At 37.5% G+C, this 56003-nt stretch carries 72 protein-coding genes, 2 tRNA genes and 1 other annotated feature (1 of these 75 running past the window's edge); of the genes, 60 read left to right on the top strand and 14 right to left on the bottom strand.

Going from position 1 to position 56003, the window contains the following annotated elements:
* From mnmE to rpmH, 6 genes are all read right to left on the bottom strand, one after another.
* Positions 1-305, bottom strand: the beginning of a protein-coding gene (gene mnmE, locus BMY13_RS00355) for a tRNA uridine-5-carboxymethylaminomethyl(34) synthesis GTPase MnmE (RefSeq protein WP_092501625.1). 1072 nt of this gene lie to the left of the window's left edge; only the first 305 of its 1377 coding nucleotides appear in the window; it begins with the start codon at positions 303-305; its stop codon lies beyond the left edge, outside the window.
* Between the two features lie 194 nt (positions 306-499).
* The gene (locus BMY13_RS00350; RefSeq protein WP_092501623.1) at positions 500-1486 is read right to left on the bottom strand and encodes a M20/M25/M40 family metallo-hydrolase; all 987 of its coding nucleotides are present in this window, start codon (positions 1484-1486) and stop codon (positions 500-502) included.
* A 962-nt stretch (positions 1487-2448) separates the two neighbouring features.
* Positions 2449-3063, bottom strand: a complete 615-nt coding sequence (gene jag, locus BMY13_RS00345) for an RNA-binding cell elongation regulator Jag/EloR (protein ID WP_092501621.1) — start codon at positions 3061-3063, stop codon at positions 2449-2451.
* A complete protein-coding gene (spoIIIJ, locus tag BMY13_RS00340; RefSeq protein ID WP_092491008.1) occupies positions 3060-3830 on the bottom strand; it encodes a YidC family membrane integrase SpoIIIJ in 771 nt (256 codons plus the stop codon). Before spoIIIJ ends, jag begins: the two co-directional genes overlap by 4 nt.
* Before the next feature lie 202 nt (positions 3831-4032).
* A complete protein-coding gene (gene rnpA / locus BMY13_RS00335; RefSeq protein ID WP_092491007.1) occupies positions 4033-4386 on the bottom strand; it encodes a ribonuclease P protein component in 354 nt (117 codons plus the stop codon).
* Between the two features lie 208 nt (positions 4387-4594).
* On the bottom strand, positions 4595-4729 hold the full coding sequence (gene rpmH / locus BMY13_RS00330) for a 50S ribosomal protein L34 (RefSeq protein ID WP_092491006.1): 135 nt from the start codon (positions 4727-4729) through the stop codon (positions 4595-4597).
* Between the two features lie 589 nt (positions 4730-5318).
* Between rpmH and dnaA the strand changes: the two genes are divergently transcribed.
* The 8 genes from dnaA (at position 5319) to BMY13_RS00290 (ending at position 16059) form a co-directional block, all read left to right on the top strand.
* A complete protein-coding gene (gene dnaA, locus BMY13_RS00325) occupies positions 5319-6671 on the top strand; it encodes a chromosomal replication initiator protein DnaA (protein WP_092491005.1) in 1353 nt (450 codons plus the stop codon).
* 185 nt (positions 6672-6856) lie between these two features.
* Positions 6857-7993 carry a DNA polymerase III subunit beta gene (gene dnaN, locus BMY13_RS00320; RefSeq protein WP_092491004.1) on the top strand — a complete coding sequence of 379 codons (1137 nt, stop codon included), beginning with the start codon at positions 6857-6859 and terminating at the stop codon, positions 7991-7993.
* A gap of 162 nt (positions 7994-8155) precedes the next feature.
* Positions 8156-8374 carry a S4 domain-containing protein YaaA gene (yaaA, locus tag BMY13_RS00315; RefSeq protein WP_092491003.1) on the top strand — a complete coding sequence of 73 codons (219 nt, stop codon included), beginning with the start codon at positions 8156-8158 and terminating at the stop codon, positions 8372-8374.
* A gap of 15 nt (positions 8375-8389) precedes the next feature.
* Positions 8390-9502, top strand: coding sequence for a DNA replication/repair protein RecF (gene recF, locus BMY13_RS00310; protein ID WP_092501619.1), 1113 nt, complete (start codon positions 8390-8392; stop codon positions 9500-9502).
* Positions 9503-9517: 15 nt separating this feature from the next.
* Positions 9518-9796, top strand: coding sequence for an extracellular matrix regulator RemB (gene remB, locus BMY13_RS00305; protein WP_092491001.1), 279 nt, complete (start codon positions 9518-9520; stop codon positions 9794-9796).
* 63 nt (positions 9797-9859) lie between these two features.
* Positions 9860-11767 (top strand): DNA topoisomerase (ATP-hydrolyzing) subunit B, encoded by a 1908-nt coding sequence (gyrB, locus tag BMY13_RS00300; RefSeq protein WP_425445139.1) that lies wholly within the window; start codon positions 9860-9862, stop codon positions 11765-11767.
* A gap of 588 nt (positions 11768-12355) precedes the next feature.
* Positions 12356-14863 (top strand): DNA gyrase subunit A, encoded by a 2508-nt coding sequence (gyrA, locus tag BMY13_RS00295; protein WP_092501615.1) that lies wholly within the window; start codon positions 12356-12358, stop codon positions 14861-14863.
* 98 nt (positions 14864-14961) lie between these two features.
* Positions 14962-16059 (top strand): HD-GYP domain-containing protein, encoded by a 1098-nt coding sequence (locus tag BMY13_RS00290; RefSeq protein WP_092501613.1) that lies wholly within the window; start codon positions 14962-14964, stop codon positions 16057-16059.
* Here the strand turns inward: BMY13_RS00290 and BMY13_RS00285 are convergent.
* Positions 16056-17018 (bottom strand): YaaC family protein, encoded by a 963-nt coding sequence (locus BMY13_RS00285; RefSeq protein ID WP_092501611.1) that lies wholly within the window; start codon positions 17016-17018, stop codon positions 16056-16058. The genes BMY13_RS00290 and BMY13_RS00285 overlap by 4 nt on opposite strands.
* 193 nt (positions 17019-17211) lie before the next feature.
* Between BMY13_RS00285 and guaB the strand changes: the two genes are divergently transcribed.
* The 9 genes from guaB to proC all read left to right on the top strand — a co-directional run bounded on the left by guaB (position 17212) and on the right by proC (position 27206).
* Entirely contained in the window at positions 17212-18684 is a 1473-nt protein-coding gene (gene guaB / locus BMY13_RS00280) for an IMP dehydrogenase (protein WP_092501609.1), read from the top strand.
* Positions 18685-18920: 236 nt separating this feature from the next.
* On the top strand, positions 18921-20258 hold the full coding sequence (locus BMY13_RS00275) for a D-alanyl-D-alanine carboxypeptidase family protein (RefSeq protein ID WP_092501607.1): 1338 nt from the start codon (positions 18921-18923) through the stop codon (positions 20256-20258).
* A gap of 58 nt (positions 20259-20316) precedes the next feature.
* Positions 20317-21201 (top strand): pyridoxal 5'-phosphate synthase lyase subunit PdxS, encoded by an 885-nt coding sequence (gene pdxS / locus BMY13_RS00270; protein WP_092490994.1) that lies wholly within the window; start codon positions 20317-20319, stop codon positions 21199-21201.
* Between the two features lie 15 nt (positions 21202-21216).
* Complete coding sequence (gene pdxT, locus BMY13_RS00265) at positions 21217-21807, top strand: pyridoxal 5'-phosphate synthase glutaminase subunit PdxT (protein WP_092490993.1); 591 nt, start codon at positions 21217-21219, stop codon at positions 21805-21807.
* Positions 21808-21838: 31 nt separating this feature from the next.
* Positions 21839-22058 (top strand) — a binding site (T-box leader).
* Positions 22059-22585: 527 nt separating this feature from the next.
* Positions 22586-23860, top strand: a complete 1275-nt coding sequence (serS, locus tag BMY13_RS00260) for a serine--tRNA ligase (protein ID WP_092501604.1) — start codon at positions 22586-22588, stop codon at positions 23858-23860.
* Positions 23861-24051: 191 nt separating this feature from the next.
* Positions 24052-24393 (top strand): P-II family nitrogen regulator, encoded by a 342-nt coding sequence (locus BMY13_RS00255; RefSeq protein ID WP_092501602.1) that lies wholly within the window; start codon positions 24052-24054, stop codon positions 24391-24393.
* 18 nt (positions 24394-24411) lie between these two features.
* The gene (locus tag BMY13_RS00250; protein ID WP_092501600.1) at positions 24412-25779 is read left to right on the top strand and encodes an ammonium transporter; all 1368 of its coding nucleotides are present in this window, start codon (positions 24412-24414) and stop codon (positions 25777-25779) included.
* Between the two features lie 332 nt (positions 25780-26111).
* Positions 26112-26204: transfer RNA gene (locus BMY13_RS00245), tRNA-Ser, on the top strand.
* A 186-nt stretch (positions 26205-26390) separates the two neighbouring features.
* A complete protein-coding gene (gene proC / locus BMY13_RS00240) occupies positions 26391-27206 on the top strand; it encodes a pyrroline-5-carboxylate reductase (protein WP_092490988.1) in 816 nt (271 codons plus the stop codon).
* 16 nt (positions 27207-27222) lie between these two features.
* On the opposite strand, the gene BMY13_RS00235 is transcribed toward proC, so the two are convergent.
* From BMY13_RS00235 to BMY13_RS00225, 3 genes are all read right to left on the bottom strand, one after another.
* Positions 27223-27561, bottom strand: a complete 339-nt coding sequence (locus BMY13_RS00235) for a hypothetical protein (protein ID WP_092501598.1) — start codon at positions 27559-27561, stop codon at positions 27223-27225.
* A 161-nt stretch (positions 27562-27722) separates the two neighbouring features.
* Complete coding sequence (locus BMY13_RS00230) at positions 27723-28406, bottom strand: deoxynucleoside kinase (RefSeq protein ID WP_092490986.1); 684 nt, start codon at positions 28404-28406, stop codon at positions 27723-27725.
* Positions 28407-28420: 14 nt separating this feature from the next.
* Positions 28421-29068 (bottom strand): deoxynucleoside kinase, encoded by a 648-nt coding sequence (locus BMY13_RS00225; protein ID WP_092490985.1) that lies wholly within the window; start codon positions 29066-29068, stop codon positions 28421-28423.
* A gap of 429 nt (positions 29069-29497) precedes the next feature.
* Between BMY13_RS00225 and BMY13_RS00220 the strand changes: the two genes are divergently transcribed.
* A tRNA-Arg gene (locus tag BMY13_RS00220) sits at positions 29498-29570 on the top strand.
* A 55-nt stretch (positions 29571-29625) separates the two neighbouring features.
* On the opposite strand, the gene BMY13_RS00215 is transcribed toward BMY13_RS00220, so the two are convergent.
* The 4 genes from BMY13_RS00215 to BMY13_RS00200 are packed head-to-tail and all read right to left on the bottom strand — an operon-like array spanning position 29626 to position 32078.
* Positions 29626-30774, bottom strand: a complete 1149-nt coding sequence (locus BMY13_RS00215) for a site-specific integrase (protein ID WP_092501595.1) — start codon at positions 30772-30774, stop codon at positions 29626-29628.
* Positions 30746-31261, bottom strand: a complete 516-nt coding sequence (locus BMY13_RS00210; RefSeq protein WP_092501593.1) for an ImmA/IrrE family metallo-endopeptidase — start codon at positions 31259-31261, stop codon at positions 30746-30748. The genes BMY13_RS00215 and BMY13_RS00210 overlap by 29 nt, the downstream gene beginning before the upstream one ends.
* 22 nt (positions 31262-31283) lie before the next feature.
* A complete protein-coding gene (locus tag BMY13_RS00205) occupies positions 31284-31706 on the bottom strand; it encodes a hypothetical protein (protein ID WP_092501591.1) in 423 nt (140 codons plus the stop codon).
* Positions 31707-32078 (bottom strand): helix-turn-helix domain-containing protein, encoded by a 372-nt coding sequence (locus BMY13_RS00200; protein WP_139184776.1) that lies wholly within the window; start codon positions 32076-32078, stop codon positions 31707-31709.
* Between the two features lie 153 nt (positions 32079-32231).
* On the opposite strand from BMY13_RS00200, the gene BMY13_RS00195 reads away from it, so the two are divergent.
* The 42 genes from BMY13_RS00195 to BMY13_RS00005 all read left to right on the top strand — a co-directional run.
* Positions 32232-32480 (top strand): helix-turn-helix transcriptional regulator, encoded by a 249-nt coding sequence (locus tag BMY13_RS00195; protein ID WP_092501587.1) that lies wholly within the window; start codon positions 32232-32234, stop codon positions 32478-32480.
* A complete protein-coding gene (locus tag BMY13_RS00190; RefSeq protein WP_092501585.1) occupies positions 32477-33238 on the top strand; it encodes a BRO family protein in 762 nt (253 codons plus the stop codon). Before BMY13_RS00195 ends, BMY13_RS00190 begins: the two co-directional genes overlap by 4 nt.
* Positions 33238-33522 carry a helix-turn-helix domain-containing protein gene (locus BMY13_RS00185; protein ID WP_092501583.1) on the top strand — a complete coding sequence of 95 codons (285 nt, stop codon included), beginning with the start codon at positions 33238-33240 and terminating at the stop codon, positions 33520-33522. Before BMY13_RS00190 ends, BMY13_RS00185 begins: the two co-directional genes overlap by 1 nt.
* A 25-nt stretch (positions 33523-33547) precedes the next feature.
* Entirely contained in the window at positions 33548-33835 is a 288-nt protein-coding gene (locus BMY13_RS00180; RefSeq protein ID WP_092501581.1) for a hypothetical protein, read from the top strand.
* A gap of 107 nt (positions 33836-33942) precedes the next feature.
* Entirely contained in the window at positions 33943-34224 is a 282-nt protein-coding gene (locus tag BMY13_RS00175; protein ID WP_092501579.1) for a helix-turn-helix domain-containing protein, read from the top strand.
* Positions 34221-34487, top strand: a complete 267-nt coding sequence (locus BMY13_RS00170; RefSeq protein WP_092501577.1) for a hypothetical protein — start codon at positions 34221-34223, stop codon at positions 34485-34487. The genes BMY13_RS00175 and BMY13_RS00170 overlap by 4 nt, the downstream gene beginning before the upstream one ends.
* A 113-nt stretch (positions 34488-34600) precedes the next feature.
* Positions 34601-34738, top strand: coding sequence for a hypothetical protein (locus BMY13_RS19340; RefSeq protein WP_175476670.1), 138 nt, complete (start codon positions 34601-34603; stop codon positions 34736-34738).
* 274 nt (positions 34739-35012) lie between these two features.
* A complete protein-coding gene (locus BMY13_RS00165; protein ID WP_092501575.1) occupies positions 35013-35303 on the top strand; it encodes a hypothetical protein in 291 nt (96 codons plus the stop codon).
* A gap of 59 nt (positions 35304-35362) precedes the next feature.
* Positions 35363-37324, top strand: coding sequence for an AAA family ATPase (locus tag BMY13_RS00160; RefSeq protein ID WP_092501573.1), 1962 nt, complete (start codon positions 35363-35365; stop codon positions 37322-37324).
* A 287-nt stretch (positions 37325-37611) separates the two neighbouring features.
* A complete protein-coding gene (locus BMY13_RS00150) occupies positions 37612-38553 on the top strand; it encodes a recombinase RecT (protein ID WP_092501569.1) in 942 nt (313 codons plus the stop codon).
* Positions 38553-39254 carry an MBL fold metallo-hydrolase gene (locus BMY13_RS00145; RefSeq protein WP_092501567.1) on the top strand — a complete coding sequence of 234 codons (702 nt, stop codon included), beginning with the start codon at positions 38553-38555 and terminating at the stop codon, positions 39252-39254. Before BMY13_RS00150 ends, BMY13_RS00145 begins: the two co-directional genes overlap by 1 nt.
* Positions 39255-39272: 18 nt before the next feature.
* Positions 39273-40286, top strand: coding sequence for a DnaD domain-containing protein (locus tag BMY13_RS00140; RefSeq protein ID WP_092501565.1), 1014 nt, complete (start codon positions 39273-39275; stop codon positions 40284-40286).
* Complete coding sequence (locus BMY13_RS00135; protein WP_092501563.1) at positions 40283-40570, top strand: hypothetical protein; 288 nt, start codon at positions 40283-40285, stop codon at positions 40568-40570. The genes BMY13_RS00140 and BMY13_RS00135 overlap by 4 nt, the downstream gene beginning before the upstream one ends.
* Complete coding sequence (locus BMY13_RS00130; protein WP_092501561.1) at positions 40563-40856, top strand: hypothetical protein; 294 nt, start codon at positions 40563-40565, stop codon at positions 40854-40856. Before BMY13_RS00135 ends, BMY13_RS00130 begins: the two co-directional genes overlap by 8 nt.
* 210 nt (positions 40857-41066) lie before the next feature.
* On the top strand, positions 41067-41843 hold the full coding sequence (locus tag BMY13_RS00125; RefSeq protein ID WP_092501559.1) for an adenine nucleotide alpha hydrolase family protein: 777 nt from the start codon (positions 41067-41069) through the stop codon (positions 41841-41843).
* Positions 41844-41853: 10 nt separating this feature from the next.
* Positions 41854-42462: a dUTP diphosphatase gene (locus tag BMY13_RS00120; protein WP_092501557.1), complete on the top strand. Its 609-nt coding sequence runs from the start codon at positions 41854-41856 to the stop codon at positions 42460-42462.
* A complete protein-coding gene (locus BMY13_RS00115; RefSeq protein ID WP_092501555.1) occupies positions 42462-42662 on the top strand; it encodes a hypothetical protein in 201 nt (66 codons plus the stop codon). Before BMY13_RS00120 ends, BMY13_RS00115 begins: the two co-directional genes overlap by 1 nt.
* A complete protein-coding gene (locus BMY13_RS00110; RefSeq protein ID WP_092501553.1) occupies positions 42655-43032 on the top strand; it encodes a RusA family crossover junction endodeoxyribonuclease in 378 nt (125 codons plus the stop codon). The genes BMY13_RS00115 and BMY13_RS00110 overlap by 8 nt, the downstream gene beginning before the upstream one ends.
* A 104-nt stretch (positions 43033-43136) precedes the next feature.
* Entirely contained in the window at positions 43137-43436 is a 300-nt protein-coding gene (locus BMY13_RS00105; protein WP_092501551.1) for a hypothetical protein, read from the top strand.
* 206 nt (positions 43437-43642) lie between these two features.
* Positions 43643-43807 (top strand): DUF3954 domain-containing protein, encoded by a 165-nt coding sequence (locus BMY13_RS00100; RefSeq protein ID WP_092501549.1) that lies wholly within the window; start codon positions 43643-43645, stop codon positions 43805-43807.
* A gap of 363 nt (positions 43808-44170) precedes the next feature.
* Positions 44171-44485 carry a hypothetical protein gene (locus BMY13_RS00095; protein ID WP_092501547.1) on the top strand — a complete coding sequence of 105 codons (315 nt, stop codon included), beginning with the start codon at positions 44171-44173 and terminating at the stop codon, positions 44483-44485.
* Positions 44486-44632: 147 nt separating this feature from the next.
* Positions 44633-44785, top strand: coding sequence for a hypothetical protein (locus BMY13_RS19335; RefSeq protein WP_175476669.1), 153 nt, complete (start codon positions 44633-44635; stop codon positions 44783-44785).
* A gap of 114 nt (positions 44786-44899) precedes the next feature.
* On the top strand, positions 44900-45340 hold the full coding sequence (locus BMY13_RS00090; RefSeq protein ID WP_092501545.1) for a helix-turn-helix transcriptional regulator: 441 nt from the start codon (positions 44900-44902) through the stop codon (positions 45338-45340).
* Between the two features lie 106 nt (positions 45341-45446).
* Complete coding sequence (locus tag BMY13_RS00085; protein ID WP_092501543.1) at positions 45447-46313, top strand: terminase small subunit; 867 nt, start codon at positions 45447-45449, stop codon at positions 46311-46313.
* A complete protein-coding gene (locus BMY13_RS00080; RefSeq protein ID WP_092501541.1) occupies positions 46294-47571 on the top strand; it encodes a PBSX family phage terminase large subunit in 1278 nt (425 codons plus the stop codon). The genes BMY13_RS00085 and BMY13_RS00080 overlap by 20 nt, the downstream gene beginning before the upstream one ends.
* A gap of 12 nt (positions 47572-47583) precedes the next feature.
* Positions 47584-47790, top strand: coding sequence for a hypothetical protein (locus BMY13_RS00075; protein WP_092501539.1), 207 nt, complete (start codon positions 47584-47586; stop codon positions 47788-47790).
* A gap of 14 nt (positions 47791-47804) precedes the next feature.
* The gene (locus BMY13_RS00070) at positions 47805-49295 is read left to right on the top strand and encodes a phage portal protein (RefSeq protein WP_092501537.1); all 1491 of its coding nucleotides are present in this window, start codon (positions 47805-47807) and stop codon (positions 49293-49295) included.
* Entirely contained in the window at positions 49295-50398 is a 1104-nt protein-coding gene (locus BMY13_RS00065) for a phage minor capsid protein (RefSeq protein ID WP_092501535.1), read from the top strand. Before BMY13_RS00070 ends, BMY13_RS00065 begins: the two co-directional genes overlap by 1 nt.
* Positions 50398-50535, top strand: a complete 138-nt coding sequence (locus tag BMY13_RS19330) for a hypothetical protein (protein ID WP_175476668.1) — start codon at positions 50398-50400, stop codon at positions 50533-50535. Before BMY13_RS00065 ends, BMY13_RS19330 begins: the two co-directional genes overlap by 1 nt.
* A 9-nt stretch (positions 50536-50544) precedes the next feature.
* Positions 50545-50835, top strand: a complete 291-nt coding sequence (locus tag BMY13_RS00060) for a hypothetical protein (RefSeq protein WP_092501533.1) — start codon at positions 50545-50547, stop codon at positions 50833-50835.
* 59 nt (positions 50836-50894) lie between these two features.
* Entirely contained in the window at positions 50895-51035 is a 141-nt protein-coding gene (locus BMY13_RS19325; protein WP_175476667.1) for a hypothetical protein, read from the top strand.
* Between the two features lie 122 nt (positions 51036-51157).
* A complete protein-coding gene (locus BMY13_RS00055; RefSeq protein ID WP_092501531.1) occupies positions 51158-51736 on the top strand; it encodes a phage scaffolding protein in 579 nt (192 codons plus the stop codon).
* A 23-nt stretch (positions 51737-51759) separates the two neighbouring features.
* Complete coding sequence (locus BMY13_RS00050; protein ID WP_092501529.1) at positions 51760-52743, top strand: major capsid protein; 984 nt, start codon at positions 51760-51762, stop codon at positions 52741-52743.
* A gap of 33 nt (positions 52744-52776) precedes the next feature.
* Entirely contained in the window at positions 52777-53088 is a 312-nt protein-coding gene (locus BMY13_RS00045) for a hypothetical protein (RefSeq protein ID WP_092501527.1), read from the top strand.
* Positions 53089-53102: 14 nt separating this feature from the next.
* Positions 53103-53495, top strand: a complete 393-nt coding sequence (locus BMY13_RS00040; protein ID WP_092501525.1) for a head-tail connector protein — start codon at positions 53103-53105, stop codon at positions 53493-53495.
* On the top strand, positions 53485-53820 hold the full coding sequence (locus BMY13_RS00035) for a putative minor capsid protein (protein ID WP_092501523.1): 336 nt from the start codon (positions 53485-53487) through the stop codon (positions 53818-53820). The genes BMY13_RS00040 and BMY13_RS00035 overlap by 11 nt, the downstream gene beginning before the upstream one ends.
* The gene (locus BMY13_RS00030; RefSeq protein WP_092501521.1) at positions 53821-54165 is read left to right on the top strand and encodes a minor capsid protein; all 345 of its coding nucleotides are present in this window, start codon (positions 53821-53823) and stop codon (positions 54163-54165) included.
* 10 nt (positions 54166-54175) lie between these two features.
* Positions 54176-54577: a phage tail terminator protein gene (locus BMY13_RS00025; protein WP_092501518.1), complete on the top strand. Its 402-nt coding sequence runs from the start codon at positions 54176-54178 to the stop codon at positions 54575-54577.
* On the top strand, positions 54577-55023 hold the full coding sequence (locus tag BMY13_RS00020; RefSeq protein ID WP_092501516.1) for a phage tail tube protein: 447 nt from the start codon (positions 54577-54579) through the stop codon (positions 55021-55023). Before BMY13_RS00025 ends, BMY13_RS00020 begins: the two co-directional genes overlap by 1 nt.
* A complete protein-coding gene (locus BMY13_RS19840; protein ID WP_281243662.1) occupies positions 54941-55273 on the top strand; it encodes a fibronectin type III domain-containing protein in 333 nt (110 codons plus the stop codon). The genes BMY13_RS00020 and BMY13_RS19840 overlap by 83 nt, the downstream gene beginning before the upstream one ends.
* A gap of 42 nt (positions 55274-55315) precedes the next feature.
* A complete protein-coding gene (locus tag BMY13_RS00010) occupies positions 55316-55702 on the top strand; it encodes a hypothetical protein (protein WP_092501511.1) in 387 nt (128 codons plus the stop codon).
* 3 nt (positions 55703-55705) lie between these two features.
* On the top strand, positions 55706-56003 hold a 298-nt coding region (locus BMY13_RS00005; protein ID WP_217649046.1), incomplete at its 3' end, for a Gp15 family bacteriophage protein.

The following is a 56003-nucleotide window of genomic DNA, read 5'->3' as shown; positions in this document are numbered from 1 at the left end:
AGTATTATCTCCAAAACTCGGTTTACAGCAACCATACCACCGTGACAATTGATCTCAACAATATCCTCACGCGTGAATGTTTTTGGAGCACGCATCACCGAAACCATCACTTCCTCAGCAACATCATTTGTCGCAGGATCGATAATTTTTCCATAATGAATGGTATGCGAATCGACGTCAAGCAAGTTTTTCCCTTGGAACAACCCAGCTGTAACAGGAATTGCTTTTGGGCCACTTAATCGCACAATTGCAATTGCCCCTTCACCTATTGGTGTCGATATCGCAGTAATTGTATCTGTTTCCATTTCTCTCACCTCCATCATTTTCAACTTTAATTTAATTTATATTTAATTGCTTATATTTTTATTGTCACTAACTTAATAGAATATCACATTTTTAATCAAAAATAAACTTATCCACAATTACAAAAAACAAACATTAAAAAACCTTTTATCCACATGTGAATAAAAGGTTTTTTAGAATTGAAACTTATTAACAATTAAAGATTTGGTTCTTCATAATAATAATCCACAGGAACTGGTGCTACATTTGATCTCTCTAGTGCAGGTGTATCCTTCCGAGCCGCCTGATAAATAGCTGAGCCAACTATATCTGCCACATTTTTTAACTTTTCTTTACTAATGTGTTCCATTACATCATCTTCCGTATGATACCACGGCTCCAGAGGTGTATGAATAAATAATGCTGCAGGGATTCCTAAATTATGAAAAGCAACATGATCACTTCTTCCAAGCTCACTATATGGAACAAGTTCACTTACTCTGGAACCTGCTGCAGAACCGAGATCGGTAACTGTATTTTTTTCTCCATTAGCAGTAAACATTACAAGGTCTCCTGCATCTTCACTGCCAACCATATCCATTTGGAACATCGCAACCGTATTTTCGGCATCCTCAGCTGACATTGCTTCTGCATATTTACGTGATCCCCATAGACCATATTCCTCAGCACCAAATGCAACAAATTTAATTGACGTATCTGTTGTTGTACTTGCATACACCCTAGCTAGTTCAAGAAGAGCCGCAGTACCTGATGCATCATCATTTGCACCTTGTCCCCATGGCACAGAGTCATGATGTGATCCTACTATAATTTCTTGGCCAGTATCATGCTTTTTCAATGGCTCTTTCGTAGCTTCTACATTGTAGGAAGTAACTTCATCTCCACCCGAAGGAAAGGTAAATTCTTGTACAGAAACATTCTCATAACCATAACTTTCAAATTGGTTAACAAGGTACTCAACCGTCTCTAATTCACCTTCAGTACCAGCACCTCGCGAGCCTATCTCTTCTGATAAATAAGCAACATGATTATATATATTATCAACGTTCACCCGCTTTACGACTTTATTGTCAAAAGCTTGACTAGATTGAGTGTTTGAAGCATCTTTTGGTGCTGCATATACTGGTGTACCTATCATAAGTAAGATCACCAATATAAGTAATGAAATCTTTTTGTGTTTCATAGAATCCACTCCTTTTTCGATTTAAGTAATCATTCGATAATAGTTAAGTGGATTCCTCTTTATTTCATATAAACAGTAAAATAGTTTGATTAGAAACATACTTTAATTGCTTTAACCATCCTTTAGTACTACTTAGTAAACTTAAGTTATCACAAGGATTTAATGGCGAAATTCTTAGCTGGTTTTATGAAGCTAGTACAAAAGTCAAAGTGAAATTCGAACTATGATTCAAAATTCTTGAAGTAGAATTCGTATTAGTTCGGGTTTATTTTGCAGTTAAGTATATATTACTACTTTCTTACTGCATAAGTGCAACTATGGCATTCACCAAAAGGCTTGGTGAATGTCTGGTTTTCTAATGTTGCTGATTAGATATAAACTGCGAAGAAACTGCTGGAATAATCTCTATAAACCCTCGTCCCGCCGTCCGGGGTCGCTACGGGCGGATGCTTTCCGCGGGCACGGCCTCAGCCTCCTTGCCCCGGCAAGGGGTATGCCGACGTTGTCCGCAAAGGACGGTTTTAGTCGGCCTTCATTTAGTTGCTCTGCGGGGTCTTCGGACACGTACTATTCCCGCAGGAGTCACCGCCCTCCGCTCACCCGGACTAGTGTAGCTGTCACACATTTATTCTATAGCGATTCCTACTCGAGTCAACAGCGGAGGAAATACACGTAGACTCCTGTGGGAGCTGAGGCCAAGATGAGACTACGCAGCAACGTAGGAGCAAGGAGGCTCATCAGCCGCCCTAGGTGCGCGAAGTGTATTTCCGGAGCGGTATAATAGCACTCAAACTTTTTAAAAAGTACTTCGCAGTTTATATCAACTACGTATTAGATCAAACTATAGAAAATGAACGTTCTAAACATTCTATCCTGTTATTAGTCTTCTTTAATGTAGTTCCAGTCTCTAATATTGCATTAAAAAAAATCCCTAGGTAATTACCTAGAGATTTTAATAGTATTTATGGTTTTATAACAATATGGCGATGCGGCTCTACACCATCTGAATAGGTAGAAATCTCTTTATTTCGCTGCAAAGCACTATGAATCAGTTTACGTTCAAATGCTGGCATTGGTTCAAGCGCAACTTTCTTGTTTAGACGTGTCGCTTTATCAGCCATTTTATGTGCAAGGGATTCAAGTGTTTCTTTTCTGCGTCCTCGATACCCCTCTGCATCAACAGTGACAGTGTAATAAGCTTTCCCATCCTTATTTAGTACAAGATGTACTAAATATTGGATTGCATTTAGAGTTTGGCCACGTTTCCCAATCAATAAAGCTATCTTTTCACCAGATAATTCAAACGTTACGTGTTTATCTTCAACAGTTGTTGTGATTTGAGCGGAAACATTCATATTTTCCGTTACTTCTTGCAAAAACTTTTCAGCTTGTTCTATTTGGTTTTTAACAATTATAACTTTCACTATTGCTCGTTTTGAACCAAATATACCCAAAAGTCCTTTCTTGCCTTCATCAATAACATCTACTTCTACGTGGTCCCTTGTTGTGTTTAACTGCTCTAATGCTGATTGGACCGCTTCTTCAACAGTTTGTCCGCTAGCAGTTATTTCTCTCACTTTTCGTCTCCTCCAGTACTTGCGTTTTTCATCATTGGTTTACGGATGAATAACGTTTGTGCCACCATAAAGATATTACCAACTACCCAGTACAACGCTAACGCTGATGGGAAAAACATTGCAAAAACGGTAATCATAATTGGCATCACATACAGCATAACCATCATTTGCGGGTTTTGTGCTGCAGGGCTGCCTGCCATCATTAACTTTTGCTGTAGAAAAGTAGCACCACCAGCAACTATTGGCAAAATGAAGAATGGATCTGCTTCTCCTAATTGGAACCATAGAAAAGTATGTCCCTTAATTGCTTCAGTACGCATAATAGCGTGGTATATTGCAATCAATATCGGCATTTGCACAAAAATAGGCAAACAGCCTGCAAGTGGGTTTACCCCGTGTTTCTGGAATAGAGCCATTGTTTCCTGTTGTAATTGCTGCTGTGTTTTCGCATCTTTTGAACTATATTTCTTTTGGATTTCTTTAAGCTCAGGTTGAATATCCTGCATTGCTTTTGAACTCTTTAATTGTTTCACGTTTAATGGTAATAATACTAAACGGACAATTATGGTAACAATTACAATTGCTAACCCGTAGTTACCATCAAACAGTTCAGCAAAGTATGTAATTAACCAGGACATTGGAAATACAAACCATTCCGCCCAGATTCCTTTTGTATTTTCATCAATTGGTTGATTAACATCCATACAACCAGAAAGAACTGCCAGCAACCCTATTAAGATAACAAGCAAATAAAACTTTTTACGCAAATTGTTTCCTCCTAACTATTCGAACAGCGCAAACACTTGTCCAAGTGCTGGTGCTAAACAACAATCCCCTTAGAAAACCTGGCATTAGCCAAGCCTTAATGACGAGTGCCTTAGTTGCACTTATGAAATACTTTCTTAACCCCTAAAATAACCATTCTAATTGCTATTTTATCATTAAATGATTATAAGATTCTATATAAATTCATAATTGATTACTTTTTTTTAATAGACGCTCTCTTGATAATAAATGAATTAAACTTTTTTTTACTTCATGAAAGTTCATCTTTTTTGTTGGCTGGCGTGCAATGATTACCATGTCAAATGTGGGTAGCACTTTCTCATCCAACTCATGAAAAGCTTGCCTTAAATAACGCTTGATCCGGTTTCTCATAACAGCATTTCCAATTTTTTTCCCTACTGAAATACCAATACGAAAATGATCCTGGTCTGGTTTTTTTACATAATAAATGACAAGCTGCCGATTAGCAAAAGACTTTCCACTCTTGAATACATATTGAAATTCTTCATTATCCTTTATTCGAAATATTTTTTTCATGATTTATCACCTTTATTAATCAAAAGCTCAAGCGTCTATAACCACCTAAAAAGTAAACTTTACGCTTAATAAGCAGCGGCCCTTAACCTAAGAACCACTGCTCTATTAGATAGTCTGGCTTACCGCCAAATCTTTTAGTCCTAATTTTTCATATGCCTAAAATAAAATTCTACAGTGGAAAAAAGACCACTGAGATCTTTTCAGTGGCCTATGCAGACAATACTTTTCTTCCTTTACGACGGCGACGAGCCAAAACTTGACGTCCATTTTTTGAACTCATTCGAGTACGAAAGCCGTGTACTTTTTTACGTTTACGATTATTTGGTTGAAACGTTCTTTTCATTTATCTTGCACCTCCCTGAGGAATTAAAACTCCAAATTACAAATAACTTATCTAGTAGACAGTCTAAATCATTATACTTAAAACATACAACATCTGTCAACTTCTATGTATGATTTTTTATCCACATAACGATGTTAAAATATAATTTTCCTAAATTTATTATCCACAACAATTATCGACAAGATAACCACATAATATTTTGGTGTGGATAAATCCTGTCTACATGTGCTGGTTTTTGTGGATAACTGTCGAATAGCCGTTGCAACTTCTCTATTTTTTTGGTATTATATTTGTGTTTTAATATGTGTAAATCTATCTTCATGTTTTTGATTATCCACAGACTGTGGAAAAAATGTGGACATTTGTTCACACCTCTGTTCATCAGTTTATCAACAATACTGTGGATATCGTATATAACCTGACTAAACCTTGTGTACTTCTGATCTTTATATCCACAATAAAATTAATATGTTTTTATTTTTATTTTATACATAACACCTTTCCGTCTTTCATTGTAACCAGTACATACTGAAAGATTGAGAGAGGTTTTTTCTATCACTTATTTAGTAATTGAAAGGGGTGAGCCAGTTTGGAAAACATTGATGAATTATGGACAGCAACATTAGAAAAAATTGAAGAAAAGATCAGCAAACCTAGTTTTGACACTTGGTTAAAAAATACAAAAGCCGAAAAGCTGGAAGAGGATACATTAATTGTGTCAGCACCAAATGAATTTGCACGAGACTGGTTAGAAGGCAGATATACGCAATTGATTGATGATATTTTAGTTGATATCACTGGTGCTAACTTATCTACTCAATTCATTATTCCAGAATCACAAGAGCAAGTAGACGAAATTAATGCTGCTCCTAAAAAAGTACCAACAATGAAAAATAATGGTGGTTTTGATGCACCTAAAACTATGCTCAACTCAAAGTATACCTTTGATACATTTGTTATTGGATCAGGTAATCGCTTTGCACATGCAGCTTCCTTAGCAGTTGCTGAAGCTCCAGCCAAAGCATACAATCCACTATTTATATATGGTGGTGTTGGACTTGGGAAAACACATTTAATGCATGCGATTGGTCATTATGTACAAGACCATAATCCTGAAGCAAAAGTAGTTTATTTATCATCTGAGAAATTTACAAATGAATTTATCAACGCCATTATGGATAACAAAGCAACTAGTTTCAGGAACAAATATCGAAATATTGATGTTTTATTAATTGATGATATTCAATTCCTTGCTGGTAAAGAACAAACCCAGGAAGAATTTTTCCACACATTTAATACGTTACATGAAGAAAATAAGCAAATTATTATTTCCAGTGATCGTCCTCCTAAGGAAATACCTACACTAGAGGATCGATTGCGCTCACGATTTGAATGGGGCTTAATTACAGACATTACTCCACCAGATCTTGAGACAAGGATTGCTATTCTGAGCAAAAAAGCTAAAGCAGAAGGACTTGATATTCCAAATGAGGTAATGCTTTATATTGCTAATCAAATCGATACAAATATTCGTGAATTAGAGGGGGCGTTAATTCGAGTTGTGGCTTATTCCTCATTAGTAAATCAGGATATTGACGCATCACTTGCAGCTGATGCACTAAAGGATATAATTCCAAGCAGTAAACCACGTACTATAACAATTCACGGAATTCAAGAAGCCGTAGGAGAAAAGTACAATATTAAACTGGAAGACTTTATGGCAAAAAAACGCACCAAATCAATTGCTTTTCCTAGGCAAATCGCGATGTATCTTTCGAGAGAACTTACTGATTTTTCATTACCGAAAATAGGAGAAGAGTTTGGTGGCCGTGATCACACAACCGTTATACACGCACATGAAAAAATAAGCAAAATGATGGAAAATGATACACTAATGCACAAAGATATTGAAGATTTAAAAGAACAATTGAAATCTTTATAACCTATCAACATGTTAATAATGTTAATAGAGGAACGAACTTATAAACATTCTGTCCACATGGGGATAACTTTATGTTTCTAGAGTTTAAAATGGTTATCCACATAATCACAGTCCCTATTACTATTATTACTATATTTTTATAAATAAAAGATATAATATATGCCCAAAAAAGGAGAATAAATTCAATGAAATTTATTATTCAGCGCGATCAATTAATGGCTGGTGTACAAGACGTAATGAAAGCAATCTCATCCAGAACCGCAATACCCATCCTTACAGGGATGAAAATTGATGCAAAATCAGACGGAATTACTTTAACAGGAAGTGATTCAGATATCTCAATTGAGTCCTATATTCCAGCTGAAGAAAATGGAATTGTTCATGTAGAGCAAATAGAAGAAGGCAGCATTGTATTACAAGCTCGCTATTTTCCCGATATTGTTCGTAAACTTCCAGAAAAAACTGTTGAAATTGAAGCAGATTCTAATTTGAAAGTGACCATCCGTTCAGGTAAAGCAGAATTTAATTTAAATGGACAAGACGCTGAAGAATATCCACAACTACCAAAATTGCAAACTGATAATAGCTTTGAGATACCAACTGATTTATTTAAAAGCTTAATTAAACAAACTGTCTTTGCGGTATCAACAATGGAAACACGCCCTATCCTGACTGGTGTAAATGTGAAACTGGAAAATGAAACATTAATTTTCACTGCAACGGACAGTCATCGTCTAGCATCACGCGAAATTCCTGTTAAAGAAAGCAATGGAAATCTACCAAGTATTGTTGTTCCAGGAAAAAGTTTAACTGAACTTAATAAAATATTGGATGATACCGAAGAAAACGTCGAAATAAGTGTTACCAATAATCAAATTCTGTTTCGTACAAAACACTTAAACTTCTTATCCAGATTATTGGATGGAAATTATCCAGAAACATCACGCTTAATTCCAGAGCAAAGCAAAACAATATTACATGTAAAAACAAAAGAACTTATAAATACTATTGATCGTGCATCTCTTCTTGCAAAGGAAGAACGAAACAATGTTGTTAAATTAACTACAAAAGGTGATAACGTATTGGAAATTACAAGTAACTCACCTGAAGTTGGACGTGTTGCAGAAGAAATCTCTGTACAATCCATTGAAGGTGAGGAATTAAAGATTTCATTCAGTTCTAAATATATGCTCGACGCTTTAAAGGCCATTGAAAATGATGAAGTTAAGGTTGAATTTACAGGGGCTATGAGGCCATTTATTATAAAACCAGCAAATAATGATCCAATATTACAATTAATCCTACCTGTTCGAACATATTAAATAAGCCAAAAATAAAATTAAAAGGCTCTTATCTGAATGGATAAGGGCTTTTTTAAGCATTTGAGGGTCTTGCCTTCCCTAAATACCAAAACTTTAGTAAAATAGAATGAAGGTACATTTGAAACGTTATTTACAATACTTTAAAAAGATTTGGTGATAAAAATGCACGAAAAAATTGAAATAAATACGGACTATATTACACTGGGCCAGTTTATAAAATTGATAAATATTTTGGAGTCAGGTGGTATGGTTAAGGCATTTTTACAGGACCAAGGCGCATTGGTTAACGGCGAATTGGATCATCGCAGGGGCAGAAAACTTTATCCAGATGATGTGGTAGAGATAGAAAGTATTGGATCTTACATTGTTACTAAAGACTAATCGTGAGGAATTTCCATGCATATTGAACAGTTACAATTAAAAAATTACCGAAACTATGACCAGTTGGATATTTCTTTTGATGATAAAATTAATGTTATTATTGGTGAAAATGCCCAAGGGAAAACGAATCTGATGGAAGCTATTTACGTTCTTGCGTTTACAAAGTCACATCGAACTCCTAGGGAAAAAGAACTTATCCAATGGGAGAAGGAATATGCTAGAATAGAAGGTAGGGTTACCAAACGAAAACAGTCGTTTCCACTTGAAATTATTCTATCGACAAAAGGTAAAAAGGCAAAGTTAAATCGAATTGAACAAAAAAGGTTAAGTGATTACATTGGTGCCTTGAATGTCGTAATGTTTGCACCAGAGGATTTAACGTTAGTAAAAGGACCTCCGCAAATTAGAAGACGTTTTATTGATATGGAGCTTGGGCAGATTCAGCCGAGGTATATTTATCATTTAGGACAATACCAAAAAATCCTGAAACAGCGAAATCATTTATTAAAACAAATGCAACGCAAGGAAAAACAAGATCGAACCATGTTGAACGTATTAACAGAACAACTTATTGAACATGCTGCAACCCTTTTAGAACGCAGATTTATTTTTTTGGAATTACTCCGAAAGTGGGCTAGCCCTATTCATTATGGAATAAGTCGAGAATTGGAAAAACTTGAAATCAAGTACACCTCGACAATTGAAGTATCAGAAGCGGCAAATAAGGAGAAAATAGATTCTATATATACAAATAAATTTCACGAGATTCAAGAAAAAGAAATTGAACGTGGAACAACTTTAATTGGGCCACATCGAGATGACTTAGTGTTTCATGTAAACAATAAAGATGTTCAGACATTTGGTTCACAGGGACAGCAAAGAACAACAGCATTGTCTGTGAAACTTGCTGAGATAGAATTAATCTATAATGAGGTTGGTGAATACCCAATTTTGCTACTTGATGATGTGTTAAGTGAACTTGATGATCATAGACAATCCCATTTACTAAATACAATTCAAGGGAAGGTTCAAACCTTTGTATCCACCACTAGTGTAGATGGTATAAGTCATGAAACTTTAAGAGAAGCAGAATTGTTTCACGTAAATAATGGGGCTGTAGATACATAACTGTGGAGGGATACGATGTTTATACATATTGGGAATGACAATGTTATCCAATCAAAAGACGTTATTTCGATAATTGATCGAAATGTCGTAACATCTTCAATCATCATGGAAGAGATGATGAATCATGTAAAAAGTCAAGAAAAGGTTTTAGGTCCAACTGATGAGGCGAAGTCAGTTGTCATAACCAACGAGGAAATTTATTTTAGTACATTATCGGTTTCAACTTTAAAAAAACGAGCCAGTATGATCTCGACAATTAGTAAACTGGATGATTTTTCAGACGAGCTTGAGTAAAAGCAATAATTCAAAATGTTTAACCTCTAAAGAAACGTAGGTGAAAAGATGTCAGACGAAAAAATGAGAAACGAAGAAGCATATGGTGCAGATCAGATACAAGTACTTGAAGGATTGGAAGCAGTACGAAAAAGACCTGGCATGTATATTGGGTCAACTAGTGAAAGAGGTCTTCATCATCTAGTTTGGGAAATTGTAGATAATAGTATTGATGAGGCGTTGGCAGGCCATTGTGACCACATTCAGGTGATAATGGAAAAGGATAATAGCATTACGGTAAAAGATAATGGACGCGGTATCCCTGTTGATATTCAGAAAAAAACGGGGAAACCAGCACTTGAAGTTATTATGACTGTACTTCATGCCGGTGGTAAATTTGGTGGTGGCGGTTATAAGGTTTCTGGTGGATTGCATGGTGTTGGTGCTTCTGTTGTTAATGCACTATCAAGTAACCTGGAGGTCTATGTTCATCGTGATGGCAAGGTATATTTTTTAGGTTTTGAAAAAGGTGTGCCACAAGGTGATATTACTGTAGTTGGTGAAACAGATATTACGGGCACAGTCATTCATTTTCAGCCAGATCCGGAAATTTTTACGGAAACAAGAACATATGAATTTGAGAAACTTGAACAACGAATACGTGAACTTGCCTTTTTAAATAAAGGTTTGACAATATCACTTGAAGATAAACGAACAGATGAAGAACCTGTTAATTATTTTTACGAGGGTGGTATCAAATCATATGTAGAATATATTAACCGTACTCGTGAAGTTTTACATGAACCATTTTACGCTGAAAGTGAAGAGCAGGGAATAGCTGTTGAAGTTGCCATTCAATATAACGATGGATTTGCAAGTAATATTTATTCCTATGCAAACAATATCCACACAATTGAGGGCGGTACACATGAGTCAGGATTTAAAACAGGATTAACGCGTGTGATTAACGATTATGCACGTAAAAACAATATGTTTAAAGAAAATGATCCAAATCTGACAGGTGATGATGTACGTGAAGGGATGACTGCAATCATTTCGATAAAGCACCCTGATCCGCAGTTTGAAGGACAAACCAAAACAAAGCTGGGAAATAGTTTAGTCAGAACTGTAACGGACGCAGCATTTAGTGAAACATTTTCTAAATTCCTTTTTGAAAATCCTGATGTTGCCAAAATCGTGGTTGAAAAAGGATTAATGGCATCACGTGCCAGAATGGCAGCAAAAAAGGCCCGTGAACTTACGCGACGTAAAAGTGCACTTGAAATCTCAAATCTTCCTGGTAAACTAGCTGATTGTTCTTCAAAAGATGCCAAAATTAGTGAATTATATATAGTTGAGGGTGACTCTGCCGGTGGTTCAGCAAAACAGGGACGCGACCGTCATTTCCAAGCTATTCTGCCATTACGTGGTAAAATCTTAAACGTTGAAAAAGCGCGCTTGGATAAAATTCTTTCCAATAACGAGGTTCGTTCAATGATCACTGCACTTGGCAGCGGAATTGCAGAGGACTTCGATATAACAAAAGCACGTTACCACAAAATTGTTATTATGACAGATGCTGACGTTGATGGAGCTCATATTCGTACATTACTTTTAACCTTTTTCTATCGTTATATGCGTCCGTTGATTGAACATGGCTATATTTATATTGCTCAACCGCCATTGTATAAAGTTCAACAAGGTAAGGCAGCTCATTATGCGTATAACGATAAAGAATTAGATCGGATTATGGCAGAAATCCCTAAATCTCCTAAACCGGGACTGCAGCGTTACAAAGGTCTTGGTGAGATGAATGCAACACAGCTATGGGAAACAACAATGGATCCGGATACACGGACATTGCTTCAAGTTGATTTAACTGATGCAATAGATGCTGACCAGGTTTTCGATATGCTAATGGGTGATAAAGTAGAACCACGCAGAAACTTCATCGAGGAAAATGCTCAATATGTTCAGAATCTGGATGTTTAAGTAAGGCTGTTTTTATGAATTTTGTTTCTCTAAACCTTTAACCGGTGATTCACAGGAGTCAACTGTCTTCCGTTACAACCAAACGCCACGATAGCGAAGGAAATACACGAAGACTCCTGCGGGACAGCGAAGACGGCGAGACCCCACAGTGAGCGTTCCTTGCGAGCGAGGAGGCTCAGCGCGAGCCCGCGGAAAGCGTAGTGTATTTCCGAAGCGACATTATGTGGATGTTTGGCAACCGCAACACGGTCACGTTCTGTGACCAATGTTTACAACTGAGGTCCCACGCGTATCGGAGTATAGAGGTTTTTCTGTCAAAAACGACAGTCTCTTTAAAAAATAGCTTTAAGAAAAAAGCATAAGTGCAATTAAGCATACGCCATTAGTGCTTGGCGATAAGCCAAGTTCACTAATGAGATAAGAAAATTTGATGATATCTGTTTAGTGCAAGTCGTAAGTAAGGCGTCAGCACTTTGTTTTAGCAGTTAAGAAAGTATAAATACTTTCTTACTGCATAAGTGCAACTAAGGCTTTCGCCATTAAGGCTTGGCGATAAGCCAAGTTTTCTAAAGATTTGGAGGTAATTTAATGGTGGATCAACAACGTCCAAACGTTCAAGAAATTAATATTGGCCAAGAGATGCGTACGTCGTTTCTTGATTATGCAATGAGTGTCATCGTATCACGCGCATTACCAGATGTACGTGATGGAATGAAGCCTGTTCATCGTAGAATATTGTACGCAATGAATGATCTGGGTATGCACTCTGATAAAGCTTACAAAAAATCGGCACGTATTGTCGGCGAAGTAATTGGTAAGTATCATCCCCATGGTGATTCTGCTGTATATGAGGCAATGGTTCGTATGGCTCAGGATTTCAGCTATCGCAACATGCTAGTAGATGGTCATGGTAACTTTGGATCTGTAGATGGAGATTCAGCAGCAGCAATGCGTTATACAGAAGCAAGAATGTCTAAAATATCGATGGAACTTTTACGCGATATTAATAAAGATACAATTGATTATGCGGATAACTATGATGGAACAGAACGTGAACCGGTAGTATTTCCGGCACGTTTTCCAAATTTGCTTGTTAACGGGACTTCAGGTATTGCAGTTGGGATGGCAACTAATATTCCACCACACAATCTTGGGGAAACAATTGATGCTGTTTTAGCCGTTAGTGAAGACCCAGAGATTACAATTGATGAATTAATGGAAAATCATATTTATGGCCCAGACTTTCCTACAGCCGGTCAAATCCTTGGACGAAGTGGAATTCGTAAAGCATTTGAAACAGGAAAAGGTTCCGTCTTAATTCGTGCCAAAGTACATATCGAAGAACAGTCAAATGGTAAACCTAAAATTATCGCAACTGAATTACCATATCAGGTAAATAAAGCGAAACTAATTGAGAAGATTGCCGAACTTGTTCGTGATAAGCGGATTGATGGTATTACCGATTTACGTGACGAATCAGACCGTAATGGATTACGCGTAGTTATGGAGTTACGTCGTGATGTGAATGCAAATGTTGTATTAAATAACTTATACAAATACACGGCATTGCAGACCACTTTTGGTATAAATACGCTTGCACTTGTTGACGGACAGCCGAAAGTGTTAAACATTAAACAATGTCTGGAACACTATTTAGAGCACCAAAAGGTAATTATTAAGCGTCGGACAGCCTTTGAATTACGTAAGGCTGAAGCACGCGCGCATATCCTGGAAGGTCTTCGTATTGCGTTGGACCATCTGGATGAAGTTATTTCGTTAATTCGTAATTCAAAAACTGCGGATATCGCACGTGAGGAATTAATCGAGCGTTTCGGATTAACAGAAAAACAATCGCAAGCTATTCTGGATATGCGTCTGCAGCGCTTAACTGGGCTGGAACGTGAAAAAATAGAAAATGAGTATAGTGAGCTTATTCAGCTAATAAATGAATTAAAGGCTATTTTGGCAGATGAAGAGAAAGTTTTAGAAATAATCAGAGAAGAACTTAGTGAAATTAAAGAAAAATTCAATGACCAGCGCCGTACAGAGATTATTATTGGCGGAGCGGACTTTTTCGAAGACGAAGACTTAATTCCAGAAGAAAATATTGTTATAACACTTACACATCAGGGTTATATTAAACGTCTTCCTGCATCTACGTATCGCACACAAAAACGTGGTGGTCGAGGTATTCAGGGAATGGGAACGAATGAAGACGATTTTGTTGAACATTTGGTATCTACTTCAACACATGATACGGTGCTGTTCTTTACAAACAAAGGGAAAGTGTACCGATCTAAAGGATATGAAGTTCCTGAATTTAGTCGTACCGCAAAAGGTATTCCGATTATAAACCTACTGCAAATTGAGAAGGATGAGTGGATTAACGCTGTTATTTCGGTCAATGAATTCAGCAGTGACTGGTACCTGTTCTTTACGACAAGGCACGGAATCTCAAAACGTACGGAACTCTCGAATTTTGCCAATATCCGTAAAGGTGGACTGATTGCTGTAGGACTTCGAGAAGAAGATGAATTAATTTCCGTGCGATTAACTGACGGTACAAAAGATATTATGATTGGTACAAGAAATGGCTATCTGATTCGCTTTCCTGAGGATCAAGTACGTTCAATGGGAAGGACAGCAGCAGGGGTTCGTGGTATTTCCTTACGAGGTGATGATGAGGTAATATCCATGGAAATTCTCGATGAAGGCGTACAAGTAATGCATGTGACAAACAAAGGTGTCGGAAAACGCACCCCTGAAGACCAGTACCGAATCACTAAGCGTGGTGGTAAAGGTATTTTCACGTGTAAACTTGATGACACGAATCATGTTGTTGCAGTAAAAGCTGTAACTGGAGACGAAGATATTATGCTAATTACAGTAGCAGGTGTTCTCATTCGTATTCCTGTAGAAAGCATCTCACAAACAGGCCGTAATACACGAGGCGTTCGTTTGATCCGTTTACAGGAAGAAGAAGAAGTTGCTACAGTTGCTAAAATTGAACGTGAAGAGGAAGAAGAAGAAATAGATGAAGAAGTAACAGAATCATTAGAAGAAAGTACAAATGATAATCTCGATCAGGAAGAATAACAACAGGATGATGATGTAATTTTGCAGGTGACTCTACAAGGGAAATAGTCAATCATTCTCTGGAGTCACCTTTTGTATTACATAAAGGGGGGAAACTAATGCGTGTGGAACCATCACAACTAGTTCCAGGCTGTGTATTGTTAAACAATGTTATAGGAAAGTCTAACAGACCAATTATTCCACAGCACACTGTTTTAACCGAGGAGCATATCACCCTGCTGCAAAAGTTTTTAGTTGAGACTGTCGATGTATCTGCAACGCTTGCAGAAGGAGAAGTGTTTAAACCTAGGTTTGTAGAGAAAGAAGAAGTAAAGAAAAAGGAACACTCTAGTAAGAAACAGAACTTGGAATCCTTTGAAGATCATTATAAAAATGCTGTAGATGATTATAAAAAGCTATTTACAAAATGGCAAAGTAACCTAGCTATTGATATGCCTGAAGTTCGTAAAATACTAATTCGGCTTTTAGAACGAATGGACGATATTAGTAGAGCAGTATACACTTTACATCACTACGCTACTAAAGAGGATTATATTTTTCATCATAGTGTAGCTGTTGGAATTCTCTCGGCTTATCTGGCGAGAAAAATGGGATTTGAAAAAGGAGAATGGCTGCAGATCGGATTGGCGGGGGCATTAAGTGACTGCGGGATGGCTCGACTTGATGATGCCATTGTTACGAAAACTGGTTCACTAACCTACTCTGACTACCAGGAAATAAAGAAGCACCCAACCTATTCATATCGCTATGTTGAAAAAATCCCTACTATTACGAAAGAAGTAAAATTAGCAGTGTTACAACATCATGAACGAATGGACGGGTCAGGTTATCCAATTGGTTTATCAAAAGATAATATTCACATCTATGCAAGAATAATTGCAGTATGTGATACGTACCATGCAATGACTTGTGAGCGCTTATATAAAGATAAGCAGTCCCCTTTTAACGTTATTGAAAAGTTGCAGAGTGATCAGTTCTCAAAACTTGACCATCAAGTAGTGCAGACATTTATTAATAGCCTAGCCAATTTTTCAATTGGAACAAAGGTGAGGCTATCGACGAATCAATTAGGCGAAATAGTTTTTGTTGAAGAAAGGTACCCTACCAGGCCAATGGTAAGAGTTGAGGAAACAAATGAAATTGTTACATTAAAAAATAAAACTTCTCTATTTATAAGTGAAATCATTGGGAACTAGTTATCAAGGCTAGTTCTCTCTAATAATTTTTCTTCTAGTAGTAATGGTATTTTTTCTGCTGTATTACTTAAAAAGTGTGAAATGAATGGAAAATCAATGTCGGATTTAGCTGACAAGAGATCTCCCCACCATTCTGATTCATATCGACACAACATGCTTAAATTGTATAAAAGCAGATAATGAACACTCACTTCCGAACTCGGTAAATACATTCTCCGGTAAAGTGGAAAATAAATTAAATTATTCTTTATATGAGTCAAAAATGGGCCGGTGGATTTATGAAATGGTACTGATAATTTTATACAGAAGGAGTTTTTATTGATTTTTGTCTGTTCAATTTCTGGTAAGTAAGATTTTATTCGTTGGGTGAACGATTTTGCTGTTAAATGATAGTTATCCAATAATTCATTTGGAAAGTGCAATTCTTTCTTTCCAACTTCTCCAACAACAACCATTTTCTTTTGATTATGAAACGTGAATAGTGGAGAAATTTCAGGGATTACCCCTAATAGATCTTCCATTTTAAATTTTTCAAAAGGTGATTGACTTATGGAAAACAAATGCTTAGAAAAATAAGGAAATAATCCATTCTGCTGGGTTTTAACCTCATCATCCATAAATGAATAGTTCTTTTTCTTGCGTTTTCGACTTGAAACTCCGTGTGCAAGGATTGTTGTTGACTCTGGGTAATGTGGGCGGATTGTTAGTAAATTAGCTTTAATTAAATGTACCATTCCATAGAAAAACATAATAGGCTGGAAAAGGATATCTAGATTTTTACCATTTTCGTAAAATTGAATTCCATGATCTAAGTAATACATGAACGAATTACAGTTTTCATAGCTCTTCGTTGCTGCATCAATCCCATCCAATTTTTGATAACAATCATATAAAAAGGTTTGTGCTGTTTGCTGTGATTGGAGGTATGTAAAAAGAACATTTATATCTCTATCTTTCATAAATATATCCCTTTCTAATGTTAAAATATTTTGAATCTACTTTCTATTTTCATCAACCTATTCTCTTGTTGAAAAAGCGCAAGAGTTGACGTATTGTAAATAACAATAGAATTGCTAGTATAGTTTGACCAATAGAATGGAATTTAGTCACTTTATGAGGATGTTCAATAATTTGGATAGGAGGAGAAAATTTATGCGTGAAGACAAGTTTACCAAAGAAGGATTAACGTTTGATGATGTTTTATTATTGCCTGCTAAATCAGAGGTATTGCCAAAAGATGTGGATGTTAGTACAGCATTATCTAATAATTTGAAACTTAAGTCACCATTCATAAGTGCTGGTATGGATACCGTTACAGAATCTGGAATGGCTATTGCAATGGCACGTCAAGGTGGACTTGGTGTCATTCATAAGAACATGTCAATTGAAGACCAAGCAGAACAGGTGGACCGTGTAAAACGCTCCGAAAGTGGTGTTATAACCAACCCATTTTCTCTGACACCAGAGCATCAGGTATATGATGCTGAACATCTGATGGGTAAGTTTCGTATATCGGGCGTTCCAATCGTAAATAACATAGATGAACAGATTTTGGTAGGTATTTTAACAAATCGGGATTTACGGTTTATACAGGATTACTCAATCTCTATCAAAGAAGTTATGACAAGTGAAAACCTGGTAACCGCCCCTGTTGGGACAACATTGAACGAAGCAGAAAAGCTTCTTCAAAAACATAAAATTGAAAAGCTTCCTCTTGTCGACGAAACAGATATGCTTAAAGGGCTAATTACCATTAAAGATATTGAAAAAGTAATTGAATTTCCAAATTCAGCAAAAGATGAACAAGGCAGATTACTTGTAGGTGCGGCTGTTGGTGTTACAGGGGATTCATTAAAACGTATTGAAAAGCTTGTTGATGCTGGTGTTGATGTAATTGTTATCGACACAGCACATGGCCATTCAGCTGGTGTATTAGAGCAAGTTCGCCTTGTACGAGAAACATACCCTGATTTGGATATCATTGCTGGAAATGTTGCGACAGCGGATGCGACTGTTGAATTGATCGAAGCAGGTGCAACCATTGTTAAAGTTGGAATAGGACCGGGATCAATTTGCACAACAAGAGTAGTTGCTGGTGTAGGTGTACCACAAATAACAGCCGTACATGATTGTGCAACAGCAGCCGATAAATATGGTGTTTCCGTTATTGCTGATGGTGGAATTAAGTATTCTGGTGATATCGTAAAAGCACTGGCATCTGGTGCAAGTGCAGTTATGCTTGGCAGTTTGTTTGCCGGTGTACTAGAAAGTCCTGGTGAAACTGAAATCTTCCAAGGGAGACAATATAAAGTTTACCGCGGAATGGGATCAGTAAGTGCGATGAAAGCAGGCTCGAAGGATCGCTATTTCCAAGGTGCAGAAGAAGATGCTAAAAAACTTGTACCGGAAGGCATTGAAGGAAGAATTGCTTATAAAGGGCCCCTTGCCGATACAATTCATCAGTTAGCTGGTGGATTACGTGCAGGAATGGGATATTGTGGAACGGATTCGATTGATTCATTGCGCAATGATTCTCGTTTTATCCGTATTACCAATGCAGGCTTGAGAGAGAGTCATCCACATGATGTGCAAATCACAAAAGAAGCACCAAATTATTCGGTTTAATTAATTAAAATAGTAAGGATTTCCTATTAAAATTGAAATAGATAGGGACTTTTCTCTGTCTATTTTTTTGGCCTTATTTATGGTAAAATATCAAAGGTAAATCTAATTTTTTAGTAGTTAATACTTTCTTAGCTACATAAGTGCAACTAAGGCACTCGCCTTAAAGCTTGGCGAATGCCAAGTTTTCTAATAGAGTGTTAAATATATATCATTTTTGGGTGGAGGTAGAGAATAAAGTGAAACATAAATTAACAAAAGGTATGTCATTTTTACTTATTGCTATCGTAATGGTGACTACAATAATCGGACAACCACTTTCTGCAAAAGCAGCAGAAACGTTAGAATTACAAGCAGAGTCAGCTATTTTAGTTGATTCGGAGACTGGGAAGATATTGTTTTCGAAAAACCCTGACATCGCATTACCTCCAGCTAGTATGACTAAAATGATGACGGAGTATCTTGTCCATGATGCCATTGAGAATGGTGAAATTGAGTGGGGTACGACAACACAAATTAGTAATTATGCTTATAGTATATCAGCAGATTCATCCTTTTCGGGAATTGGTCTGACACAGGATAAACCCTATACGGTAGAAGAATTATATAATGCAATGGCCGTCTTTTCAGACAATGGAACAACAATTGCCTTGGCAGAGCTGATTGCAGGTTCTGAAGGTGACTTTGTCAAAATGATGAATGACAAAGCAAAAGAAATGGGACTTCCTGATTATAAATTCGTCAATTCAACGGGGCTTCCAAATTCTTCACTAGGGGAAAATGTACCTAAGGGAACAAGTCCGAGCGATACAAACTTGCTGTCAGCAAAATCAGCAGCAATACTTGCATATAATTTGGTAAATGATTATCCGGAATCATTAGATATTTCTAGTCAAATTGAGAGCGAGTTTGAAGGATACACAGTGGAAAACTTAAACTGGATGCTTCCCCATGAAGCAACTTACCTTCAGCAATTCCATTATGAAGGTGTGGATGGGCTAAAAACAGGTCATACTGATCTTGCTGGTTACTGCTTCACAGGTACAGCACAGGTTGATAACAATCGTTTAATTTCTGTTGTTATGAAAACAGAAAGTGAAGCAGCACGTTTTGAACAAACAGCAAAATTGTTGAACTATGGATTTAACAATTTTGATCAGAAAGAACTATTCGCTAAAGGATATCAATTGGAAGATAAATCAACACTCCCTGTTGCAAAAGGGAAAGAAGATACTGTCCAAATTGCAACAAACGATTCATTTGAGGTACCGGTTAAAGGCGATCAGGCAGAAAATTACAGTATTGAATACCATTTGGATAAAGATAAATTAAATAAAGATGGTGAGATAACCGCACCAATTAAAAAAGATGAAAAAATAGGTACTGCTGAACTTGTCTTCAATGGCGAAGTAAATTATGGCTATATTTCAGATGAGAGCAGTAAGAATACAGTTGATCTTGTAGCACAGGACGCTATTGAAAAAGATAATTGGTTTATGCTTACCCTCGGTGCAATTGGTGACTTTTTTACAGGCTTGTTTAGTACAATCGTCGATACCGTTAAAGGTTGGTTCTAAGACAAATAAGTAGTAAAATAGTCTTGGTAGAGAGTTTTGCAAAACAGGAGGAATTAATATGACAAATACAGGTACAGAACGTGTAAAACGTGGTATGGCAGAAATGCAAAAAGGTGGCGTCATCATGGATGTCGTAAACGCAGAACAAGCAAAAATTGCAGAACAAGCTGGAGCTGTAGCTGTAATGGCGCTTGAACGTGTACCATCAGATATCCGCGCAGCTGGTGGCGTAGCTCGTATGGCAAGTCCTGAAATTACAGAAGAAGTGATGAATGCCGTTTCTATCCCAGTTATGGCAAAAGGAAGAATTGGACATATCGTTGAAGCTCGTGTACTTGAGGCAATGGGCGTTGACTATATTGATGAGAGTGAAGTTTTAACACCAGCAGATGATGTATTTCATTTAAAAAAATCAGACTACACTGTACCATTTGTCTGTGGATGCCGTAATTTGGGTGAAGCTGCACGCCGAATTGGTGAAGGTGCTTCAATGTTACGTACAAAAGGTGAGCCTGGTACAGGGAATATTGTTGAAGCAGTCCGTCACATGCGTCAGGTACAGTCTGAAATCAGAATGCTAACGGCAATGTCTGAAGACGAAGTGATGACTTTCGCAAAAGAAATCGGTGCACCGTACAATATATTATTAGAGATTAAAGAAGAAGGTCGTTTACCAGTTGTAAACTTTGCAGCAGGTGGTATTGCAACACCGGCTGATGCAGCGTTAATGATGCAGTTAGGTGCAGATGGTGTATTTGTTGGTTCTGGAATTTTCAAATCAAACAATCCTGAGAAGTTCGCAAAAGCAATTGTTGAAGCAACAACACACTATACAGATTACAAGTTGATTGGTGAGCTTTCCAAAGGCTTAGGTAACGCAATGAAAGGTATTGAAATGGGTACATTGGAAGCGCACGATCGTATGCAAGATCGCAGTGAATAGAAAGAAGGAATACACATGAATACAATCGGTGTGCTGGCATTACAAGGTGCTGTTCGTGAACATATTCGTTCTATCGAGGCAACAGGTGCAAAAGCAGTTGAAATAAAACGTAAAGAACAGCTTGAAGCTATTGATGGCTTAATTCTTCCTGGAGGAGAAAGTACTACAATGCGCAGGCTAATTAACAGCTATGACTTTTTCGATGCTATTCAAGCATTTGGGAAACAAGGCAAGCCAGTATTCGGCACATGTGCAGGTCTTATTTTGATGGCAAATGAAATTGAAGGTCAGGGTGATAGCCACTTAGGGTTAATGAATATGAAGGTTGCACGCAATGCATTTGGCAGACAAGTAGCAAGCTTTGAAGCTGATTTAAAGGTTACACATGTAGGCGATGATTTTAATGCAGTATTTATCCGTGCACCATATATCCTAGAAGCAGGAACTGAAGTAGAAGTTCTTGCAACCTATCAGGAACGAGCTGTTGCGGCTAAACAGGGACATTATTTATGTACAGCATTTCATCCTGAATTAACGGATGATAATCGTTTTATTGAATATTTTGCCCAAATGGTGGAACAATCTAAAAAAACACTTGCATCTTAGTCTGAAGTTGGCTATGATATATCATAATATGTAATCAGTAATGAGAGGAATTAGTAACAGGAGCTCTTATTTCAGAGAGTCGGTGGCAGGTGAGAACCGATATGAGACGTCTTGTGAATCCATCCTCAAACTGGTTTACTGAATTTTTAAGTAGGTAAACCCGGTTAAAAACCGTTATTTTATTTGAGCCGGAAGAGATTTTATCTCTTCAACAAGGGTGGCATCGCGGGAATAATACTCTCGTCCCTATTATATTAGGGACGGGAGTTTTTTATTTAGGCTGTGTTCTAAAAAATTGCGAATCTTAGCAAGTACTTGATATAAACTGCGATGTAACATGGAAAAATAGCTGAGTTCTATGACACCGCTTCGGAAATACACTTCGCTTTCCACGGGCGGCTGGCGAGCCTCCTCGTGCTGCGCACTCCGGGGTCTGGCCGACGCCTTTCCTCCCGCAGGAGTCTTCGTGTATTTCCTACGCTGGGATTTGCTCATTTTATCCTACCTGAGAAGGCTGAGGCCGTGTCCATGACTAGTAAGACATTGTAAAAGCGCTAGCTTAAGCAGATGTCACATTGGTACCCGGAGCGATGAAAGCGAAGTATTCTGCCGCAACGAATCGAAGCACTCAGCCATCATTAAAAAAAGGGAAAGCAGCATGAAAAAGTTTTTACTGTGTCGTAGTTTATATCAATAGCAACAAACTGTTATAAAACAGCCTTTAGTTTTAAAAAAACAAGCTGGTATCAGACAATAACTATAACAAGGAGGATTTAACATGCTTGATATGAAATTTTTGCGTAATAATTTTCAGGAAGTGAAAGAAAAGTTGGCCCATCGTGGTGAAGATTTATCAGAACTGGATAAGTTTGGTGAACTGGATGAAAGACGCAGGAAGTTAATCGCTGAAACTGAAACGATGAAAGCCAAGCGTAATGAAGCGTCTAAACAGATTTCTGTCTTGAAAAAGGAGAAGAAGGATGCAGAACCTGCGATTAAAGAAATGCGTGAGGTTGGCGAGCAAATTTCTACGCTCGATAAAGAATTAAAAGATATAGAGGAAAAATTAAATTATATGATGTTATCTATTCCAAATATCCCACATGAGAGTGTTCCTATTGGTGAAGATGAAGAGGATAATGTAGAGGCACGGAAATGGGGAGAAAAGCCAACATTTGATTTTGAGGCAAAACCACATTGGGATGTAGCAACCGACCTTGATATTCTTGATTTTGAACGTGCTGCAAAGGTAACCGGAAGTCGCTTTGTATTTTATAAAGGGCTTGGTGCAAGGCTTGAGCGTGCATTGTTAAATTTCATGATGGATTTGCATGCTGATGAACATGGCTATGAGGAAATGCTGCCACCATATATGGTTAATCGAACAAGTATGACTGGAACAGGCCAGCTTCCAAAGTTTGAAGAAGATGCGTTTAAAATTGCTGATTGGGACTACTTTCTTGTGCCGACAGCTGAAGTTCCTGTAACAAACTATTATCGTGATGATATTTTAATGAATGATGATTTGCCTAAAAAATATGTAGCGTTTAGTGCATGTTTCCGTTCTGAGGCTGGATCTGCTGGAAGAGATACGCGTGGTTTAATTCGTCAGCATCAGTTCAATAAAGTTGAACTTGTTCATTTTGCAAAACCGGAAGATTCCTATGAGACATTAGAGACGTTAACGGGAAATGCGGAAAAAGTGCTTCAGTTGTTAGACCTGCCATACCGAGTTATGAGCATGTGTACAGGTGATTTAGGTTTTACCGCTGCTAAGAAATATGATATAGAAGTATGGATTCCAAGTCAGGACACATATCGGGAAATATCTTCTTGCTCTAATTTTGAAGACTTCCAGGCAAGACGTGCAGGAATTCGCTTCCGTCGTGAAGAGAAAGGAAAACCTGAATTTGTTCATACATTAAATGGATCAGGCCTGGCACTAGGTCGTACTGTAGCGGCCATCTTAGAAAATTGTCAACAGGAAGATGGCTCTGTTGCAGTGCCAGAAGTACTGCGTCCATATATGGGCGGAAAAGAAGTAATTAAATAAAAAAGATAAGTTACCGAGAGCTTGGACGTTTTTCCAAGTTCTTTTTTTATGCAATTTTTTGCAAACGTTTTCGTTTAAATTTTCAAAATAATTTTATAAATGCCCTTGATTTTTTAAATTTTATAACTTATGATAATTAACATAACTTTTAATGTTAATAAACTTAACATTAATGAATAGGAGGTTAACATATGAAAAAGATAGAAGCGATTATTCGCCCGGGAAAGTTTCAAACACTTCGTGATAGACTATCTTCTATTGGAATAGGAGGTTTAACTGTAACGGAGGCTGCTGGGACTGGAAAACAAAAAGGGCAAACTGGAGTTTTTCGCGGGACTACTTTCCAAGTACAGTTATTACCAAAAGTTAAGGTGGAAATAGTAGCTGATGAACATCAATTAGATGAAATAATTGATTTGATTATTGAAAGTTGCAGTACAGGGGACATTGGTGACGGCAAAATATTTATCTCGCCAATTGAACAAACGATTCGAATTCGAACAGGCGAACGTGGAGAAAATGCAGTTATCTAATATTTAGGAGGTAAATACATGTTCAAATTCAAAAAAAGTATACTTTTATTTATTATTTTTCTTTCGATATCTTCAACAGCTTATGCTGCGCCAACTTCGGAATCCCTGCAGTTATCCGTTAATCTTGTTTGGGTAATGGTAGCTGCGTTTTTGGTATTCTTTATGCATGCAGGATTTGCGATGGTTGAGACGGGGTTCACAAGAGCTAAAAATTCATTGAATATTTTAATGAAAAACTTTATTACAATCAGTGTTGCTGCAATTCTGTTTTATATTTTAGGGTACGCATTAATGTTTGGTACCACATTGGGGAAAATTATTGGGATTGACGGATTTCTATTAAATGGTGTAGAAGATATCAGTTTTTTCGTCTTCCAGGCAATGTTCGTTGCGACTTGTGCCACAATAATTTCTGGTGCAGTTGCTGAGCGAATGAAACTAAGCAGTTATGTATTTATTGTTGTCGCCATGACAGCGGTGATTTACCCGATAGTTGGGCACTGGATTTGGCAAGGAGATGGATGGCTAACGACTTTAGGATTTAGTGATTTTGCCGGCTCTACAGTAGTTCACTTAACAGGTGCTGTTGGGGCACTTACAGCTGTTTTATTTTTAGGACCCAGACTTGGAAAATATACAGGCAAGAAGGTTAATGTGATACCAGGACATAACGTTCCGATTGGAGCGCTTGGGATATTTATTCTATGGTTAGGATGGTTTGGGTTTAATGGAGGAAGTACATTGGCTGCGGACCCACAACTTGTACCAATGGTAATTGGTACAACTCTTTTATCAACATCAGCGGCATTAGTATCATCAGCTCTTTATACGAAGCTTCGTTTTAAAAGAGTAGATGCTTCCTTATCACTTAATGGCGTATTGGCTGGACTAGTAGGGATTACAGCTGGTTGTGCTGAAATATCTCTTGGGGGTTCCGTGTTAGTCGGTTTGATTTCAGGTATAGTTCTAGTTGAAGGAATCCGTTTACTAGATACCAAATTAAGGATTGACGATCCAGTTGGTGCAATTACTGTTCATGGAATTTGTGGTATTTGGGGAACGCTTGCAGTAGGATTATTCTCTACTTCAAATGGTCTCTTCTATGGTGGTGGCATCTCTCAATTAATGATCCAACTGATAGGAGTACTTGCTGTAGTAGCATGGACAATGGGAGCAATGGGAACATTCTTGTATATCGTTACACGCTTCTCTTCTATTCGAGTTTCTGAAGAAGAGGAAATTGCTGGCCTTGATTTTGCGGAACACGGTTCAAATGCTTATGAATTAAAAGAAGTTATTTTAACAGATGATTCTGAACCCATTACTGGTAAACTTGCCTTTGCTGATCGTTTAAACAATTTATCCAGCGCAGAAGAAAAAGGATAAATATGTTTTCAAGCTATCTTTGTTTTAGTATTATAAAGTTCTCCAGGAGCCATGTGTAAATCCAGGGATTTACCATGGCTATTTTTAGGCAGCTAAGAAAGTATAAATACTGTCTTACTGCAAAAGTGCAACTAAGGCACTCGCCATTAAGGCTTGGCGAATGCCAAGTTTTCTAAGCAGATAAAAGTATAGCTACTTTCTTACTGCAAAAGTGCAACTAAGGCAATTCGCCAAAAGGCACGCCGAATGCCAAGTTTTCTAATAACAGATTAAAAATTGTAAATTCCGTTTGACAACGTATTTCATGCATGATATATTATATTTTGTCGCATGGAGGTATACCCAAGTCTGGCTGAAGGGATTGGTCTTGAAAACCAACAGGCGGGTCAAACCGCGCGGGGGTTCGAATCCCTCTACCTCCTCCATTTAATTTAAAAAGCTAATAAATTTAGAGATAATAACATGAACCGTTACTAGTGTAGCGGTTTTATTTATGTGGTAATGTTTTAAATATAGTACATATTATTAATACAGTAATTATTATTAATATGATGATACGGAAATCATTTCAATGATAGAACGGTTTTTAACTAAATAGGAGGTAAGAAGAAATGCTGAAGAAAGTTTCTTTTATGGGCGCTGGATCAATGGCTGAATCAATTATTGCAGGTATTTTGAATAAAGACTTTTTAACGAAGGAACAAATTTTTGTAACGAATAGAAATAATCAGGAACGTTTGGATAAACTTCAAGAAAGCTATCAAATACAAGTGATTAAGGATAAACAAGAGGTAATCACCGACGCTGATATAGTTATGTTATCAATGAAGCCTCATGATATGGAAGCAGCTATTGAGTCAATTAAGGAACATATTCAGCCTAATCAATTAATTGTATCTGTTGTAGCTGGTGTTTCGTCGGACGATATTTCTAATTTATTTGGCAAAGAAGTACCGGTTATACGGGCAATGCCAAATACATCGGTAGCAATTGGAGCATCAGCAACTGCTGTCTCAAAAGGGAAACACGCGACCGAAGAACATATCAATGCAGTTATTGAATTATTTAATACAATTGGCACTGTAACCGTTGTGAATGAAGCGGATATGCATACAGTAACAGGTATTTCCGGAAGTGGCCCTGCATATATTTATTACTTTGTAGAAGCAATGGAAAAGGCAGCTGTCGATGCTGGCTTGGATAAAGAGGTTGCCAAAGATTTAATTACCCAAACTGTTGTTGGGGCTGGAGAAATGCTTAAACACTCCGGACAGACAGCCGGAGAATTAAGGGAAAATATAACAAGCCCAGGAGGAACCACTCAATCAGGTCTTGAAGCGTTAGCTTTTAATGACTTCCAGGAGGCTGTTATAGAATGTGTGAAAAGCGCACGTGAACGCTCAATTGAATTAGGGGATAAGATATAATTGAAAGGAACTTGGCTTATGCGCCAAGTTCCTTTTTTTCATCTGTTAATGCTTGTGTATGCAGTGTTGCAATCATTCCATAAAATGCATAGAAAAACTCATCAGGTGCAACTACTCGAATATGTCCAACTTCACTTGTATCAAACTCCATCGCTGCCTCTAGCAATCGATATGTTGAATAGGCATAAAAGCAGAAGTATTTATAATCAAATCTAGGCATCTTCTCATAAATAACTGCAATCTCTTCCCTGTATATGTCAAAGTTGTTTACAGCTTCATCGACAAACGTTTGCAGATCGGATAAATCTGCCTCAACAACTAAGTCTTTTTCATTTTCCATACGTATGTTAGCCATTTAATTCATCCCTTCTATTTAGTTCTCGTCCATCTTCTACTATATATAAATTACCTTATAAAATCGGTGATTCATATCACTGTTTAACAAAAAATAATCTTATTAAAACAAAATTAACCAAAGAAAAAGGCGCTCCATTTCTGGAACACCTTATTTTAAAATTATTTTATTAGTTCTCTCGTTTTCCATTTCCGTGATTGTTGGATAAAGTGACCAATCTTTTCTAAAATTGGTTCGATTGACCCTTCTTGTTCGATTAAGTCATAATCTGAAATGTTTATTCGTAATATTGGGCAAGAATTAAAGTTATTAATCCAGTTTTCATAGCGATTATACATTTCTTCCCAATAAGAAATTGGTGTATTTTTTTCCATCTCTCGACCTCGTGATTGAATTCGCTCCACGACTTCATCAAAAGTTCCTTCCAGATAAATCAAAAGGTCAGGGTGCGGGAAATATGGGGTCATAACCATTGCTTCAAAGAGATTTGTGTATGTTTCATAATCAGTCTTTGACATTGTTCCATTATCGTAATGCATTTTCGCAAAAATACCAGTATCTTCATAAATGGAACGATCTTGGATAAAGCCACCGCCATATTCAAATATTTTCTTTTGCTCCTTAAAACGTTCAGCTAAAAAGTATATTTGCAGATGGAAGCTCCAGCGTTCAAAATCATCATAAAACTTTCCTAAGTATGGGTTAGTCTCAACTTTTTCAAGTGAAGTTTTAAATTTTAAGGCATTCGCTAACGCCTTAGTCATTGTTGATTTTCCCACTCCTACTGTACCGGCAATTGTAATGATGCTATCATGCGGTATTTGGTATTTATCTCGTAAATTCATTGCTTTGATCCCCTTTATCGTTTGGAAGTAACTTTATGGTTATCTAGCTGGTTTTCCACCTGTCTAATAATCATATTTAAATCATCCTGCTGCTTTACAAAATCAGTCTCATCACCATTTATCCGAATGACGGGAATTTCCGGATGAAGCACTTCGAATTCGTTCATATAGTCCTCATAGTCCTGTGCTAGCTGCGCAAGGTATGAAGGTTTAATATTCTGCTCAATATCTCTCCCACGTAAGCGAATTCGTTTTAAAATTGTATCAAGACTTGCGTGTAAATAAATCATCATATTCGGAACAGGCATATCCTTCGTTAAAATGTGATAAATCTGTTCATATTTTTCAAATTTATCTGGTTGCAACGTTCGTTTGGCAAAAATCATGTTTTTGGATATATGATAATCGGCAATAACTGCCTTATTTTGATTTAAGTATTTTTTTTCGATATCTTCCAATTGCTTGAATCGATTGCATAGAAAAAACATTTCCGTCTGAAAGCTCCACTCATCAATATCGTCATAAAATTTACCGAGAAACGGATTTTCTTCAACAATTTCCTTTAATAAATGAAAATCAAAATGGACAGAAAGCTTTTTTGCAAGTGATGTCTTTCCAATTCCAATTGGCCCCTCTATTGCAATGAACGGAACCTCTGCCATAACTTTCCCTCCAATCAACATAACAATATTCGACATATATTTCTTATTTTAGCATAATAAAAAGCTCAATTCCATGTGTGAAAAGTATTCATGCTTTTCAATCTGTTCTCTGTATTGTATTATTGTTAGTGTTGGTTTTTAATTAGGCTTTTTTGACAAATTTTGTTGCTATTTAACCATCGCAGTTAATCTTTTGCACCACTCCGGTACCAATGCAACATCTGCTCAAGCTAGCACTTTCGCAGTCTTACTAGCCATGGGCTCACTCATCAGGGTTATGAGAACCCGAACTCTGTTTAAATAGTGAGAAACGGTCACTCATATCGAAGTTATGAGCCCCGGTTGAGTATTTTTCCATGTTACTTCGCAGTTTATATCTTTTGTGCCAGAAACAACAAACTTTTAGAAAACAGCTTTTAATTATTATTTGCCCCCGTAGCTCAGGGGATAGAGCATTGGTTTCCTAAACCATGTGTCGCAGGTTCGAATCCTGCCGGGGGCACTACTTTTGAGGATTTATTTTTGAAAATGGTCACGGATTGGTCACCTTTAGTCAACTAAAGCGAATTCTTGTTCTTGTCCTTTTCTTCTTTTTGAAATGCACTTTCTAATGATTCTGCCACAGCTTCCTGCATGTTTGGAAGCATATGAGAATATGTGTCGAGGGTCACTTGGATAGAAGAATGTCCTAACCGTTCCTGCACTATTTTTGGATGCGCCTTAAGCCCAAACAGCATAGATGCATGTGTATGCCTTAGATCATGAAAACGAATTTTATCTACTTCCGTTTGTTTAAGGCAACGGCGAAAAGCTCTGCCTAGGTTTGAAGGTAACAAATGTGTACCTAATGCAGTGGCAACAACTAAATTTTGATTATCGTAATCTTTGCCAACTTTTACTTTTTGTTCTTTCTGTTCGTTGAAGTATTTCCTTAATTCAAACACATCTGTGTCAGATATAGAAATAGATCGGTAACTGGCGTTGTTTTTTAAATCAGCAATAATATATTTTCTTTCATCCCTTTTTAGTGCACGGCGTACAAAAATGGTTTTATTACCCCAATCCACACAATCCCACTTCAACCCTAATATTTCACCCTGCCTCATTCCTGTAAACGCAGCAAGATACCAGGCGATGAAATGCGGTTCCCTTCTAGTTAGTTCCAAAAAACCTTTTAATGTATTCATGTTCCAGTGTTTCATTTCCTTTTTACGTACACTGGCAGGCTCTACAGCTTTAGCAACATTCTTTTGAACGTCACCAATCCGAGCTCCTTTTTCTAGCGCATTACTTAAAATACGGTGTATATGATGTATGGATCGTTCGGATAAATGCCCTTGTTCTAAAAGAGAATCATAAAATTGTTGAACTTGTCGTGCTTTTAAATCAAATACTCTTGTATTACCCAAAGCAGTCTTTATGTGATTCTCGATATAGGTCTTATAGTGCAAGTAAGTGCTGTGTGCTACTCTTTTTTGTTTATGCTTGAGCCATGCATCCAGATAGTCATTAAGTGTTTCTGTGGATGGCTCTACGTAACTCCCTCGATTCAATTCAGCAATCATATCATTCATAGCCGTTTGTGCCTTTTTCTTGCTCGTAAATCCGGATACACGTTTTTGTCTACGTTTTTTAGTAACGGGGTCTCGTCCAATATCAATTACGAACGAATATTTGCTACCGCGTTGAAGTATATGTCCTCTCATAGATTATCTTCCCTTCATACATATTTAGTCGATTTAGTGCGAATTCATATTCTACATTAAACAGATTCATAACTTGATAGACGTTAAGGTTATACAAATCTTGTAACATAAATGTTGGGATACAAAAATGATAAGCAAAGTGATTAGCCTGGTATTCTTGTAGATCTCGAAACAAATGATGCATCATTAATTGATTGCCTACATGGCCAAGATAATGACCAACTTCATGGCCAAATAATTGCCATTCTCTTTGTTTATTAGATTTTCGAATAACAAACACATTTCCAAAGCGTAGGCTAACACCGCCATATAGGACACTTAGATTTAGTTTACTGGCTATTGTTTCTATCTCTAATTCACCTGGCAACCAAATGTCTAAACGCTTGTATAAATCACGAACAAAGTCCTCTAAATATGTATACCTAATGATGACCACCCCTAAAATAGAATATATGTTCGTATTTAGTTTACAAAATAGGGTGTACATTTTAATGCACACCTTGTATTGATTACTGCTTTTCGAACGTTCTTCGTGACTCGATTACTTTTATGTCATCTTCCATATCTTCTAGTTTACTTACTTTATCCCCTTTAAGGTTTTCACCTGATTCACCGTATATCTCTTGTATCTCTTCGGATTGCATGTAAGGTAAAAATGCAGTATATATTTCGAATTCACCAGCTGGATATTCGGAAGCGTCTAGATCAACTGAAAAGGTACCGTCAGTTACCTTTGTAGTTCCTTCGTGAAGAATCTCACTTATTTCAAAATTGGTAACTTCATAATGTATAACAGAACCATCTTCCAAGGTAGTTTCGCCTTCAATGGTAAGTGTTTGATCATCAATATTGACATTATCCTCATATTCAACCGATTCACCGCCGCATGCAACTAAGATTAAGAGCGGCAAAAGGAATAATAATTTCTTCATTCAATCTCCCCTTTTATTTTTAAACTTAATATATTTTATCATTTCAATTGCTTCTTTTCTTTCTTCTTCCGACATGTTCTTCCAGTCATTGAACATTAGTTCTGTTTGCGGATCGTTGAGTATTTTTTCTATTTCAGCGTTTTCTTCTCTGCTTGGAATATCTGTTATTCCTAATATATAATCACTGTCCACTTTATGATAGTTTGCTATTTTACGTATTAGTTCAATGTCAGGCTCAACATGATTATTTTCATAGTGAGAATACCTAGCCCTCGATATCCCTAAAGCTTCGGACATCTTTTCTTGACTAAGGCCTTTTCTATCCCTTAATTCTTTTAATCTTTTCCCGAATACCTCATTTTTCTTTTCCATTGTCAGCACCTCAAATCACCTCCATTATAAATCATATACGATAAAAATATTATCAATGATAAAAAGTTTTTCAAAAAAGTATTGACGATAAGTAATTTATCATTTATATTGAATGTAGTGATAAAAAAGTTATCAAAAAAAGAGGTGAAAAAAGTGGAGCGCAAATTACTTTTACAACTTAGAATCAAACACAAACTAACACAACAACAACTTGCGGACGGGATAGGGATATCAACTGTTTATGTGCGCAAGTTAGAAAAAGGCGTTGTAAATCCAGGTAGAGAGACAATGGTTAAATATGAAAATTTCTTCAGTAAAGACATGAGGAAACTCTTCCCGGATCTTTTTTTTAACAATTATGATAAAAAAGTTATCAAAAAAGAAATGGAGGCAATTTCATGAACCAACTAACAAAAGTATTCGATGATCAAGAGTTGCGAATTATCGAACAAAACAATGAACCATGGTTTATCGCAAGAGACGTAGCAGCCATTCTTCATTTTACCGATGCAGAAGCAATGACCAGATACTTGGATGATGATGAAAAGCAAAACCTACAACTAGTCGGTTTTAAAAGAGGAGCCATTGTCATCAATGAATCAGGCCTCTACTCAGTGATTCTTAAATCTAGAAAAGAAGAGGCTAAACAATTCAAACGCTGGATTACTCAAGAGGTAATCCCATCAATCAGGAAACACGGTGCATACATGACACCTGAAACAGTAGAAGAAGCTCTTTTGAATCCAGACACCATCATTAAACTTGCTACTAACTTAAAAGAAGAACAGGAAAAACGTTCGCAAGCAGAATATCAAATAAAAATAGATAAACCGTACACAACATTCGGAAAAGCTGTATCAAACTCAAGCGCATCAATCAATGTTGGCGCATTCGCAAAAATGATGTATGACGAACACGGTATGAAAATCGGTCGTAATAAAATGTTCAGATGGTTACGAGAAAAAGGCTATCTAATCAGAACTGGCCGAGAAAAAAATAATCCAAAACAGCAATATATTGAACAAGGATTATTCGAAACAACAGTAACGGTTGTAAGTCGTACACAGGGTGATGTTGAGAGCTTAACAACTTTAATTACTGGTAAAGGTCAGGTCAAACTATCCGAAAAGTTACTCAATGAATACGAGGTGTTTGTCTAATGACCTTTGAAGAATCCATACGTCAAATCATCCGCGAAGAAATTGAAAAACACCTGGACGACATCAAACACTTATTAGAATCTCACGGCTACAACGAAGTTCCTAGATTTCTCAAGGTACCCGAAGCAGCCGAGATACTACGGATAGGCAAAACAGCGACATACGAACTATGTCAGCAAGCAGAAGTGAACGGATTTCCATGCATAAGGGATGGCAACAAGATACGAATACCGTACACAGCTTTGATGAACTGGATAGATCAGCAATCCAAGCATGCAATGTAAAAATTTTAAAAGGTTGGTGTAATAAATGCCAGTAACAACTTTCACCCATGAAGAAATTCAAACATTTGTAAGTGAAATAAAGAAACAACTAATTCCGGTTTTGCTAGAAGAGCTAAGAGAAAAGCAACTCCCACCTCTGTTAACAAGAAAGCAGTTCATGGAAATAGTCGACATTAGCACAACTAAATGTAATGAGTTATTTAATCGGTCAGACTTTCCAGTTAATAGAGAGTTAGGCCACCCAAAAGTACCAACTAAGCAGTTCTTTGAGTGGCTGGACAAAACAACAAATAGAGCAGAAGTCAATAAGTAATATCCGTTCTCAAGCAATCTACCGATGTGGGGTCGGTATAAGTACATTGTATGACATGCCCATAAAAATGACTATTCGAATATTGAATATAGAAAGGGGGTTCAAAAGTGAGAGTCGGCGCAATCTTAAAAGCGTGTCGGACTCGTGCAGGATTCAGTCAGGAAGAATTAGCAGATAAGTTATACATCAGTCAATCGGACGTATCGAAGTATGAGAACGACACAATGGAACCACACATATCGACATTACAAGCATGGACGAACAACACACAAACACAAGAGGTTATGGTCGCATTCTTATGCGGTGTAGATGGATTAAGCGTAATGCAGAGCGTACTAGACTTTGCTGTTGGAACAGTCGGAACCATTTTATTAGGAGGGATACTATGACATTTCTAAAGGATGACCAGGCAAGAGCGCAAAAAGAACTAGATTGCTATAACTACTGCATAAAAAACGCATCTGTTCAATTGGAAAGTGGAGAATTTGGGCAAACAGCTGCATATCTTGATAACGCTAGTAGATCAATGCGTGAATTAGAAAAATTGAAAATAGCGAAACAAACATTTGATAAGCACTGGTGGGAAATTAAGCAAATTGAAGGGCAACAAGAAGTTGATAGAGTAATTGCGAACATGGGGTTAGGACGATGAGTAGGCGCTGGCAGGTAGTGAAAATTTACGTTTGTTTGATAGTTTCACTACTATATCTATACTGGTCAGCTTTGCCACAGTAGAACAAAAATGTGAGTAGGGAGGAAGAAACTATGAAAGAAGGATTCACGATTATATGTAATAAGTGCAACTCAAAAGATGTTGACACACAGTATTACGAAGATAAATCAGTCTATGAATGTGAGGACTGCGGACAAATAGTTATGAATGTTGTTATTGATGAATTGTAGTGCGCAGTCCGACCATATCTCGAAACAAGGAGTATTCAAATGGAGAAATTAAACCAAAAAAATAACCCACTGCGACAACAGTGAGCCGAATGACAAATTGAATTACATTCATTTTAGCACAAAAGGCAAGGACAAGCTAGTCCTTCCTTTAGGAAGTGAGAGCAGGAACATCATCCCCCTCGATTACTGCTGTTCTTGCTTCCTAAAGGGTTGATTAGCCCTAACAGCGCGTTAGTCACCTGCTGTTGAAGTCATTACGAAAGGAGGGTTGAGCATGGAAGTAGACGAGCTTTTAAAACATTCAAGGAATGCGGTTGAAGCTGAAAAGCAAGGGATTACAGCCATGTGGTGTTCTGAATTATCCATCACAGCAGATACATTGAAGAGCCTTTACCACGATAACGACATGAATCTAGATGCTTGCTTATTTGAAGTAGAGGACGACTACACAGTTATTACATTTGAATTAGCTGGGTTTACGTACACAGCACGATTAAAGACAAAAGAATACTTCAACATGATTGCACAAAAAAAGACCCACATAAATGGGTCAGGGATTGCTTAACAAATATCGTAATTCAATTATATAACAATCCCCGTAATTAAACAATAGGAGGGTTTTTCTTGAAACAAATTAAACTGTTGAATTTAGTGTTAACGAACTTTAAAGGCATTAAGGAATTTGAATTAAATGCAGAAGGCAATGTGAGCATTCATGGAGACAACGCTACTGGAAAAACAACCATCGCAGACGCTTTTATTTGGTTGCTGTTCGATAAGGATTCAAACAATCAAAAGGATTTCGGTATTAAAACGTTAGAGAACGGCAAGCCAATTCCTAAGTTAAACCATGAAGTAGAAGCAACAATAGTAGTTGATGATAAGCAGCTGACACTCAAAAAGGTATTCAGCGAGAAATGGACCAAGAAACGCGGATCCATAACAAGCGAATTTTCCGGTCATACTACAGATCACTATATTGATGGTGTTCCTAGTAATAAAAAAGGGTTCACTGATCAAGTTGCATCCATTGTAGACGAGGACATATTCAAACTGCTAACAAGCCCAAGTTATTTTAACGAACAACTGCGCTGGAAGAAACGTCGTGACTTGCTACTAGAAATTGCTGGAGATGTATCAGACGAGGAAGTAATCAATTCAAATAAGGATCTAAGCAAACTTACAGATATTTTAAGTGGCAGAAATATCGAGGACCATAAGAAAGTTATTGCTGCTAAACGCAAAGAAATCAACCAGGAGCTAGAAAAGATTCCAGTGCGGGTTGATGAAATATATCGTGGCTTACCTGATGTAAATGGATTAAACAAATCATCTATCGAAAAGCAATTAACAGAATTAAACGATCAGATTGAATCGAAACAAGAGCAGGTGAACGATATACGCGGTGGTAGTGAGGTCAACAAGCTTAAACAACAAATAAGCGATATTGATTTACAAATTGCCAATATAAAAAATGAACATGCTCAGAATGGTCAAGATGAAGTTTACAAATTAAGAACGAAGCTTCAGGAAGAACAATCGAATATCACTGTATTGCAATCAAAGATAAACAGCAAGAAGCAACAGCACAGCATGAACAAAGACTATATCGATGACTTAATTGATCGTCGTGCTGATTTACGTAAGCGATATGACGAGAAGGACAGCGAAGCATTCAATCATGAAGAGAACTGTTCTTGCCCTTCATGCGGTCAAGACCTTCCAGAAGAACAACGTGAAGAAATTATTAAGACTTTCAATGTAAATAAGGCTGAAATGCTTGAACACATTAAAGCAAAAGGTGTCGAGACAAACGACAAAATAAAAGCTACTGGCACAGAAAACCAAACGGTAGCTGAAGATATAGGCAAGCTTGAAAAACAAGTAACTGAAAAGCAAGAGCAGGTTGCAAAGCTTGAAGCTAAGTTAACTGAGTCACAAAGCAATGTTAAACCAATAGAGGATAACGCCTCTTACCAAAAGCTTATGCAGGATAGACAAGCACTAGAACAACAAATCGAAGAACTGAAACAATCTGTTGAGAAATCAGTCCAGGAAGTTAAACAAGAAATTACTGAATTAAATGAGAAGCAGAACGAAGTGAATATTGATTTAAGCAAAGTCTCACAATCTGAACAGTCTAAGACACGAATTGCTGAACTTGAAAAGCAGGAAAAAGAACTTGCTGCAGAATTTGAACAGCTGGAAGAAGAGTTACATCTAACAGAAGAATTCATTCGAACAAAGGTAAACATGTTGGAAGAGAAGATTAATAGCAAGTTTAAAGATGCTCGATTCAACCTATTCAAAACGAATATCAACGGTGGTCTTGAAGAAATATGTACTACGACTCTTGACGGTGTTCCTTACAACGCCGGACTAAACAACGCTGCAAGAATCAATGTCGGCTTAGATATCATCAATACACTGTCACAGCATTACGGTGTACAAGCTCCAATATTCGTTGATAACGCTGAATCAGTTACGAGGTTGATTGATATAGATTCACAAGTTATTAGCTTAGTAGTATCTGAGGCTGATAAAGAACTGAGAATCGAGAATGCAAAAGAAATGGAGTTAGTTTAAGTGGGTGAGTTTAATATATCAGCAAGTATGCAAGCTCAATCTAAATACTGTGAGGACAATAGCGCTCCTCACTTCGCGCCTAAGAGTGGCGTTTGCTGGAATTGTAGAAGGAATGTCTACGAACCATATCATTGGAAAATAGAAAACGGGGTGAAAAAGCCTATACCCCAAGAGCAATCGACATTTGAAACAGGAATAACAGTTGAGAAAGCAGGAAATTCATTAGTGACAGGTTGTCCACACTGCAATAGAAGTTATTGCGATTAAAAACATGGGAGGAATAACAAATGAGTAAAAACGAACTAGCAATGATCAAAAAAGATACAGTCGACGTGGTAGCTGAGAAGGTAAAACAATTTCAAGAGCAGGGTGAGCTTCGATTCCCTGCTAACTATTCACCTGAGAACGCAATGAAAAGCGCGTGGTTAACGTTGCAAAGTGTTCAGGATAAAAACAGAAAGCCAGCTTTAGAAGTTTGTACAAGAGATTCTGTCGCTAATGCTCTACTGGACATGGTTGTTCAAGGGTTGAATCCTAACAAGAAACAAGGTTACTTCATTGTTTACGGTCAGACATTAACTTTCCAACGGTCCTATTTTGGAACTATGGCCGTAACTAAGCAAGTAAGTGGAGCAAGAACAATTGATGCAGCTGTTATTTATGAAGGTGATGATGTTGACTACGAAATGAACAACGGGCGCATTGTTAACCTTACGCATAAGCAGAAGTTCGTCAATATCGATAAGGAAAAAATGCAAGGCGCATATGCAACTATCGTGTTTAGTGATGATAACGTATATCACGAAATCATGACCATTGAAGAGATTAGACAAGCTTGGAGTAAAGCACAGTTTTGGTCTAAGGGTGCTAAGAAGGAGAAGGAAGGAAGTACCCATGATGAATTCAAGCAGGAAATGGCTAAGAAAACGGTTATCAATCGTGCTTGTAAGAAGTTCTTAAACTCAAGTAACGATAGCAGCTTAATGTTAGATCACTTCAATAGGCAGGATGAATCAGTTGAGGAAGCTAAAGCGCAGGAAGAAATCAGCGAAAATGCTAATTCAGAAGTAATTGATATTGAATACAACGATTCAGAACCTGAAGCAAAGGATAACTCGGAACAAAAGGAAGGTCCAAAAGAAGAACCGGATCCAGAACAAACGAATGTTGATGATGTTATGAACGATATGGAGCAACAAGAAAGCCAAGAATCAAGCAGGGGATTCTGATGATTGAGATTAACACACTAGCTTCTAGTTCAAAGGGAAACTGCTACCGCATAACAGACGGTAGCACTCCCTTGCTACTTGAAGCAGGAATAGCATTCAAGGATATAAGAAGGGCATTGAATTTCAACACAAGTGATTTAGCAGGGTGTTTAGTCACACATGAGCATGGTGATCACACAAAAGGTCTGAAGGATGTTTTAAAAGCAGGGATTGACACGTATATGAGTGCCGGCACAAAAGAAGCACTAGATATTGAACACCACAGAATAAATCCTATAGAAGCACACAAGTCATTTAAGATTGGCACCTGGTTGATTATGCCTTTTGATGTAGAACACGACGTGAATGAGCCGACAGGCTATTTATTAGTGAATAGTATGGGTGAGAAGTTGTTATTTGCAACGGATACATTCTATATCAAATATAAGTTCACTGGCCTAACGCATTTACTTCTGGAGTGTAACTATTCAATAGACATTCTGAATGAAAACATTGCATCTGGACGAGTTCATAAAGGTATGAAGAAACGATTAATAAGAAGTCATTTCAGCTTAGAAAACGTGAAGGAGTTTTTGAAAGCTAACGATCTAAGCAAGGTGCAGGAGATTCACTTGCTGCACTTATCAGATAGTAACAGTGATGAAGTGTTATTTAAGAAAGAGATTCAGGAGTTTACCGGAAAAGTTGTTTATATAGCGTGAAGGATTGGGGGTGAAGTAATGGCTAAATACCGGCAAGTACACATCGAGTTTTGGCAAGATGGTTTTGTTTTAGAATTAACACCTGAAGAAAAGTATTTCTATTTATATTTAATGACTAACAGCAAAACAACGCAATGCGGTATATACGAGCTTCCGAAAAGAATCATGGAAACAGAAACAGGATATAACCGAGAAACGGTTGATAAATTGATAAATAGGTTTACAGAGTACGGCAAAATAATCTATCACGAACCGACAAGAGAAATAATGCTAGTTAATTGGATTAAATTCAACTGGATAAGCTCACCAAAAGTTGTATCACTTATCAATAAAGAACTAAAGCAAGTTAAAAATAAACACTTCATTAAGTTGTTCATCGATAAATGTTTAGAGTACGGATACCGTATCGATAACCTATCAATACCCTATGCAGACGATATACAGCAAAAAAATGAAAAAAGCGGTCATGACAAGGGTTCGATACCGTATCAATACAGTACAGATAGACCTTCCATAGACCTGGGGGGAGAAGTAGAAGAAGAAAGAGAAAGAGAAGTAGAAAGAGAACAAGAAAGAGAAGGAGAAGTAGAAGAAGAAAGAGAGCCTGCAACTTCTTCAACTGATGCCATTGTTTTTTATCAAAACAACTTCGGATTGATAAAACCATATATCTCTGAAGAAATGCTTTACTGGATTGAAGATCTTGGTGACGAAATGGTTATTGAAGCAATGAGAAGGTCGCTGGATAGAAATAAGCCTAGCTGGGGATACGCAAAAAGCATTATTCAGTCTTGGTCAAATAAAGGTATCAAAACTATAGAACAAGCAAAGGCAGAAGAAGTTGAGTTCCAAAATCAACAAGCAGCTAAAAAGCCAAACTACCAAAACAAATCAAATGAAGTTGTTCCAGATTGGTTTAAAGAACGAAAACAGAAAAACAACACACCAAAACAAGAAGTTGATCCCGAAGAATGGGAAGACACCGAACAGCTGCTGAAAAAGTATTCTCGTAAAGCTGGTGGGGATTCATGAACACACTAACAGGCTCGAAACCTATTTTGCCACAAGAAAAGAGCAAGGTACTGTTCGACAGCAAAGACATTGATTTTGGATTTCCGGAGTGGCAACTGCAAGAAATATCGTCACTCTGGCATCAAGGAAAAAGTTTGATGTATATCACAAAAATAGTGAAACGGAATCAGCATGAAGTGTTCTTTAGACTTTACGAAGCTTGGATTGACGGGAAGATTGATGATATTGAAAAGGCATTTAGTACTGGTGAGAAATTATTGAAAGGGAGGGATAGGGATGAGTGAACGGTTAGATGCTATGAAAACCGAAGAAGAATTAAAAGATTATATTAGATTCCAACTACTTTCTTTAGAGGATAAATCAAATATTGTTTCTGAACTATATAATCGTGTTGAAAAACTCGAATCCGAAAATGAACGGTATAAGAAGGCATTAGAATTTTATGCTGCAAACAAAACATACCAACTAGGCGTTAATATTTCGATGGGTTCAGCTTTTGCACGACACGAGCCAATAAAGTATGACAAAGGCGAAATAGCACGTAAAGCCCTAGATGGTGACAGCAAATGAGGACCTTCACCAAAAATGAAAGGTATCGTCCAGTCGTGACCATCAAGAAAGTGAAGAAGGATATACCGACAGTGATTGAGGTTAGTGGAAAACGCTATGTGCATGAGCCTGAAGGGAAAAGGAAGTGAACATATGACCAAAGAAGAGCAGGAGCAGTTAGAAAGAGCACTTGAAGTTGATGTTGAGTGTGCTGGGGAGAAGTGGTTTTGAGTGAAGCACATTATATTTTATAGCGGTGGATTAGGTAGCTGGGCAACAGCTAAAAGAGTAATTGAAAGACACGGTAAAGAAAATGTAATCCTCTTGTTCACGGACACCATGATGGAGGATGAAGATTTGTATAGATTCTTGGATGATACAGAAAAAGACTTTGGAACCGAGATAACTAGATTAGCAGATGGTCGTGACGTATGGCAGGTGTTTAAAGATACAAGATTCTTAGGCAATTCTAGGATAGCGAAATGTAGTCACATACTCAAACAAGATAAGTCTAGGGAATGGATTGAAGCCAATTATAAACCAGGAGAATGTATTTTGTATCTAGGTATCGACTGGACAGAAGAACATCGCAGAAAGTCACCTATTAAGAACTGGCATCCATATACAGTAGAGTTTCCGATGTGTGAAGAACCATTTGTGAATAAGATTGACAATATCAAAGAATTAGAAAGCAGGGGAATCAATATTCCAAGACTTTACGATAAGGGATTCAGTCACAATAATTGCGGTGGTTTCTGCGTAAGAGCAGGGCAAGGACACTTTATTAATCTACTAAAGGAAATGCCGGAACGTTATAAATACCATGAAGAAAAAGAACAAGAAATGTTGAAGTTCTTAGATCGTGACGATGTTTCAATACTGACTAGGACAAAGAACGGGCAAAAGGAAACATTAACACTTAAACAATTACGTAAAGAGTACGAAACTGAACCACAACAAATTGATATGTTCGACGTTGGCGGCTGTGGCTGTTTCGTAGACGATTAGGAGGAAAACAATGAATCTATCAAAATTATTTCCAATACAAAAGCAATTAGATGCACGAATTGAAGAGGAACACGGATTGCAAGGACAAGACTTGCTAGATAAAAAGATTCTTGCTTTACAGGTTGAGTTAGGTGAGCTGGCAAATGAATGGCGTGGGTTTAAGTTTTGGAGTATAAACCAGGATCCTAGAATAACTGATAATTGTTCTAAATGTGGTGGTGATGGTAATTATCCCTTTTACGGAAATGGGTGCTCTTCATGTGGAGGTGATGGATTAGGTCCAGGTAACCCACTCCTAGAAGAATACGTGGATTGCCTGCATTTTATATTAAGTATTGGATTGGAGAAAGGCTTCGACAATATCAATTATGAATCGTTATACAAGCAATCTATTGAATTGGGCGTAACGTTCAAAGATAAAAACATAACAATACAATTTATCAATGTATTTTACTTTACTTCACAGTTTGAAAACGAGATATCTGCAGAGTCTTATGAGGATTTAGTTCTTTGTTTTATCGCATTAGGTAAAGAACTCGGATTCACCACAGAACAAATCGAACAAGCATATCTAGACAAAAACAAAATCAATCATGAACGTCAGGAGGCAGGATACTAATGAACGACATAACCGAAAAACAACGACAGCGAGCAGTGAATGATCGTATAGCTGATTTAAAGAACAATCTTTACAAGCTAGGTGTTACACATACGAGTGATGGCAGGGATATTGAAGATGTGAGTCTGTTTACTCTGGAACGTACGCATATCAACGCAAAATGCAGGGAAGCGTTATTGATTGGTGAGGAAAATGATTGAGTTAACCATACCAGGTCGTCCGGTGCCAGCTGTACGAATGACACAGAAAAGCAAATACGTTAGTAAAAGCGCACAACGATATCTAGCATATAAAAAGCAAGTCGGTTGGGTTGCAAGGTCGCACATGCAAGGAGAACCAACCAACGAGCCTGTAGGTGTAAATATAAAGGTTTATCTAGCTGGTGGCAATCAGGGTGACATTGATAACTATGCTAAGTCGCTCACGGATTCGCTTAATAAAATAGCTTATAAGGATGACCGCCAAATTCAATTTATGGAGCTGCGGAAAGTTAAATGCAAAAAAGAAGATGAACGAGCAGAAATAGAAGTATTTGAGTTAGATACTTTAGGAAATATAGCAAATCATTAAAAATTAATAGGCTCACAGATTGATATATACATAAATGATTAAATATACACAACAAGATAAATTAATCTGTGAGAGTGCTTGAAATGATTTTTAGGAGGGTTAACATGGACTTTAAAAACATGCATATGTGCCCACCATGTCATGGCGGTGGATTTATCGGACATAGCGAAAATATTGAGGATGATGTTTGTCCGTATTGTAACGGTATAGGTTCACTAACCAAAGCAGAGGTCGACAAGATAATAACTTGTTCTTACTGTGATGAAATAGCAGAAAAAGTGAACCACACACCTATTGTCGCTGATATGACTTCAAGAGCAAAGATGTGTAAGGGTTGTTGGGAAATGACAAGGGATGATATCAAAGGAACTTATGGCAGAGATATAGGAGAGTTTGATCAATGACAATCATAACAGCACTACTCACAATAGCAGCAGTTTTATATATAGCTTCAATAGTCTTGTTTCGGATTGAATACGTGAAGAAGAAAAGGAGTGTTGAGGGTGAGTAAATGTGTTGAGTGTGGGGACAAAGCACAGCATGTTGATGGAAATCTATGTGAATCATGCTTCAGAGAATTTCTAAAAGAAAAGGCATAGGGGGCTAGGTTATGGGTGATACAGCAGAAGTTAAATTGGATGAAGATGCAGTGCTGGTGATCAAGCAGGGTGAACTGAAAAAGATTCCTAAGCCTGATAGTGGATATGGCGAGCATATTGTGACTTGGCAGGATGGGAAAATACATGCTGAGAAGGTTAGTTATACGGTGAAGTGAAAAGAGAAGGAGTGAAACAAATGGAGTCTTGCGCAGTTTGTAAGGAACGTACAGCAACCCTGCGAAATGACGATGAAAGTTGGATTTGTGAGGATTGCGCTCAAAGTATGAATGATTTATCTGATTAGGAATAAAGGAGCAAAAAAATGGCAAAGTGCAGAGAATGTGCAAAACCTATAATAAAAGGAAATTTTTGTAGTAGAGCATGTAAGAAGTCGTATTTAGCGTATCTGAACAGACGAACTAAAAATAGAGGTGATAACTATTTGCCTATACGGCGTATATAAAAAAGTTCTAATTATAAACAACGAACAATTTAACTCAACGGTAATGGTTGATGCTTGTATTTCAGAGGAAATCAAAATGCTGAATGAAGAAAGCGTTATAACATTAGGTTGTTGCTGTGGTCATGGTAAAGCAGGACAAATAGTGGAATGGGAAAACGCTTATGGGAAATGGAAGGGACATGCTGATCCTCCTATCACACTGATAAAAGAAGAAAGTGTGAAAGCGGCTATGAATTTAGGTTATCAACCTTACCCATATTATTATGCAGATGGTGAAAATAATGGAGTTTGGCAAATGCATTTACAAAGTGGATGTATAACAAAATTAGATTGTGAGAATTGGCATATTAAAAATGGATTACCATTAGAAAAACATATCGGTGTAATTTAACTAAATAAGCTACTGGAACAACCAGGGCACAGATTGAGCGATTACGCTTAGTTTGTGCCCTTTTTATTTGTTGCATTAAGGCAATTACTCTTGGCAACTTATTTACCCAAATTTCAATGATTTGGCAACCAAATAGGAGGGGTCGGAATGGTTATAGCATTTCAGTTAATTTTATTGCTAATCGTACTTATAACAATTCAGAAAGTAATCGTTGAGAAGGAGCAGAAAAGGCAGGAGAATTTTGCATTCTTATGCGCTATTGCATTGGCTTTGTTCTTTGCTAGTGGAGTGTGGTTATGAAATACAGAATGCAGTGGGTAGTTAATTCGTATCGAAAAAATAAACGTACAGGCGTACAGCAACCAATCAAGCGCAGTGAATATGTTCAAAATCTTTTTAACGTGGGGTGGAAGGATGAACAACCAACAGATAGAAAACGCACTCAGAGATTATAGCTGGATGATTAACGAAATTAAAAGGCAACGTGAATTATTAGATGATGCAGGGACAAGCGTGGTAGCTCAATCAGGTATTGAATCAACAATGCCAAAAGCGCAAGGTGAAACGAGTGATCCAGTAGCGCAAGAAGTTGTTCGTCGAGATAAAAAATATACATGGATTAATAAGCTTGAGAAAAAAGTTTTGTTTATTCAAAAAAGAGTTCCGTTGATTACGAATGAACGTGAAAAGGCTGTTTTAGAATGTATGTTAGATGGTTTAAGTATGAGTGCAATCAGTAAGCACATGGGTTTATCTAGAAGGCATATTTACAACATTAAAGAGTCGATTGTGAACAGAATTGCACAAAATGCACACTTTTCTCAGAAATTGCCAACTGAAAAGCATTGTGTGTAAAATCTAGTAAGAGCACTAATCAAGTAAGTAATTGTATTTAAAGAACGTAAGTTCTATATGAATAAGCACTATAAAGATTATGTAGTAGGGGGTAGGTGCAGATGTAATGAACTGGGATGATATTCGTAAAGAGTGGGAAACATCAAAGATAACGCTGAAGGATCTAGCTGCTAAACATGAATTGAAACTAGGCACTCTTAAAAGTAGAAAGAGTCGTGAAAAATGGTCAAGGGGTGCAACTAAAAAAGATGCAACTAAATCGAAAAAGGTTGCAACCCCAAACAAGAAAGATGCAACTACAAAGAAACAATCGGAAAAAGAGTCTTTGCCAAGTGATAATCTCACTGATAAGCAAAGGCTTTTTTGTATGTATTATCTTAAAACATTTAACGCCACACAGTCAGCAATTAAAGCCGGATATTCAGCAGATACGGCCCATGTTCAAGGGAGCAGATTGTTAAGCAATGTTAAGGTTGGCGAATATATTCGAGAATTGAAAGCGAGTGCCACAGATTCATTATTCCTTGATGCTACAGACATACTAAAGAAATATGCTGCTATTGCCTTTGCCGACATTACTGACTACATGGTGTTTGGCAAAAAAGAGATTCAAGTGATGGGTCCTTTTGGCCCGCTATTTGATGATAAAAAGAAACCAATTATGCAAGAAGTTAATTATGTTGATTTCAATGAATCAAGCACAGTTGATGGAACAATTATTACTGAAGCTAAACAAGGTAAAGATGGCGTTTCTATTAAACTAGCTGACAAAATGAAGGCGCTAGAAATGCTAACGAAATACTTTGATGTATTACCGCAAGCTGCTAAAGATCAGTTGCAATCAGATAAGACGAAAGCAGAGATTGAATTTATCCAAGAACGCACCAAACTAATCAAAGGCGAGAAGAAAGACACCGGATTGCTTGATACATTAATCGAAGGACGGAAAGCCTATGAGCAAAGCAAAGATTGAGTTCTCAGAGAAGCAATTAAACTGTATTTATCGCCCTTATGATTACACACTTGATGTATTCGAAGGAACGCCAAGAAGCGGGAAAACAACAGCTGCTCATTTTCGTTATGCTGACTATCTAACAAATTCAAAAGACTCCAATCATTTAATTGTTGCTTACAACCAAGAGCAAGCATTCCGACTATTCATTGATGGTGACGGTACCGGATTAATGCATATATTTGGCAACCTATGCGAAATAAAGCACGATGAACACGGTGATCACTTACAGATACAAACACCAAACGGGGTTAAACGTGTTTATTACAAAGGTGGTTCTAAATCGAACAGTGTCGGCGCTATTACAGGTATGAGTTTAGGTAGTGTTGTATTTTGTGAGATTAATCTACTGCATATGACCATGATTCAGGAATGTTTTAGAAGGACGTTCGCTGCACAAGATCGTTATTACTTAGCAGACTTAAACCCGCCTTCCCCTAATCATCCAGTAATCAAAGAAGTGTTCGACGTTCAAAACACTCGCTGGACACACTGGACGATACAAGATAATCCAATCATTACAGATGAACGAAAGAAAGAGATCTATGAAACATTAAAAAACAGCCCTTACCTGTTAGATCGTGACTGGTACGGAAAAAGAGTTATGCCTGAAGGTGTTATTTATTCGATGTTCAACAATGAAAAACATACCGAAAACACATTGCTAGGCAAACGGTATGAAATGTATTTCGTGGCAGACGGTGGTCAGAGTGATGCAACTTCATGCAGCTGCAATATTGTAACCAGGTATGGCGATAAATTCAGATTAAATCGAACAGCCCATTATTATCATAGCGGAACTGATACAGGGCAAACAAAAGCCATGAGTACCTATGCTAAGGAAATAAAGCAATTTGTTAAGTGGTGTACGGATAAATACGAAATGCGCTTCACTGAGTTCTTTGTAGACCCTGCTTGTAAATCATTACGAGAAGAATTACACCTTATCGGAATCGATACAAGTCCGGCTGACAATAACGCTGTTGATGCTAAGAAAAAAGGTGGCGGTATTGAGGTTGGTATCGAGCGTACGCAAAACACACTGACTAATGAGCAATTCTGCTTGGTGGATAACAACGAATATGATCATTACCATTTCGTGAAAGAGGTTGGAATGTATGTAAGGGATGACAATGGCAATCCGACTGATGAATACAATCACGCTATGGATGAATGGCGCTATAGTACAAATTATTTTTATAGGAATTATGTCATATAAGGTGGTGTAAAGGTGAAAGTATTCGTTTGTAATGATCACGAAGGTTGGTGGCCTGTTGGCTCGGCTTCAGTAGTTATTGCTGAAAATGAGCAACAGGCTTTTTATATGCTTCAAGAAAAGTTAAAAACTGATTACGGAATAAATGACAGTGAATTCACACTAAAAGAAGTAGATATTTCACAATCACAAACCATTGTACTAAATTACGGAGACTATTAAGGCGGTGATAACCATTGTGGAGAAAAATAATGAATGCGCTGAAGGGAGGTCTTGCTAAATTGGGAATTATTAAATCCATTGAGAAGATATCAGATCATAAAGATATATCGATGAATGAGGAATTATATAACAATATCGACATCTGGAAGGACTTATATAAAGGCTATCACGAACCATTTCATAAAATTAAATACCATACAATAGAAGGTCAGAAAGAACGTAAGATGGACACGCTGATGATGGCTAAGACGGTATCTGCTGAAATGGCTAGTCTCGTATTCAATGAAAAATGTGAAATAAGTATTAGTGATGAGTCATTATCAGAGTTTATCGATGATGTGTTTAAGAAGAATAAGTTCTATAAGAAATACCAGGATCACTTAGAATATAATTTTGCGATGGGTGGAGCAGTCGTTAAGCCATACGTAAAAGACGATAAGATGATGTTGTCATTTGTTACTGCTGATTGTTTTATACCATTAGCTTGGAACAATGACACGATAACAGAAGCTGTTTTCCCTAGTGAATTCAAGAAAAACAATAAGAAGTACACACATCTGGAATGGCACGTATGGGAGGGCAGTACTTATCTTATTAAGAATGAAGTATATGAGTCTAGCGGTGGCGATGATTTAGGTGTGAAAGTAGCATTAGAGAATTTCTTCCCTGGCTTAGAAGAAGAAGTTCGTATTACTGCATTGTCGAAGCCTATATTTAGCTATATCAAGCCGAACACTGCCAATAACGTAGATACACAATCACCATTAGGAATATCCATCTACGCTAACGCTATGGACACCATGAAAGCCATAGATACAGCATTCGATAGTTTTCATCGTGAGTTCAGACTAGGCAAAAAGCGTATAATCGTTCCTGCTCAAATGGTTAAAACAGTAGTTGATAACGAAACAGGTCAGATGCATCGTTATTTTGATGCGAGTGATGAGACTTACGAAGCGTTTAAGTATCGAGAAGATGAAGAGAATATAAAAGATATATCGGTTGAATTAAGAGTTGACGAACACATTGCAGGAATAAACGCTTTATTAAATTTATTCGCTATGCAAACAGGATTCAGCGCTGGAACATTCTCATTTGATGGGCAATCCGTCAAAACAGCTACTGAGGTAGTTTCCGAGAATAGCAAGACCTTTAAGAGTAAGAAATCACATGAAACGATTATTGAAGCAGGATTGCAGGAAGTTATTGAGTCGATTGTTGCTGTTGCTCAATTATATGGCTTGTATAAAGCTCCTGCTGATTACGAGGTTACAGTCACATTTGATGATTCCATTGTTGAAGATAATGCAGCTGAACAATCGAGGCAGATTCAATTAATCACTAATAAGCTGCAATCTAGAAAACGCGCTATCATGAATATCCACGGATTAGGCGATGATGAAGCTCTGGAACTTATTAAAGAGATTAATGAGGAAAATGCGACTGCTAATGCTGAATCAGTGGACTTCTTTGGTACTGGCAACAATAACGGTGGCGGTAACTAATGGACAAACGTGAACTACAAAAGCTATCACAGCCTACTGTAGATGTTTATTTAGGCATTGAAGAACAAATGCTTCTCAACATTGCCAAGAGACTATCAAAATATGATTCTTTGTTAATTGATGATGATATCGAAGCGTGGCAGACAAAGGCATTGAATGAATTGGGTGCTTTATCTGATGAAAACATTCGCTTCTTATCAAGTCAATCAGGTAAAACATCTGAGGAAATAAAGAAAGCATTAAATAAAGCTGGTTATGGCTCATTAATCGATAATGAAGATGTGCTGCAGGAAGGTGTCGAGGCAGGGAAACTTAATGAAGCACCACCAATTAATGAGAGTACTGCACTAGCAGGGATATTAGGAGCTTACGAAGCACAGGCTCTTAATAAATTCAATATGATCAACACGACTATGCTAGACCAATCACAACAGGCTTATTTAAACATCGTGAATCGCACCACTGGCCAAGTATTGTCCGGCGCATCTACAGCAAGAGAGGCATTAAGGCAAACAACTGGCGAATGGGCTGAAATTGGTGTTCCTGCATTGGTTGATAAAGCAGGTAAAAGATGGAGTGCTGAGGGATATGTGAGCATGGTTACTAGAACAATCAGTAATGATGTTGCTAATTCCATGCAAGATACCAGGATGGATGAATTCGGCGCTGATTTAGTGGAAATCAGTTCACATGCAGGAGCTAGACCGTTATGTGCTCCATTTCAAGGACGTATTTATTCAAGAAGTGGCAACAGTGAGAATTATCCTCCATTAAGCGAAACAAGTTACGGTCAACTGGCAGGTATAAGAGGTGTTAACTGTGGCCATATATTTTATCCGTTTATCGAGGGTATTTCCAAGCAGCGTTATAAGCCAAGAGATCCAGAGGTTAACGATAGGCAATATGAGAACAGTCAGAAACAGCGCTATCTTGAAAGACGCATTCGCTATGCCAAACGTGAAGAAAGTATGTTGAAAGAAATGGGTGACACTGAGGGCGCTGAAATTGCACATAGAAAGATGTTAGACCGTCAGGCTAATCAAAGGCAGTTTATTAAGAGTACTGGAAGGACAAGACGTTATTCTAGAGAGAAGGTGCATTAATGCCGACTAAAAAAGAATTAGAAAGCGAAATAAACGGGTTGAAAGAAGAAATTAAAGGGCTACATCATAATTTCTTTACACTGGCTAAAAAGGTGCATGAATTGGAGAAGAAGGATAAACCAACTTACTTTGGGTGAGGTGATGTATTGATACCGAATAAAATTAATGTTGCAGGAGTTGAGTACGATGTCTCAGAAGTTGAAACCGTTATTATCGATGGCAGCACTAATTATGCAGGTTCTTGCAGTTATTCTGATTCAAGGATAGAAGTACTTAATAGCATGGTACCTACGAAAAAAGAACAATCATTTGTTCATGAGTTATTACATGCTTGTTTCCATGAAGCTGGCTTTAATGAACAAGATGAAGATGTTATTAACCGTGTTAGTAATGTTCTTTATCAGGTATTAAAAGATAACAAACTGACTTTTGAATAGAAAGGAAGTGGTCCATATCTGCCAGCTACGGGCAATGTAGCGTTGAAAGGAGTGACGCGTTGTTAAAAATCAGTGATGATGAAGTTAAAAGGACTACTGATGCCATTTTCGGAAAAGAAGATTATGCGGGATTGATTGTAGGGATAACGATTGGTATCGGATTAATTTTTATAGGATTATTTTCTATGTTTATTATTTGACCTAAGCATTGTCAATAAAAGGCTTATTTATTATGCCCTTTTTAAAGGCTTGGGGTATAACTAAGCGCATTCCTATGGTCAGAGGGTTATGACTAAAAACAACTAATAAGGAGCGAGTATAAATGGATTTAAAAGAATTGCTAGGAGAAGAACTTCATCAACAAGTAACTGAGAAAGTCGGTGATAAGAAGATAGCTGTCGTATCTGATGGGTCTTATATTCCTAAAGAGAAGTTCGATGCAGTTAATCAAGAAAAGAATGATTATAAGCAACAAGTCGGACAACGTGACGAACAAATCAATCAACTTAGTGAGAAGGCTAAAGGCAACGAAGAACTAACATCAAAGATTGACGAGCTTAAACAACAGAACGAAACAGCTAAAAACGAATATGAACAGAAACTCAATGATCAAGCTTTTGACCATGCTCTAAAAGATTCTTTATCTGCTGCTAAAGTTAAGAATCCGAAAGCAGTTCAAGCATTGTTGGATAAAGACACTATCAAACTGAAGGATGATAAATTAGTAGGTTTGGAAGAGCAACTGAACAACATTAAGGAAAGTGATCCTTATATGTTTGAAGAAGAAGAAAATCCAAACGAACCACCAAAACCTAACTTCACGACTGGGCAACACACAAAAGGCTCAGGAGATGAACCTGCTAATTTAGCAGATGCACTAGCACAAAAATTTACAAAATAATAATTATTAGGAGATGATTTTGAATGCCAATTACATTAGCACAAGCAAAGGTCGGTATGGCCGACAAAGTAGATCAAATGGTAGTAGACGAATTCCGTCGTGCTTCCTTACTTTTAGATGCACTTGAATTCGATAACGCGGTGTCACCAGGTACCGGAGGAAGTACGTTGACTTATGGGTACCAACGTTTGTTAACACCTTCAACTGCCGATTTCCGTGCGATTAATAGCGAGTACTCACCAAACGTCGCTGATCGCGAAGATATTTATACGAAACTAAAAATCTTCGGTGGGTCATATGACATTGATCGCGTAATTCAAGAAACTTCGGGTCAAATCAATGAAGCGAATTTCCAACTGCAGCAAAAGATCGTTGGAGCTGCTAACTTGTTCCATTACACAGTAATCAATGGTGATTCTGCTGTAAATACAAATGCATTTGACGGTCTAGACAAGGCACTAGCAGGTTCTAGCACAGAAATTAACACGGATACTGTCACTGACCTATCAACTGAATCAGGACTAGATTCTAATAAGTTCGCATTTCTTGATGTGTTAGATAGTTTCCTAGCTGAGCTTGATGGTCGCCCTAGTGCATTGATGGGTAACAGCAAGCTAATCACTAAGATTAAATCACTTGCTCGTCGTGCTGGATACAGGACAAGCGCTGAAGATGCATTCGGTCGTACTGTTGATGGTTATGACAATATCCCATTAGTTGACCTAGGATACTTTTATGATGGCGCTGCTACGGTTCCGACTGTACCGATTGAAGATCGTACAGTAAATGCTACTGCTGAAACTGGATTGACCGACCTCTACGCTGTCGGTTTTGGTATGGATGGTTTCCACGGTATTTCACCAACAGGAAACAGCGTTATCCGTAACTTCTTGCCAGACTTTAACACTCCTGGAGCGGTTAAATTCGGTGAAGTAGAAATGGTCGCAGGTATTGCGCTTAAAGCTACACGTAAAGCAGGCGTACTTCGCAATATTAAAGTACGGTAATTAAATTTAATTTCTAGAAGGGAGTTTTTCTGAATGGCTAAAATTAAAAGCCCTAACCCTAAATATAACGGGGTTAGCGCTTCCCTTCCTTTTGCGAACGGGGAAGCAGAAACAGATGATAAATGGTTGATTGACTGGTTTAAACAAAAGGGTTATGAGGTTGATGATTCTGCTGAAAAGAAAGCAGCTGAAGAAGCGGCTCAGAAAGAAGCAGAACAAAGAGAAATTGAAGAAGCAGAAGCCAAAGCACAGCAAGAAGCCGAAGATAAAGCTAAGGCAGAGGAAGAAGCGGCTAAAGAAAAAAATAGAGTGAAGAAAGAAAATAAGAAAGCATCCTCTAAATAGGGGGTGCTTAACTTATGCCTTATATCGACAAAGCTTATTATGATGATACTTACAAAGGAACACCAGTAGAAGACGTGGCTGAATTTAACCGATTAGCACAACGATCAAGTGAGGTTATTGATCAGCTGACAAGCTACACAATAGCAAACTATGAATTTACGCAACTAGCAACATTCTTGCAGGACCAAGTTAAAAAGGCAGTATGCGCTCAAGTCGAACACTATGCATTAAATGGCGGTTATGATGCAGTTAACGCTGGTAAACTGTCGAGCGTGAGTATTGGCTCGTTTAACTACACTGAAAAGGAAAGTAAAAACAATAACAGCAAAATAAGCTCTGATGCTGTTGATTTCCTTACCCCAACAGGCTTACTTTACTCTGGGATAGGTGTTGCTAATGGGTGTTAAACCAATACCGCGAAGTTTACTAATTCATGAAGTTGAATACGAGGAATATGCAGGCTCTGATGGTTGGGATGGTGGTTACAATCCTTCACTGACCATTAAAAATGTACGAGTAGAGCCAGTTAGTAGGTTGAACCGCTCAAGTAATTCAGAGGGTGTCAGCGTTAGCCATGTGGTAGTTGTTGATAAACAACATTCTTCCATATACCCGCCGTTTAAAGTTCAGTCACGTATTACATTTGAAGGGCGATCATATGAGATTATTGATGCTAAACCTTTTTATGCATTCGGAGATGTACCACATCATTATGAATTGGAGCTGGCTTAAATGTTCAGTGTAAATATAAAGCTTAACAATCCTGCTGGTCGAGCAAAAAAAGCTGTAGGAGCAGGGCAATTCGCACTAGATGAAGCAGCGCTTAAAGATAGTAATTACTACATTCCTAAGGATGAAGGTTATCTAGAAGAGAGTGGGGTAACGCATTCTAAAATTGGCGAAGGTGAGCTTATATGGCAAACGAAATACGCTAGAAAGCTTTACTATAACCCGCAATATGACTTCTCAACAGACATGAATCCAAATGCGCAAGGTTTATGGTGGGAAGCTGCAAAGGCTGAAAACCTAGAAGAATGGTTAGAGCAAGCAAACAAAGCTACCAAAAGAAAACTATAGGAGGTGTGCAATGGACTTTTTAAGTAGGCTCAAAGAGCACATAGAGGGGTTATCATTCACACCTTCTGTTGCTGAAATCGGACTATATAGAGAAGATGGTGACTCGCTGGCAATACGTCCAGCACCTTCCAACATCGAATCTCGATACATGGAAAAATCAAAAGTGTATCCATTCAGCTTTCAAGTGTTGATGCACAATAGAAATAATTTTGTGGCTTATGAAACGATTGAGGAATTAACAGGAAAACTAGATAACTTGAATTCAAGGGCGATCCTATCAAGTGATGGCTCTTTTGTTTTAGTTTCTTTTCACTGTACGACTACACCTAATTTTGTTCAGAAAACAAGTTACGGTGTGCTTTGGACAGCAATGTTCGAAGCAGAATTATACATTCAAGGAGGTAATGGATAATGTCATTTTTGCTACAATCAAAAAACAAGCTAGAAATCAACACAACACCTAGCGCAACCGGAACAGACTCGCAAACATGGTCACTTTTAGCAAAAGGTATTACTGATATGGAACCAGACCCAAACGAAGAAACTCAACAAGATAATTATTTTGACGGTGACGGATTCGGAGAAACAGATGTTACCGGAGCGCAGCTCATAGTATCTGTAAGCGGTCATCGCTTTTATGGTGATGCAGCACAAGACTTTATTTATGGCTTGCAAATGGAACTAGGACCAGCAAGACGTACTGATTTCCGTTTAACGCTACCTGATGGTTCGATGTTTGAAGGAGCTTGTACGATTGTTAATATCGTCGGCCCTGGTGGAGCTGCAGGAGAAAAAGGCGCTATATCATTCGAAATTCATTTCGCAGGTAAACCAACCTATACAGCACCTACTCCCTAAGGCGCCCGTCAACTTAACCTCATCTAACGTTACCTCAACAAGTGTTGATTTGGCGTGGGATAGTGTTGAGCAAGCTGACGGTTATAACGTATATCAAGATGGTGTCGTAGTTGATACGGTAACTACTAATAACTACAACGTTACTGGTTTAACTACTGCTACAACTTATGAATTCTATGTCACAGCAACAATTGATAAATACGGTACTGAGTCAGAGCAATCCGACACAGTTAGTGTAACCACAACATAGAGTCGCTTTTAGCGGCTCTTTTTCTATATAAGGAGGGTTCTCATGAAACAATTCGGACTTAATAAAGCGATTGAAGAAGTTGAGATCGATGGAGAGAAATTCGAAATTGATCTAAGCGATAACAAGCGTAAAGCGTATGTCATGGAAGGTTACAAGCTTCAAAAAGAATCTGAAAAACTGCAAAACATGAGCGATGATATGACTGAGGATGAAATGGCTAAGGCACTGGACGAAATGAAAGATATAACTAAGTCTGCTATGGATAATGTTCTAGGCGATGGTGCTTTTGACAAAATTTATCCCAAAACAAATAACTCTATATCCGATACAGTTGATGTTTTATTCCAGGTTATTGATTACATCAATGAAAAAGAGCAAGAACGATTCGAGAAGAAGAAAGCGAAATATACGAAAAAGAAAAAGAGATAGCCTATGTTTCTAACGCAGGAATTTGAAGATAAATTTAGATACGGGCGCTATGTCTTGCATGTAGATATGACGTTCGACAACATATTAAGTTTTTCAAGCATGTTGGAGGATGATTCCTTCTTGGAAGCAGAAAAGGTCGTAGTTGGTCTTGAAATGCTTCTGTATGACTACGAAAAAATAGAGGATATACCACACGAAGATAAATTCGAACTATTCAAATACATTATGAAAGAGTACCTGGGCAATGATCTAGATGCCAAACAGGAACAAGCAGAAAACGAAGAAGAAAACGAAGAAGAAA

Origin of the sequence: Virgibacillus subterraneus, from assembly GCF_900110695.1 — a bacterium.
Taxonomy (GTDB): domain Bacteria; phylum Bacillota; class Bacilli; order Bacillales; family Amphibacillaceae; genus Lentibacillus; species Lentibacillus subterraneus.
The sequence above is the reverse complement of the archived record's forward strand: the minus strand, read 5'-3'. Positions and strand labels throughout refer to the sequence as shown.

What these genes read in the sequence shown, in the direction of transcription:
- gyrA (WP_092501615.1), top strand. Translation starts at nt 12,356, where the DNA reads ATGGTGGATCAACAACGTCCAAACGTTCAAGAAATTAATATTGGCCAA.
- pdxS (WP_092490994.1), top strand. Translation starts at nt 20,317, where the DNA reads ATGACAAATACAGGTACAGAACGTGTAAAACGTGGTATGGCAGAAATG.
- BMY13_RS00190 (WP_092501585.1), top strand. Translation starts at nt 32,477, where the DNA reads ATGAACCAACTAACAAAAGTATTCGATGATCAAGAGTTGCGAATTATC.
- BMY13_RS00215 (WP_092501595.1), bottom strand. Translation starts at nt 30,774, where the DNA reads ATGAGAGGACATATACTTCAACGCGGTAGCAAATATTCGTTCGTAATT.
- BMY13_RS19335 (WP_175476669.1), top strand. Translation starts at nt 44,633, where the DNA reads ATGGTTATAGCATTTCAGTTAATTTTATTGCTAATCGTACTTATAACA.
- BMY13_RS00255 (WP_092501602.1), top strand. Translation starts at nt 24,052, where the DNA reads ATGAAAAAGATAGAAGCGATTATTCGCCCGGGAAAGTTTCAAACACTT.
- rnpA (WP_092491007.1), bottom strand. Translation starts at nt 4,386, where the DNA reads ATGAAAAAAATATTTCGAATAAAGGATAATGAAGAATTTCAATATGTA.
- dnaN (WP_092491004.1), top strand. Translation starts at nt 6,857, where the DNA reads ATGAAATTTATTATTCAGCGCGATCAATTAATGGCTGGTGTACAAGAC.
- BMY13_RS00250 (WP_092501600.1), top strand. Translation starts at nt 24,412, where the DNA reads ATGTTCAAATTCAAAAAAAGTATACTTTTATTTATTATTTTTCTTTCG.
- BMY13_RS00085 (WP_092501543.1), top strand. Translation starts at nt 45,447, where the DNA reads ATGAACTGGGATGATATTCGTAAAGAGTGGGAAACATCAAAGATAACG.
- guaB (WP_092501609.1), top strand. Translation starts at nt 17,212, where the DNA reads ATGCGTGAAGACAAGTTTACCAAAGAAGGATTAACGTTTGATGATGTT.
- BMY13_RS00200 (WP_139184776.1), bottom strand. Translation starts at nt 32,078, where the DNA reads ATGGAAAAGAAAAATGAGGTATTCGGGAAAAGATTAAAAGAATTAAGG.
- BMY13_RS00230 (WP_092490986.1), bottom strand. Translation starts at nt 28,406, where the DNA reads ATGAATTTACGAGATAAATACCAAATACCGCATGATAGCATCATTACA.
- BMY13_RS00020 (WP_092501516.1), top strand. Translation starts at nt 54,577, where the DNA reads ATGTCATTTTTGCTACAATCAAAAAACAAGCTAGAAATCAACACAACA.
- BMY13_RS00080 (WP_092501541.1), top strand. Translation starts at nt 46,294, where the DNA reads ATGAGCAAAGCAAAGATTGAGTTCTCAGAGAAGCAATTAAACTGTATT.
- BMY13_RS00055 (WP_092501531.1), top strand. Translation starts at nt 51,158, where the DNA reads ATGGATTTAAAAGAATTGCTAGGAGAAGAACTTCATCAACAAGTAACT.
- BMY13_RS00185 (WP_092501583.1), top strand. Translation starts at nt 33,238, where the DNA reads ATGACCTTTGAAGAATCCATACGTCAAATCATCCGCGAAGAAATTGAA.
- BMY13_RS19340 (WP_175476670.1), top strand. Translation starts at nt 34,601, where the DNA reads ATGAAAGAAGGATTCACGATTATATGTAATAAGTGCAACTCAAAAGAT.
- pdxT (WP_092490993.1), top strand. Translation starts at nt 21,217, where the DNA reads ATGAATACAATCGGTGTGCTGGCATTACAAGGTGCTGTTCGTGAACAT.
- BMY13_RS00140 (WP_092501565.1), top strand. Translation starts at nt 39,273, where the DNA reads ATGGCTAAATACCGGCAAGTACACATCGAGTTTTGGCAAGATGGTTTT.
- BMY13_RS00135 (WP_092501563.1), top strand. Translation starts at nt 40,283, where the DNA reads ATGAACACACTAACAGGCTCGAAACCTATTTTGCCACAAGAAAAGAGC.
- recF (WP_092501619.1), top strand. Translation starts at nt 8,390, where the DNA reads ATGCATATTGAACAGTTACAATTAAAAAATTACCGAAACTATGACCAG.
- serS (WP_092501604.1), top strand. Translation starts at nt 22,586, where the DNA reads ATGCTTGATATGAAATTTTTGCGTAATAATTTTCAGGAAGTGAAAGAA.
- BMY13_RS00025 (WP_092501518.1), top strand. Translation starts at nt 54,176, where the DNA reads ATGGACTTTTTAAGTAGGCTCAAAGAGCACATAGAGGGGTTATCATTC.
- BMY13_RS00090 (WP_092501545.1), top strand. Translation starts at nt 44,900, where the DNA reads ATGAACAACCAACAGATAGAAAACGCACTCAGAGATTATAGCTGGATG.
- BMY13_RS00205 (WP_092501591.1), bottom strand. Translation starts at nt 31,706, where the DNA reads ATGAAGAAATTATTATTCCTTTTGCCGCTCTTAATCTTAGTTGCATGC.
- BMY13_RS00065 (WP_092501535.1), top strand. Translation starts at nt 49,295, where the DNA reads ATGGACAAACGTGAACTACAAAAGCTATCACAGCCTACTGTAGATGTT.
- BMY13_RS00110 (WP_092501553.1), top strand. Translation starts at nt 42,655, where the DNA reads ATGATTGAGTTAACCATACCAGGTCGTCCGGTGCCAGCTGTACGAATG.
- gyrB (WP_425445139.1), top strand. Translation starts at nt 9,860, where the DNA reads ATGAGAAACGAAGAAGCATATGGTGCAGATCAGATACAAGTACTTGAA.
- BMY13_RS00165 (WP_092501575.1), top strand. Translation starts at nt 35,013, where the DNA reads ATGGAAGTAGACGAGCTTTTAAAACATTCAAGGAATGCGGTTGAAGCT.
- BMY13_RS00350 (WP_092501623.1), bottom strand. Translation starts at nt 1,486, where the DNA reads ATGAAACACAAAAAGATTTCATTACTTATATTGGTGATCTTACTTATG.
- BMY13_RS00285 (WP_092501611.1), bottom strand. Translation starts at nt 17,018, where the DNA reads ATGAAAGATAGAGATATAAATGTTCTTTTTACATACCTCCAATCACAG.
- BMY13_RS00170 (WP_092501577.1), top strand. Translation starts at nt 34,221, where the DNA reads ATGACATTTCTAAAGGATGACCAGGCAAGAGCGCAAAAAGAACTAGAT.
- proC (WP_092490988.1), top strand. Translation starts at nt 26,391, where the DNA reads ATGCTGAAGAAAGTTTCTTTTATGGGCGCTGGATCAATGGCTGAATCA.
- BMY13_RS00050 (WP_092501529.1), top strand. Translation starts at nt 51,760, where the DNA reads ATGCCAATTACATTAGCACAAGCAAAGGTCGGTATGGCCGACAAAGTA.
- BMY13_RS00045 (WP_092501527.1), top strand. Translation starts at nt 52,777, where the DNA reads ATGGCTAAAATTAAAAGCCCTAACCCTAAATATAACGGGGTTAGCGCT.
- remB (WP_092491001.1), top strand. Translation starts at nt 9,518, where the DNA reads ATGTTTATACATATTGGGAATGACAATGTTATCCAATCAAAAGACGTT.
- BMY13_RS00105 (WP_092501551.1), top strand. Translation starts at nt 43,137, where the DNA reads ATGGACTTTAAAAACATGCATATGTGCCCACCATGTCATGGCGGTGGA.
- BMY13_RS00180 (WP_092501581.1), top strand. Translation starts at nt 33,548, where the DNA reads ATGCCAGTAACAACTTTCACCCATGAAGAAATTCAAACATTTGTAAGT.
- BMY13_RS00040 (WP_092501525.1), top strand. Translation starts at nt 53,103, where the DNA reads ATGCCTTATATCGACAAAGCTTATTATGATGATACTTACAAAGGAACA.
- BMY13_RS00150 (WP_092501569.1), top strand. Translation starts at nt 37,612, where the DNA reads ATGAGTAAAAACGAACTAGCAATGATCAAAAAAGATACAGTCGACGTG.
- yaaA (WP_092491003.1), top strand. Translation starts at nt 8,156, where the DNA reads ATGCACGAAAAAATTGAAATAAATACGGACTATATTACACTGGGCCAG.
- BMY13_RS00130 (WP_092501561.1), top strand. Translation starts at nt 40,563, where the DNA reads ATGAGTGAACGGTTAGATGCTATGAAAACCGAAGAAGAATTAAAAGAT.
- BMY13_RS00225 (WP_092490985.1), bottom strand. Translation starts at nt 29,068, where the DNA reads ATGGCAGAGGTTCCGTTCATTGCAATAGAGGGGCCAATTGGAATTGGA.
- BMY13_RS00115 (WP_092501555.1), top strand. Translation starts at nt 42,462, where the DNA reads ATGAACGACATAACCGAAAAACAACGACAGCGAGCAGTGAATGATCGT.
- BMY13_RS00100 (WP_092501549.1), top strand. Translation starts at nt 43,643, where the DNA reads ATGGGTGATACAGCAGAAGTTAAATTGGATGAAGATGCAGTGCTGGTG.
- BMY13_RS00210 (WP_092501593.1), bottom strand. Translation starts at nt 31,261, where the DNA reads ATGTACACCCTATTTTGTAAACTAAATACGAACATATATTCTATTTTA.
- BMY13_RS00235 (WP_092501598.1), bottom strand. Translation starts at nt 27,561, where the DNA reads ATGGCTAACATACGTATGGAAAATGAAAAAGACTTAGTTGTTGAGGCA.
- BMY13_RS00030 (WP_092501521.1), top strand. Translation starts at nt 53,821, where the DNA reads ATGTTCAGTGTAAATATAAAGCTTAACAATCCTGCTGGTCGAGCAAAA.
- BMY13_RS00010 (WP_092501511.1), top strand. Translation starts at nt 55,316, where the DNA reads ATGAAACAATTCGGACTTAATAAAGCGATTGAAGAAGTTGAGATCGAT.
- BMY13_RS00290 (WP_092501613.1), top strand. Translation starts at nt 14,962, where the DNA reads ATGCGTGTGGAACCATCACAACTAGTTCCAGGCTGTGTATTGTTAAAC.
- BMY13_RS19330 (WP_175476668.1), top strand. Translation starts at nt 50,398, where the DNA reads ATGCCGACTAAAAAAGAATTAGAAAGCGAAATAAACGGGTTGAAAGAA.
- rpmH (WP_092491006.1), bottom strand. Translation starts at nt 4,729, where the DNA reads ATGAAAAGAACGTTTCAACCAAATAATCGTAAACGTAAAAAAGTACAC.
- BMY13_RS00120 (WP_092501557.1), top strand. Translation starts at nt 41,854, where the DNA reads ATGAATCTATCAAAATTATTTCCAATACAAAAGCAATTAGATGCACGA.
- BMY13_RS00095 (WP_092501547.1), top strand. Translation starts at nt 44,171, where the DNA reads ATGCTGAATGAAGAAAGCGTTATAACATTAGGTTGTTGCTGTGGTCAT.
- BMY13_RS00035 (WP_092501523.1), top strand. Translation starts at nt 53,485, where the DNA reads ATGGGTGTTAAACCAATACCGCGAAGTTTACTAATTCATGAAGTTGAA.
- BMY13_RS00145 (WP_092501567.1), top strand. Translation starts at nt 38,553, where the DNA reads ATGATTGAGATTAACACACTAGCTTCTAGTTCAAAGGGAAACTGCTAC.